Origin of the sequence: Candidatus Terasakiella magnetica, assembly GCF_900093605.1 — a bacterium.
Taxonomy (GTDB): domain Bacteria; phylum Pseudomonadota; class Alphaproteobacteria; order Rhodospirillales; family Terasakiellaceae; genus Terasakiella; species Terasakiella magnetica.
Genome location: NZ_FLYE01000045.1, coordinates 173,015 through 230,685, shown reverse-complemented (window position 1 = coordinate 230,685; position 57,671 = coordinate 173,015). Strand labels below are relative to the sequence as shown.

The 57,671-nt window shown below is 47.1% G+C and carries 54 protein-coding genes (2 of these 54 running past the window's edge); 29 read left to right on the top strand and 25 right to left on the bottom strand.

The window, feature by feature from the left end; all coding sequences use genetic code 11:
- A protein-coding gene (locus MTBPR1_RS14440; protein WP_069189718.1) for a bacteriohemerythrin crosses the window boundary here: on the top strand, positions 1–296 show its 3' portion. 109 nt of this gene lie to the left of the window's left edge; only the last 296 of its 405 coding nucleotides appear in the window; its start codon lies off the left edge, out of view; the stop codon is at positions 294–296.
- Between the two features lie 46 nt (positions 297–342).
- Here the strand turns inward: MTBPR1_RS14440 and MTBPR1_RS18020 are convergent, their stop codons facing one another.
- The 5 genes from MTBPR1_RS18020 to MTBPR1_RS14420 form a co-directional block, all read right to left on the bottom strand.
- On the bottom strand, positions 343–681 hold the full coding sequence (locus MTBPR1_RS18020) for a hypothetical protein (RefSeq protein WP_126465259.1): 339 nt from the start codon (positions 679–681) through the stop codon (positions 343–345).
- Between the two features lie 133 nt (positions 682–814).
- Positions 815–1,330, bottom strand: coding sequence for a KdsC family phosphatase (locus MTBPR1_RS14435; RefSeq protein WP_205631251.1), 516 nt, complete (start codon positions 1,328–1,330; stop codon positions 815–817).
- A 41-nt stretch (positions 1,331–1,371) separates the two neighbouring features.
- Complete coding sequence (locus tag MTBPR1_RS14430) at positions 1,372–4,842, bottom strand: sensor domain-containing protein (protein WP_069189716.1); 3,471 nt, start codon at positions 4,840–4,842, stop codon at positions 1,372–1,374.
- Positions 4,843–4,974: 132 nt separating this feature from the next.
- The gene (locus tag MTBPR1_RS14425) at positions 4,975–5,415 is read right to left on the bottom strand and encodes an Rrf2 family transcriptional regulator (RefSeq protein ID WP_069189715.1); all 441 of its coding nucleotides are present in this window, start codon (positions 5,413–5,415) and stop codon (positions 4,975–4,977) included.
- An 11-nt stretch (positions 5,416–5,426) separates the two neighbouring features.
- On the bottom strand, positions 5,427–5,903 hold the full coding sequence (locus tag MTBPR1_RS14420) for a GNAT family N-acetyltransferase (protein ID WP_069189714.1): 477 nt from the start codon (positions 5,901–5,903) through the stop codon (positions 5,427–5,429).
- A gap of 199 nt (positions 5,904–6,102) precedes the next feature.
- On the opposite strand from MTBPR1_RS14420, the gene MTBPR1_RS14415 reads away from it, so the two are divergent.
- The 4 genes from MTBPR1_RS14415 to MTBPR1_RS18015 all read left to right on the top strand — a co-directional run bounded on the left by MTBPR1_RS14415 (position 6,103) and on the right by MTBPR1_RS18015 (position 11,549).
- Complete coding sequence (locus MTBPR1_RS14415) at positions 6,103–7,203, top strand: efflux RND transporter periplasmic adaptor subunit (protein WP_069189713.1); 1,101 nt, start codon at positions 6,103–6,105, stop codon at positions 7,201–7,203.
- A gap of 3 nt (positions 7,204–7,206) precedes the next feature.
- Positions 7,207–10,341: an efflux RND transporter permease subunit gene (locus tag MTBPR1_RS14410; RefSeq protein ID WP_069189712.1), complete on the top strand. Its 3,135-nt coding sequence runs from the start codon at positions 7,207–7,209 to the stop codon at positions 10,339–10,341.
- Positions 10,342–10,733: 392 nt separating this feature from the next.
- A complete protein-coding gene (locus tag MTBPR1_RS14405; RefSeq protein WP_126465257.1) occupies positions 10,734–11,099 on the top strand; it encodes a hypothetical protein in 366 nt (121 codons plus the stop codon).
- A gap of 48 nt (positions 11,100–11,147) precedes the next feature.
- Positions 11,148–11,549, top strand: a complete 402-nt coding sequence (locus tag MTBPR1_RS18015; protein ID WP_069189748.1) for a DUF1465 family protein — start codon at positions 11,148–11,150, stop codon at positions 11,547–11,549.
- Between the two features lie 7 nt (positions 11,550–11,556).
- Here MTBPR1_RS18015 and MTBPR1_RS14395 read toward each other — a convergent pair whose 3' ends face one another.
- Positions 11,557–12,714, bottom strand: coding sequence for a M20 aminoacylase family protein (locus MTBPR1_RS14395; protein ID WP_069189710.1), 1,158 nt, complete (start codon positions 12,712–12,714; stop codon positions 11,557–11,559).
- 96 nt (positions 12,715–12,810) lie between these two features.
- Here MTBPR1_RS14395 and MTBPR1_RS14390 point away from each other — a divergent pair, with 96 nt between their 5' ends.
- A complete protein-coding gene (locus MTBPR1_RS14390) occupies positions 12,811–14,547 on the top strand; it encodes a PHA/PHB synthase family protein (RefSeq protein ID WP_069189709.1) in 1,737 nt (578 codons plus the stop codon).
- Between the two features lie 150 nt (positions 14,548–14,697).
- A complete protein-coding gene (locus tag MTBPR1_RS14385; RefSeq protein ID WP_083223116.1) occupies positions 14,698–16,569 on the top strand; it encodes a bifunctional diguanylate cyclase/phosphodiesterase in 1,872 nt (623 codons plus the stop codon).
- On the opposite strand, the gene MTBPR1_RS14380 is transcribed toward MTBPR1_RS14385, so the two are convergent.
- The 3 genes from MTBPR1_RS14380 to MTBPR1_RS14370 form a co-directional block, all read right to left on the bottom strand.
- Positions 16,537–18,525, bottom strand: a complete 1,989-nt coding sequence (locus MTBPR1_RS14380) for a methyl-accepting chemotaxis protein (RefSeq protein ID WP_069189707.1) — start codon at positions 18,523–18,525, stop codon at positions 16,537–16,539. The genes MTBPR1_RS14385 and MTBPR1_RS14380 overlap by 33 nt on opposite strands.
- Positions 18,526–18,653: 128 nt before the next feature.
- Positions 18,654–21,851, bottom strand: a complete 3,198-nt coding sequence (locus tag MTBPR1_RS14375; RefSeq protein WP_069189706.1) for an efflux RND transporter permease subunit — start codon at positions 21,849–21,851, stop codon at positions 18,654–18,656.
- Positions 21,848–22,831 (bottom strand): efflux RND transporter periplasmic adaptor subunit, encoded by a 984-nt coding sequence (locus tag MTBPR1_RS14370; protein WP_069189705.1) that lies wholly within the window; start codon positions 22,829–22,831, stop codon positions 21,848–21,850. The genes MTBPR1_RS14375 and MTBPR1_RS14370 overlap by 4 nt, the downstream gene beginning before the upstream one ends.
- A gap of 64 nt (positions 22,832–22,895) precedes the next feature.
- Between MTBPR1_RS14370 and MTBPR1_RS14365 the strand changes: the two genes are divergently transcribed.
- Together MTBPR1_RS14365 and MTBPR1_RS14360 are read left to right on the top strand one after the other, a co-directional pair.
- Entirely contained in the window at positions 22,896–23,201 is a 306-nt protein-coding gene (locus MTBPR1_RS14365) for an ArsR/SmtB family transcription factor (protein ID WP_069189704.1), read from the top strand.
- A gap of 9 nt (positions 23,202–23,210) precedes the next feature.
- On the top strand, positions 23,211–23,414 hold the full coding sequence (locus MTBPR1_RS14360) for a YgaP family membrane protein (protein ID WP_069189703.1): 204 nt from the start codon (positions 23,211–23,213) through the stop codon (positions 23,412–23,414).
- 117 nt (positions 23,415–23,531) lie between these two features.
- Here the strand turns inward: MTBPR1_RS14360 and MTBPR1_RS14355 are convergent, their stop codons facing one another.
- Complete coding sequence (locus tag MTBPR1_RS14355) at positions 23,532–24,452, bottom strand: cation diffusion facilitator family transporter (RefSeq protein ID WP_165602682.1); 921 nt, start codon at positions 24,450–24,452, stop codon at positions 23,532–23,534.
- 32 nt (positions 24,453–24,484) lie between these two features.
- The gene (gene pdxH, locus MTBPR1_RS14350; RefSeq protein WP_069189702.1) at positions 24,485–25,069 is read right to left on the bottom strand and encodes a pyridoxamine 5'-phosphate oxidase; all 585 of its coding nucleotides are present in this window, start codon (positions 25,067–25,069) and stop codon (positions 24,485–24,487) included.
- A 94-nt stretch (positions 25,070–25,163) separates the two neighbouring features.
- Here pdxH and MTBPR1_RS14345 point away from each other — a divergent pair, with 94 nt between their 5' ends.
- From MTBPR1_RS14345 to MTBPR1_RS14330, 4 genes are all read left to right on the top strand, one after another.
- Positions 25,164–25,646 carry an RT0821/Lpp0805 family surface protein gene (locus tag MTBPR1_RS14345; RefSeq protein ID WP_069189701.1) on the top strand — a complete coding sequence of 161 codons (483 nt, stop codon included), beginning with the start codon at positions 25,164–25,166 and terminating at the stop codon, positions 25,644–25,646.
- 60 nt (positions 25,647–25,706) lie between these two features.
- A complete protein-coding gene (locus MTBPR1_RS14340) occupies positions 25,707–26,669 on the top strand; it encodes a DnaJ C-terminal domain-containing protein (protein WP_069189700.1) in 963 nt (320 codons plus the stop codon).
- A gap of 67 nt (positions 26,670–26,736) precedes the next feature.
- The gene (locus MTBPR1_RS14335; RefSeq protein WP_126465253.1) at positions 26,737–27,543 is read left to right on the top strand and encodes a PDZ domain-containing protein; all 807 of its coding nucleotides are present in this window, start codon (positions 26,737–26,739) and stop codon (positions 27,541–27,543) included.
- A 6-nt stretch (positions 27,544–27,549) separates the two neighbouring features.
- Entirely contained in the window at positions 27,550–27,996 is a 447-nt protein-coding gene (locus MTBPR1_RS14330) for a YaiI/YqxD family protein (RefSeq protein WP_069189698.1), read from the top strand.
- A gap of 1 nt (position 27,997) precedes the next feature.
- Here MTBPR1_RS14330 and MTBPR1_RS14325 read toward each other — a convergent pair whose 3' ends face one another.
- Together MTBPR1_RS14325 and MTBPR1_RS14320 are read right to left on the bottom strand one after the other, a co-directional pair.
- Positions 27,998–28,918 carry an ABC transporter substrate-binding protein gene (locus MTBPR1_RS14325; RefSeq protein WP_165602681.1) on the bottom strand — a complete coding sequence of 307 codons (921 nt, stop codon included), beginning with the start codon at positions 28,916–28,918 and terminating at the stop codon, positions 27,998–28,000.
- A 144-nt stretch (positions 28,919–29,062) separates the two neighbouring features.
- Positions 29,063–30,283 carry a YihY family inner membrane protein gene (locus MTBPR1_RS14320; RefSeq protein ID WP_069189696.1) on the bottom strand — a complete coding sequence of 407 codons (1,221 nt, stop codon included), beginning with the start codon at positions 30,281–30,283 and terminating at the stop codon, positions 29,063–29,065.
- Positions 30,284–30,453: 170 nt separating this feature from the next.
- Between MTBPR1_RS14320 and fabI the strand changes: the two genes are divergently transcribed.
- The 3 genes from fabI (at position 30,454) to MTBPR1_RS14305 (ending at position 33,920) form a co-directional block, all read left to right on the top strand.
- Positions 30,454–31,263, top strand: coding sequence for an enoyl-ACP reductase FabI (fabI, locus tag MTBPR1_RS14315; protein ID WP_069189746.1), 810 nt, complete (start codon positions 30,454–30,456; stop codon positions 31,261–31,263).
- 79 nt (positions 31,264–31,342) lie between these two features.
- On the top strand, positions 31,343–32,416 hold the full coding sequence (aroC, locus tag MTBPR1_RS14310) for a chorismate synthase (protein ID WP_069189695.1): 1,074 nt from the start codon (positions 31,343–31,345) through the stop codon (positions 32,414–32,416).
- A gap of 565 nt (positions 32,417–32,981) precedes the next feature.
- Positions 32,982–33,920 carry a nucleoside recognition domain-containing protein gene (locus MTBPR1_RS14305; protein WP_069189694.1) on the top strand — a complete coding sequence of 313 codons (939 nt, stop codon included), beginning with the start codon at positions 32,982–32,984 and terminating at the stop codon, positions 33,918–33,920.
- A 74-nt stretch (positions 33,921–33,994) separates the two neighbouring features.
- On the opposite strand, the gene MTBPR1_RS14300 is transcribed toward MTBPR1_RS14305, so the two are convergent.
- The 5 genes from MTBPR1_RS14300 to MTBPR1_RS14280 all read right to left on the bottom strand — a co-directional run bounded on the left by MTBPR1_RS14300 (position 33,995) and on the right by MTBPR1_RS14280 (position 38,847).
- Complete coding sequence (locus MTBPR1_RS14300) at positions 33,995–34,759, bottom strand: TlyA family RNA methyltransferase (RefSeq protein WP_069189693.1); 765 nt, start codon at positions 34,757–34,759, stop codon at positions 33,995–33,997.
- Complete coding sequence (dxs, locus tag MTBPR1_RS14295) at positions 34,743–36,602, bottom strand: 1-deoxy-D-xylulose-5-phosphate synthase (protein WP_240492921.1); 1,860 nt, start codon at positions 36,600–36,602, stop codon at positions 34,743–34,745. Before dxs ends, MTBPR1_RS14300 begins: the two co-directional genes overlap by 17 nt.
- Positions 36,603–36,686: 84 nt before the next feature.
- Entirely contained in the window at positions 36,687–37,574 is an 888-nt protein-coding gene (locus MTBPR1_RS14290) for a polyprenyl synthetase family protein (RefSeq protein ID WP_069189691.1), read from the bottom strand.
- A 13-nt stretch (positions 37,575–37,587) separates the two neighbouring features.
- Positions 37,588–37,827 carry an exodeoxyribonuclease VII small subunit gene (locus MTBPR1_RS14285; RefSeq protein ID WP_069189690.1) on the bottom strand — a complete coding sequence of 80 codons (240 nt, stop codon included), beginning with the start codon at positions 37,825–37,827 and terminating at the stop codon, positions 37,588–37,590.
- An 81-nt stretch (positions 37,828–37,908) separates the two neighbouring features.
- Positions 37,909–38,847: a histone deacetylase family protein gene (locus MTBPR1_RS14280; RefSeq protein WP_069189689.1), complete on the bottom strand. Its 939-nt coding sequence runs from the start codon at positions 38,845–38,847 to the stop codon at positions 37,909–37,911.
- A gap of 177 nt (positions 38,848–39,024) precedes the next feature.
- On the opposite strand from MTBPR1_RS14280, the gene MTBPR1_RS14275 reads away from it, so the two are divergent.
- Positions 39,025–40,149 carry an efflux RND transporter periplasmic adaptor subunit gene (locus MTBPR1_RS14275; protein ID WP_069189688.1) on the top strand — a complete coding sequence of 375 codons (1,125 nt, stop codon included), beginning with the start codon at positions 39,025–39,027 and terminating at the stop codon, positions 40,147–40,149.
- Positions 40,146–43,283, top strand: a complete 3,138-nt coding sequence (locus MTBPR1_RS14270) for an efflux RND transporter permease subunit (RefSeq protein WP_069189687.1) — start codon at positions 40,146–40,148, stop codon at positions 43,281–43,283. The genes MTBPR1_RS14275 and MTBPR1_RS14270 overlap by 4 nt, the downstream gene beginning before the upstream one ends.
- A gap of 9 nt (positions 43,284–43,292) precedes the next feature.
- On the opposite strand, the gene MTBPR1_RS14265 is transcribed toward MTBPR1_RS14270, so the two are convergent.
- Complete coding sequence (locus tag MTBPR1_RS14265) at positions 43,293–43,523, bottom strand: sulfurtransferase TusA family protein (RefSeq protein ID WP_069189686.1); 231 nt, start codon at positions 43,521–43,523, stop codon at positions 43,293–43,295.
- 244 nt (positions 43,524–43,767) lie between these two features.
- On the opposite strand from MTBPR1_RS14265, the gene MTBPR1_RS14260 reads away from it, so the two are divergent.
- Positions 43,768–44,085, top strand: coding sequence for an ArsR/SmtB family transcription factor (locus MTBPR1_RS14260; RefSeq protein WP_069189745.1), 318 nt, complete (start codon positions 43,768–43,770; stop codon positions 44,083–44,085).
- 85 nt (positions 44,086–44,170) lie between these two features.
- Entirely contained in the window at positions 44,171–45,025 is an 855-nt protein-coding gene (locus MTBPR1_RS14255) for an SAM-dependent methyltransferase (RefSeq protein ID WP_069189685.1), read from the top strand.
- A gap of 5 nt (positions 45,026–45,030) precedes the next feature.
- Here the strand turns inward: MTBPR1_RS14255 and MTBPR1_RS14250 are convergent, their stop codons facing one another.
- Positions 45,031–46,062: an MBL fold metallo-hydrolase gene (locus MTBPR1_RS14250; protein ID WP_069189684.1), complete on the bottom strand. Its 1,032-nt coding sequence runs from the start codon at positions 46,060–46,062 to the stop codon at positions 45,031–45,033.
- 79 nt (positions 46,063–46,141) lie between these two features.
- The gene (locus tag MTBPR1_RS14245) at positions 46,142–46,906 is read right to left on the bottom strand and encodes a hypothetical protein (RefSeq protein ID WP_069189683.1); all 765 of its coding nucleotides are present in this window, start codon (positions 46,904–46,906) and stop codon (positions 46,142–46,144) included.
- A gap of 189 nt (positions 46,907–47,095) precedes the next feature.
- On the opposite strand from MTBPR1_RS14245, the gene MTBPR1_RS14240 reads away from it, so the two are divergent.
- The 3 genes from MTBPR1_RS14240 to MTBPR1_RS14230 all read left to right on the top strand — a co-directional run bounded on the left by MTBPR1_RS14240 (position 47,096) and on the right by MTBPR1_RS14230 (position 49,814).
- Positions 47,096–47,989: an ROK family protein gene (locus MTBPR1_RS14240; protein WP_069189682.1), complete on the top strand. Its 894-nt coding sequence runs from the start codon at positions 47,096–47,098 to the stop codon at positions 47,987–47,989.
- Between the two features lie 69 nt (positions 47,990–48,058).
- Entirely contained in the window at positions 48,059–48,484 is a 426-nt protein-coding gene (locus tag MTBPR1_RS14235; RefSeq protein WP_069189681.1) for a rhodanese-like domain-containing protein, read from the top strand.
- 52 nt (positions 48,485–48,536) lie between these two features.
- On the top strand, positions 48,537–49,814 hold the full coding sequence (locus MTBPR1_RS14230; RefSeq protein ID WP_069189680.1) for a DNA polymerase IV: 1,278 nt from the start codon (positions 48,537–48,539) through the stop codon (positions 49,812–49,814).
- A 3-nt stretch (positions 49,815–49,817) separates the two neighbouring features.
- On the opposite strand, the gene MTBPR1_RS14225 is transcribed toward MTBPR1_RS14230, so the two are convergent.
- Entirely contained in the window at positions 49,818–50,621 is an 804-nt protein-coding gene (locus tag MTBPR1_RS14225; protein ID WP_069189679.1) for an EipB family protein, read from the bottom strand.
- A 181-nt stretch (positions 50,622–50,802) separates the two neighbouring features.
- On the opposite strand from MTBPR1_RS14225, the gene MTBPR1_RS14220 reads away from it, so the two are divergent.
- The 4 genes from MTBPR1_RS14220 to MTBPR1_RS14205 all read left to right on the top strand — a co-directional run bounded on the left by MTBPR1_RS14220 (position 50,803) and on the right by MTBPR1_RS14205 (position 53,249).
- Positions 50,803–51,507 carry a GGDEF domain-containing protein gene (locus MTBPR1_RS14220; protein WP_083223111.1) on the top strand — a complete coding sequence of 235 codons (705 nt, stop codon included), beginning with the start codon at positions 50,803–50,805 and terminating at the stop codon, positions 51,505–51,507.
- Positions 51,508–51,549: 42 nt separating this feature from the next.
- Positions 51,550–52,098, top strand: coding sequence for a hypothetical protein (locus MTBPR1_RS14215; RefSeq protein ID WP_069189678.1), 549 nt, complete (start codon positions 51,550–51,552; stop codon positions 52,096–52,098).
- 77 nt (positions 52,099–52,175) lie between these two features.
- Positions 52,176–52,664 (top strand): peptidylprolyl isomerase, encoded by a 489-nt coding sequence (locus MTBPR1_RS14210; RefSeq protein ID WP_069189677.1) that lies wholly within the window; start codon positions 52,176–52,178, stop codon positions 52,662–52,664.
- Positions 52,665–52,691: 27 nt separating this feature from the next.
- Complete coding sequence (locus MTBPR1_RS14205; RefSeq protein ID WP_069189676.1) at positions 52,692–53,249, top strand: peptidylprolyl isomerase; 558 nt, start codon at positions 52,692–52,694, stop codon at positions 53,247–53,249.
- A gap of 58 nt (positions 53,250–53,307) precedes the next feature.
- Here MTBPR1_RS14205 and MTBPR1_RS14200 read toward each other — a convergent pair whose 3' ends face one another.
- A complete protein-coding gene (locus MTBPR1_RS14200; protein WP_083223110.1) occupies positions 53,308–54,123 on the bottom strand; it encodes a substrate-binding periplasmic protein in 816 nt (271 codons plus the stop codon).
- Positions 54,124–54,264: 141 nt separating this feature from the next.
- On the opposite strand from MTBPR1_RS14200, the gene hemN reads away from it, so the two are divergent.
- Both hemN and MTBPR1_RS14190 read left to right on the top strand, forming a co-directional pair.
- Positions 54,265–55,623, top strand: a complete 1,359-nt coding sequence (hemN, locus tag MTBPR1_RS14195; protein WP_083223109.1) for an oxygen-independent coproporphyrinogen III oxidase — start codon at positions 54,265–54,267, stop codon at positions 55,621–55,623.
- A gap of 5 nt (positions 55,624–55,628) precedes the next feature.
- Entirely contained in the window at positions 55,629–56,399 is a 771-nt protein-coding gene (locus MTBPR1_RS14190; protein WP_069189674.1) for a type 2 periplasmic-binding domain-containing protein, read from the top strand.
- Positions 56,400–56,451: 52 nt separating this feature from the next.
- Here the strand turns inward: MTBPR1_RS14190 and MTBPR1_RS14185 are convergent, their stop codons facing one another.
- The gene (locus MTBPR1_RS14185; RefSeq protein WP_069189673.1) at positions 56,452–57,276 is read right to left on the bottom strand and encodes a hypothetical protein; all 825 of its coding nucleotides are present in this window, start codon (positions 57,274–57,276) and stop codon (positions 56,452–56,454) included.
- A protein-coding gene (locus MTBPR1_RS14180) for an HIT family protein (protein ID WP_069189672.1) crosses the window boundary here: on the bottom strand, positions 57,276–57,671 show its 3' portion. Its footprint extends 27 nt past the window's final position; only the last 396 of its 423 coding nucleotides appear in the window; its start codon lies beyond the right edge, outside the window; its stop codon occupies positions 57,276–57,278. Before MTBPR1_RS14180 ends, MTBPR1_RS14185 begins: the two co-directional genes overlap by 1 nt.

The window sequence follows — 57,671 nt, the reverse complement described above, 5'->3', positions numbered from 1 at the left end:
GCGAACAAAATTATGATGAGATCGTCATGGATGTTTTAGGTGAGCTTGTTGAATATACAGACCATCTTGCTATAGAAGAAAAAATCCTAGAAGAAAACGGTTATACAAAGCTAGATGAGCATAAAAGAAAACATTCCGCTTTTCTTGAGGAGCTCTGCAGTCTCTGTGAATCCTATGAAGACCGCCATCCGCAGCTTCTTGTAAAACTCACATCTTTACTGGAAATCTGGTGGGAACATCACATCATTGAAGATGTTGTCAAAAACAAACACTTTATTGCGACAACCACGCATTAAATAAAAAGGGGAGATCATACATATCTCCCCTAAAATAACGTGTTCTTTAAATTGCCCGTGAAAGCCTATAAACAATAGGCAAGCACCATGTGCGCCTTAATAATACACCAAGTATCCCCAGCAGGGATAAGGCAACGACGGGTACGAAAACCATCAAAAACAATGATTTGCCAACTCCGGGTATAAACAACAATGGCGTTGCAAAAAGCTCCAGCCCCCAAAGGACCAATCCTTGGCGAGCATGAAGCAAAATATACTGGTCATCATCACTGATGCTTAAAGGAATAAAGCAAAGTGTTCCCAAATAGGCCAGCACACTGAGAAACTGAGACCGAACATGTCTCTTTTTACATGGTTTGATATGGCGTGTTTGCGCAGGTGTCATGATCTTTACCGAAATTCTATATGAACCGTAGCTTGTTGATATAATGCCATACTATAGCACTCAGAGATTACGATACAAGTATTTTTAAACCATTATAATCTATAATTTTAATACCTGTATTTCTGTAGGGTTATTATGAGTTCACCTTGACCAAAAGGTCACAGACTTCGCGCACTGCCCCTTGCCCACCACATTTTTGTGTAATGTAAATGGTCTGTTCTTTGACCTCTTCCACCGCATCTGCAACGGTGATAGGGGTTCCGATCTTTTCCATGATGACAATATCATTTAAATCATCGCCCATATGGGCAACATTATCCAAGCTGATTTCAAGCTCATCACAAATCTTTTGCAAAATTTCGATCTTGTTTTTCGCCCCGGTATAAACATGGGGGATACCTAGGCGCTTGCCGCGTTCTTGAATGGCATTGGTTGTGCTCGCACTGATGATACAAAGCTCAACACCGGCTTCACGGGCCTTTTTCATCCCCATACCATCTTTAACATTGAACTTGCGCAGCTCATCGCCGGTTTCCGTATAATAAAGGCCACCATCGGTGAGGATTCCATCCACATCGAGGCTAAGCAACTTCACGCTTTTTAGTTTTTCTTTAAAATCACGCGGAGAGAGTTTTTCACGAATAGACACGCTAGACATTCCTTACACAAGTGTGGATCAACCAAGGCACTCTACAATGTTGCGCCTTCCTGTAAAAGCTTTTCAAACTCATCAGCAGGTACAGGCTTGCTAAAGTAATAGCCTTGAATGTAATCGCAACCATTTTCACGTAAAAATTCCAGCTGGGTGTCATTCTCAACTCCCTCGCCCACAATCTTTAAATTCATGCTTTTGCCAATGGCGATCACTGCTTTTGCCAATTTTTCCGACGTATCATCCTCGCCCTCCTTAATATTCATAATGAACGAGCGATCAATTTTCATAATATCCAGCGGAAAACGATGTAAGTAGCTTAAAGAAGAATAACCCGTGCCAAAATCATCCACACTCAGCTTCACGCCTTTTTTTGATAACACTGCTAAAGATTCCACCATTGAGCTTTGACTAGAGGCAATAAAACTTTCGGTGATTTCAATCTCCAACATTTTCGGGTCAGCCTGTTCTTCCTCCATTATCGCCATCAGGTCAGCGGCCAGATCAGGCTTGGAGAACTGCCGCCCAGACAGGTTGACGGCCACATTCGTGATGCTAAGGCCCATGTCCTTCCATTTTTTCATTTGCGCACAGGCTGTTCTAAAAACCCATTCCCCAATGGGCACAATCAATCCAGTTTCTTCAGCAACAGGAATAAACTTGTCCGGCCCGATAATCCCCAGCTCAGGGTCAACCCAGCGGATCAGCGCTTCCGCCCCTGTAATCTCGCCTGTTTCAGCAATGACTTTGGGTTGGTAATAAAGGGTGAATTCTTCTGCCTCAATGGCGCGGCGCAGCTTATTTTCAAGCATCAAGCGTTCTTTAACCCGCACATTCATATCTTCGGTAAAAAACATGAAAATCCCGCGCTCAGTCTCTTTGGCATGATAAAGGGCGGCGTCGGCTTTTCGAATGAGCTCTGAATACTCCGTGGCATCATCGGGATAAATGGCAATACCGCAACTTGCCGAGATGGTGATCTCTTCAGGCAGTTCCGGTAATTTGAAGGGTTCTTTTACCCTTGATAAAAGATGTGTCACCGCACGGCTTACAGTGTCTTCTTCACCCGTACCGACCAACAATAAAATAAATTCATCACTGCCGATACGCGCGATTGTATCCACAGATCGCATGGCCCCATCAAGACGCTGGGCAATTTCTTTTAAGATCATATCGCCATAATCATGACCTAGGCTTTCATTGAAGAATTTGAAATTATCAACATCCAGATACACAAAGGCAAAAGGCTTATCTTCACGGGTTGCCTGGGCGCAAGCCTGGTGAAAGCGATCTTCAAGTAATTGGCGATTGGGCAGACCGGTTAATTTATCATAACTGGCTTGATAGCGGAGCTCTTCCTGACTTTGGCGATATTTGGTGATATCGCTGAAAACAGCCACATATTCTTCAATTGCACCCTCATCATCTTGAAGGGCTGTAATGGTCAACCATTCCAGATAGGTCTCGCCATTTTTACGCCTGTTCCAAATTTCACCTGACCATGTCCCAATCTCATTTATAGTTGTCCACATTTTTTGATAAAAGCTGCGATCATGTTTGCCCGAGCTTAAAAAGGACGGTTTTTTGCCCAAGGTCTCATGGTCAGAATAGCCCGTGATGCTTTTAAAAGCGTTGTTGGTAAAAGTGATTTCGGTTGCCCCATTAGTGACCATCACCCCTTCTGTCACATTATCAAACACCGTTTTTGACAGTCGGCGGTATTTCTCTTCTTCAAGGATTTTTGTTAAATCCTGTATCACCCACATGGTCCCGGCATGATAATTCTTTTCATCAACCGCACGTCCAATTAAATCACCATAAAAGCGCCCGCCTTCATTGCGCCTGAAAACGGTATTAAACTCGACCAGTTCATTATTAAGCAGCTTTGCCCGCGCCCGATTTTCAATATCGCGGTAGCTTTCCACCTCATTATATAAAATTTCTGGTGCACGTCCGGCTAACTTACCCGGCTCATAACCAAACATTTCTTCAAGACGTTGAGAACACCATTGAATGACACCACTGCGCACAAACGCAACGCCTGTGGGCAGATTATCCATCAAGCCTTGTAAATGGAGATTGGCTTTATCCAAACGTTCTTGAACCCGATATTCCTCAGTTACATCACTTGCCACGCAAATCATGCCATCAAAGCCCCCGTTGGGCTGAATAACAGGGGTAAAGCGCATATCAACCCAATGATGATTAATCAGGAAAGTCTCGCGACGCTCCTCACCGCCCAGACATTCACGACAGATATTGATAATCAAAGGATAGTCTTTAAACACGTCAAAGATTGAGTTGCCCTCAACCTGAGCAGCTTTTAACCCTAATGCCTCTAAGCCGCGCCCCTCACCAAGGGTGAACATGCCGTCATAATCCACCGCAAATAAAGCAATGGGCAGGTTATCAACCACATAATGCCAACGCGCCTCATTCATGCGCAAGACATCTTCAACGACCTGTCGTTGGTGTGTTTCATCGGCAAGTTTGCGCCCGTAATCCTCTAGCGAATTACGGCTATACTCACTGGTGTGTTTATGATGGCCCATTAAAGCGACCATCAAACACCAGATCAATGTCGAGGCAACACCAAGCGCCAATGTGATCCAGTGTAAATCCTGATAAAAGCCTATTTGTTTCTTATTAAGCGGCAAAAGAGACAATTCCATATGCATGCCCGCCAATGTAAAGCTATGGCTTTGTGCCGTACTGAATATTTTTTGAATCTTCTCTAAGGTTTGGCTTTCAACAAGGCCGGAATGGTAGAGCAAATATTCATCAAGCTGCGGACTCTTAGTGATCTTCAGGGAGATCAGATTATTCGGGTTGCGCAAACCGTCCCAGCTTTTGCGTATAAGCTTAGCAATATCCAGCCAGCCTAAAAGATAACCTTGAGGGAATTGCTGGGCTTCATTGGATGACCCCAAAAGCTGGAATTGTTGAAAAAACGGCTGCCCAATAACCAGATAAAACTCACCCCGTTTTTCATTATGATCAAACCCAAATACCGCACCTTCTTTTTGCACAGGCCGTGTCGTGTTGAAATGCCATTTCTGCAAATGCGACATAATAAAGCGCCCCGTGCGCTCTTGCTGCCAATCTTCCAACGCGACAATATCTTTAAAAGTCGCTTTTGAGCGCCCAAGCCATGTTGGTGCCCAAGCAAGATAACTAAAGCCATCATCATAACTTAACCCGCCTAATAAAGGCGATAGTTCCTGAAGAGCCTTCGTCACATCCTCGCGTGTCGGCTTTTTTTTCTCTAAATGGAATTGCCCAGACAAAGGCGATAGTATGTTGGCTTTTCGATCTAGCTCACGAGAGAGGGCATGGACATATTCATTTGCATCTTGAAGAAGGCGCTTTTTATTTTGTTCATCTTGAAACTGTAAAACAAAATAACTTGCACTAATGGAAAGGCACAAGCCAACCACGAACACCAAAAATGCCCGCACATATACACTTTTTTTTGATAAACCAAGCGCAGACGGCGTAGAAACCATCATAGCACCTCCCACCTTCTGGTTTAGACAGCCACAAGAGATTTCAAGCGAACAGCCCTAACCTTTCGTATTAGTCTATCTGTTTTTGTCTGATCTCGCACGCCTTTTTTAAAAAAGGCTCATTTGAAAAAATGCTTATACTTCAGCTTCTTCGCGCTCTTGGCGTTCTGTGCGCCAGCGCATGGTCTTTAAAAGCGTCCCAATCGTGACGGAGCCCAGCGTTGCAATGGCAATCTCATCAATCTCAGTCAGCACCAAATTGAGTGCACTACCAATGTCTGTATCAGCCTGTGCATCGCGTGCACGTTCATTCTCGCCACCCACATCTTCAAAAAGATGGATCACATCAAACAAAGTTGTGCGTTTTAAATTACCGGAAAAGCGATAGCCCCCACCTGCCCCGCGCACGGATTCAACAAGGCCCGCGCGCCCAAGGTCACGCAAGACTTTCGCTAGATGGTTGGCAGAGATATTATATTTATCCGCAATATCCGTGGCTGAAAGCTGCACGTTAGGATCGCGTGCCAGTTCAAGCACTGCATAAAGGGCGCAATATGTCGCTTTTTGAAGTTTCATCACACGCTCCCTTAATCCAACGGCATTTCAAGTTCGATGAAAGGGCCACCCATCATGCCTTGGCTTCTAAAGAAGCTGAGGTTGAGGTTGTCTTTACGATGCAACATGGTGCGGACTTGGCCCACACCAGCTTTGCGAAACTGCTCACAAACGGTTTCAAACAAGCGTGTCCCCACTTGCTTTAGGCGCATTTCAGGGTTCACCCCAATGGTATAGACCCAACCACATGGCTCAGACCCAAATTCCCACGCGCGCACTTCACCGATGATAAAGCCTGCAAACTCACCATCAATTTCACAGACATAGAAAAAACCCTCATTTGAATCACCATAGCGATGATAGGTTTCTTCCCAGTAATCTGGTTTATGCTGTCCAGTATTATAGGCATGTAAATCGGTGACGGCTGGCAGGTCTTTCTCATCCGCATCGCGAATGATGAAAGTCACCCCATCTACTTTAGATTCCTTAAGAAATGCCGATTTACCCATCGCCTGAACAGACCCTTCGCCTGTGTAAAAATACTATCTCCATTAAAATACGCATTTCGGTACCACTTTGTAAAGACTCCTCTCAAAAAACTTCTTTTTCCCTTTTTGCGAGAAGTTTTATGTTTATGTGAAAGCCTTCACAGTTTTTTTATGGATTAAAGGTATAAATAGAGACAGACTGTATTTAAGGGCACATACAATGACTTTACCAAAAAACAAATCCATCCTGATTGCACTTGTGATTGCAGCAGCGATCACCTTGTGGCTGCTCTCTGGCATCTTTAAGTCTGATGAGCCTGTTGTTTCGCAAAGTGTTATCTCTAATCAGGAACAAAAGCTGGTAAAAGTCTTGATTGCGACAAAAAAAGCCGTTGAACATGCCAATGTCATCACCATCTACGGTCAAACAGATGCTAATCGTACAGTCGAGCTCAAAGCCCAGACCTCAGGCCAAATTAAAGAAGTTCTTATTGAAAAAGGCTCTCTGGTTAAAAAAGGTGACATCATTGCCCGCCTTAAAATGGATGACCGCCAGCGCCGCCTAAAAAGCGCGCAAAGTTCTGTTCGCCATCGCCAACTTGAATTTGAAGCCTCGCGCAAACTTTCTCAAAAGAGCTATCGCTCTCAGACCAAACTGGCAGAAGCCGAAAGCCTGTTACATGCTGCCAAGGCTGAGCTAAAAATCGCTGAGCTTGATATCCAGCATATTGCCCTAAGAGCCCCTTTTGACGGCAAGCTAGAAGATAAAACCATTGAAGTCGGTAATTATGTCGGTGTGGGCGATATGGTTGCCAAATTTATTGACCTCTCCCCTATCATCATCACAGCCGAAGTACCTGAAAATGCAATTAGCACGGTCAAGGAAGGTCAAATCGCCAGCGCCGTTTTAACTGACGGGCGCACAATTGACGGCATTATTCGTTTTGTGGCCTCCACCAGTGATAAAACAACCCGCACCTACCGTGTTGAGATGGAAGCGGAAAACCCACAACATGATATCCCTGTGGGACAAACCGCCAAGCTCCGCTTAAAAGTCGGCACCCATGCGGCTTATTTACTATCTCCCTCCATTCTCACCCTGTCTGATCAAGGCGTTATTGGCGTTAAAACCCTTAATGAGACGGATGAAGTTCAATTTAATCCGGTGCAATTGCTCGAAGATACCCAAGATGGTGTCTGGGTTTCAGGACTTGCTCAAAGTGCGCGCATTATTTTGCGCGGGCAAGAATATGTCAAAGCTGGTCAAAAAGTCATTGCTATGGAAGAAGACAATGACGCTACCAAAGCACAGGATGAATAGAGTATGAAAAACGCCATTGAAGCCGCACTTGGTCATGCGCGCACGGTGCTTTTGACCCTTGCTTTGATCCTCATTACCGGAACGGTTGCTTATAACAACATTCCCAAAGAGTCTGATCCTGACATTAACATTCCCATCATCTATGTGGTGGCAAGTCATGATGGTATTTCTCCTGAAGATGCGGAACGGCTGATCCTGCGCCCGCTGGAACAGGAAATGCGCACCATTGAAGGTGTGAAAGAAATGCGCTCAACCGGATATGAAGGCGGCGGTAACGTTACGCTGGAATTTGAAGCTGGTTTTGATGCGGATAAAGCCCTTGATGATGTGCGCGAAAAGGTCGATCTGGCAAAATCAGAACTGCCCGATGAGACAGAAGACCCCAGTGTGCATGAAGTCAACTTCAGCCTTTTCCCCGTTCTCGTGGTCACCATTGCGGGTGAAGTCCCCGAGCGCACCCTTGTTAAGCTTGCGCGCGACCTTCAAGACGCCATTGAAGCCATCCCCACCGTTTTAGAAGCCGATATTGCAGGGGACCGCGATGAGATCGTTGAGATCATCATTGATCCGGCAAAGGTCGAAATGTACGGCCTGACCCCGGCTGAAGCCATGAATATGGTGAGCGCCTCCAATAAACTGGTGGCGGCAGGCTCCCAAGATACGGGTCAGGGCCATTTTGCAATCAAGGTGCCCGGCCTTTATGAAACGGTTTATGATATTAAATCCCAACCGCTTAAAGTCGAAGGTGACAGTGTGGTCATGTTGGGCGATGTGGCTGAGGTGCGCCGCACCTTTAAAGACCCGACCAGCTTCGCCCGCGTGAACGGTCAACCCGCCATTGCCTTGGAAGTGTCAAAACGCACGGGCGAGAATATTATTGAAACCATTGAGCGCGTGCGTGATGTGGTTGCTTTTGAACAATCCCTCTGGCCTGAGGCTTTGCGCACAAACCTGCAAGTCTCTTACTCCCAAGACCGTTCCAACCAAATCCGCACCATGTTGGCGGATCTGCAAAATAACGTGCTTAGTGCCATTTTGTTGGTCATGGTGGTTGTGGTTGCCGCCCTTGGCTTGCGCACAGCAGGCCTTGTGGGCATTGCTATTCCCGGCTCTTTCTTAGCGGGTATCCTTGTTATTTCAGCCCTTGATATGACCATGAATATCGTTGTGCTTTTCAGCCTGATCTTGGCTGTGGGTATGCTGGTTGATGGCGCTGTGGTTGTGACTGAATATGCCGATCGTAAAATGATTGAAGGTTTTCATCGTCGCAAAGCCTATGGTCTGGCTGCCCAGCGTATGGCTTGGCCGATTACAGCCTCAACCGCCACAACATTAGCCGCCTTTCTCCCGCTTTTATTCTGGCCCGGCATCGTCGGGGAATTTATGAAATTCCTGCCCATTACGCTGATTGCGACCCTTTCAGCCTCCTTACTTATGGCCCTGATCTTTGTGCCGACCTTAGGCTCGCTTTTTGGTAAAGCCTCAGAAGCCGTGCCAGATTTAAGCGAAGTTGCCCCAGATAAAGAAACCGACCTGACCAAGCTTCAAGGCATGACGGGCCAATATGTCCATATCCTGCAAAAAGCCTTAAAACACCCTGCCAAAGTACTGGGCGCAGCCGTTAGCGTGCTGGTGATTGTCCAAGTGGTTTATGCCAACTTCGGTAAAGGGGTGGAATTCTTCCCCGAGGTTGAACCGGAAAATGCCAAAGTCAATGTACGCGCACGCGGTAACCTATCGGTCTGGGAACAAAAAAATATTGTTGAGCAGGTTGAGGCCCGCATCCTGCCCATGACAGAATTTAAAACCGTTTACACCCGCATTGGCAAAGCCGAACAAAGCGAAGAAGCCGAAGATATTATTGGGTCGGTCTCCTTAGAATTTAAAGATTGGCAGGAACGCCGCCCTGCCAATGAAATCCTTACTGATATTGCCAAACGGACCGAGGATATCCCGGGTATTGAAATAGACTTTCGCAAGCAAGAAGAAGGACCGCCCACAGGTAAGCCTGTTAACATCCAGCTTTCATCGCGATACACAGACCTCCTGCCCGCAGCCATTGCCCAAATCCGCACTGGGCTTGAGCAAATGGACGGGATGATGAACTATGAAGACTCCCGCCCCTTACCCGGTATTGATTGGGAACTTGATGTAAACCGCGCCCAAGCTGCCAAATATGGCGCCGATATCGGTCTGGTCGGGAACTTCATTCAAATGACGACAACAGGGTTGAAACTGGGTGAATACCGCCCTGATGATACCGATGATGAAGTGGAAATTCGCGCCCGCTTCCCCGTGGCGGACCGCACCATGGATCGCTTACAAGATATTCGTATCAACTCTGAGGCAAGCACGGTTCCCATTGCCAACTTTGTGACCCGCACAGCAGAGCCACGCATCGGCAATGTCAATCGCGTCGATGGGTTTCGCGTCATGGCAGTGAAGGCCGATGTGCTGCCCAGTGTGAATGTGGATGCCAAGCTCAATGAAATTAAAGTCTGGCTGAAAGAGCAAAAGATTGATCCCCGCATCAAGGTGGAATTTAAAGGTGAGGATGAAGAACAACGCAAGGCTGAAGAATTTTTGAGCAAAGCCTTTGGCGTGGCCCTGTTCATCATGGCGATTATTCTGGTGACCCAGTTTAACAGTTTTTACAGCGCTTTTTTGATCCTATCCGCCGTGATCATGTCCACCATTGGGGTCTTTATCGGCCTGTTGATCACTGGACAACCCTTTGGCATTGTCATGGGCGGCATTGGTGTTATTGCTTTGGCAGGGATTGTGGTGAACAACAATATCGTTTTGATCGATACCTTTGATCGCCTCAAACATGAAACGGGCACTGTTTTTGATGCCATTGTGCTGACAGGTGCGCAACGTATGCGCCCGGTGTTATTAACAACGGTCACCACCATGCTTGGTCTTTTACCCATGGTGATGCAGCTCAATATCGATTTCTTCACCCGTGAGATCAGCGCTGGCGCACCGTCTACACAATGGTGGGTCCAGCTTTCAACCGCCATTGTTTTCGGCCTTGGCTTTGCCACGGTTTTAACCTTAGTGGTGACGCCTTGCGCCCTCATGGTGCGTGCAAATGTCCAAGAATGGTCTAAAAACAGAAAAAAAACGACTGCCTAACTTTATGATAAATAACCCCAAATTCTTTAAAACGGTAATTCATCAACCCTGAATCTGCGAAAAACAACCATTTACTTCTTTCGTATTAATGCCTTTAGTTTAGTTACTTGTAGATGTGGAGAAAATAAGCCTGCTGAGCCTATGTGCGGTTTTAAAAGGCATAAAAACCGCAGAAAACAAAGAGAAATATCAATTTAACATTCATAGCACGCTGAATACATTCGTAACCGACAGTAGATTGCTCCATTCATTTAAGTTCTTTTACGTACTATCCCATACTACTTACGTAGGCAATTCCCTGAAAAAGCCTAACCCTTCTGCACATTTGATAAGTTCAAAAGAACACGTACAGTATTAAACAGTAGGAAATTGTACGTTTAATGGAGGGCAATATGCATTCCGATTTATCATTTATGATCGCCATGGACGGCTCACCATATCCCGTTCGTTTTGAAGCTGATGTTCTTGACGAGTTTGAAAAAGAACATGCTGAAACGATGGATTTGGAACTTCGTAAATTTTCAGATCAGTGGTTTGGCCCGACCCACTTTTTAGACCATTTCAACCGCCTTGGGGTTGTCGCGCAATTAATTCGCGATGCGGTCAAGGATGAAAATGGTGTTCTCGTTGCCAAATATGTGTTGTGGATGGCGGCGCGCTATCCAGAAATTTCTGGAATTCGCATCCAAGAAGACACATATGAATTTACGGCGAACATTTTTGATGAAACAACGCCGGAAGGCTGTTCCATCCATTAAAGAATAAAATCTTCGCCATCCATTTTCTGTTAAATGGCGGAGGTTCTCATGGGGAAAGTCGCAACAACTGTAAACTGGCTGGACAGAACGTTTGACGAGACAATGTCTTTGTTAATAGAAGCCGAACAGTATCATGCCTATAGGTTTGAACACCAAGTCCGCCATTTAGTACCTGTAAAGAGACTAGCCCTAACAAAAGAGTCCTTGCGCGTTACATCCAGACTTTCCCACATGATGTCTTGGCTTATGAGTGAAAAAGCCATCTTAAATGATGAAATTACCCGTCAGGACTTTGCTCAAAACACTCAGCCCCTTGCCCAAGAAGATATCTGCGTTGAACCCACAAACACTCCCATCGAAGACTGCCCGCGCGCCCTTCAAAGCTTAAGAAGGCGCAGTTGGGAGCTTTTCATGCGCGCAACCCGCATTGAAGGCATGTTGCGCCAATAAAGCCTCGTTAACCTAAAATCTCACTCACAAGGTTAACCCAATAGCTCGCCCCCATATGCAGCACATCATCATTAAAATCATATCCCGGATTATGCAGCAAGCATCCCCCCGGCACGCCCCCTGTGCCAAGCCAGACATAACAGCCCGGTTTTGCCTGTAACATATAGGCAAAGTCTTCAGCCCCCATGCTCGGTGTTGGGTCCAACATCACATGGTTCTCACCAACCGTCAGCATTGCCGCACGCGCGCAATTTTCCGTTTCTTGCGCATCATTCACCGTTGCGGGGTAACCCGTAATATAATCAAGCTCATAGTCTGCGCCATGAGCAAGGCATACGCCCTTAACAATCCGGTTAATGGTCTCTTCCAACTTATCTTGTACTTGCGGGTTAAAAGAGCGAATGGTGCCGCGCATGATCACTTCTTCAGGGATCACATTCCATGTATGGCCGCCATTAATTTGCGTAACAGACACCACAACCGCATCTTGCGGGTTCACCACCCGGCTGGAAACAGATTGTAAGGCCAAGACAAGCTCACTTGCCACCACCACAGGATCAATCCCCAGATGCGGCATGGCCCCATGGCACCCCACTCCTTTAATGCGAATTTCCATAGCATCACAGGCCGCCATGAGAGGGCCTGCTTTCATCGCCATTGTCCCCATGGGAAGCTCAGGCCAATTATGCATGCCATAAACGGCATCTGCGGGAAACTTCTCAAACAGCCCTTCTTCAATCATCACCCGTGCCCCACCTTCATTTTCTTCAGCGGGTTGAAAAATAAAATGCACGGTTCCTTTAAAATCTTTATTTTCACTAAGGTGTTTAGCTGCGCCCAACAACATCGCCATATGCCCATCATGACCACAACCATGCATTTTACCAGCATGCTTAGAACAGTGTGGCACGCCGGATTGCTCAACCATATCAAGCCCATCCATATCTGCGCGCAAGGCAATTGATGGCCCCTCACCTGTTGTTAAAGTCCCAACCACACCCGTTTTGGCGAGCCCTTCATGAACCTCAAGACCAAACTCTTTTAGGCGCGCAGCAATAAAATCCTGCGTCAGGACTTCTTCAAATGCGGTTTCAGGGTAGCTATGCAAATGGCGCCGCCAATTTGTCATTTCCTGAACCAGAGGATTTTCTTGTGAAATTTTCATGAAAACGGCCCTTAACAATTGCCCAAAAGCTAAATTAGGATTATAAATGCTGCAACGCAAAATAAACATAATGATCTTCGTGGAGTAATTCTTAACATGACACGCATGTCCGTTCCAAACGTAAAGACAAGCATCGACCGTGCCATTCACGCCGTTGAAGGCCGTATGACCAACGGGCTATCGCCTGCTTCCATTATGGTGGCCTATTTTGACTGGCTGGTTCATATGGCGCATTCACCGGGTAAAATTGGTGAAATGTCTGAAAACTTTGCCCGCAAAACCATGGATTTCAACATCTGGGCGGCACGTGCAACCATGGACCCGGAAATCCCTGATTTCATCCAGCCTTTACCGGAAGATCGCCGTTTTCGCGCTGAAGAATGGAAACAGTTCCCGTTTAACGTTCTTGCACAAGGCTTCTTGTTAAAAGAACAGTGGTGGCACTATGCGACCATGGGCATTCCCGGTGTTTCTAAGCACCACGAAAGCATGGTTTCTTTTGGTGCGCGCCAATGGCTTGATATTATTTCGCCAACCAACTTCTTTGCCACAAACCCACAAGTTCTTAAGACAACCATGGAACAAGGCGGTCAAAACCTTGTCAAAGGGGCTGAGAATTATTGGAATGAAGTGATGCGCAACATCACCGATGAACATAATGCGGCAGAAAGCGAATTTCAGGTCGGTAAAAACCTTGCCTGTACCAAAGGTAAAGTGGTTTATCGCAACCGCCTTGTTGAATTGTTGCAATATGAACCAACAACCAAAAAAGTTGATGCCGAACCGATCCTGATCGTTCCGGCCTGGATCATGAAATATTATATCCTTGATCTCTCGCAATATAATTCCTTGGTGAAATATCTGGTGGATCAAGGCCATACGGTCTTCATGCTGTCATGGCATAACCCAACGGAAAAAGACCGCGACCTGACCATGGAAGATTACGTCAGCCAAGGTGTGATGGAATGTCTCAAGGCTGTAACAACCATCGTTCCGGACAAAAAAGTCCATGGTGTTGGTTATTGTTTGGGTGGGACACTTCTCACAATTGCCGCAGCTGCCATGGCGCGCGATAATGATGATCGTTTCAAAACCATCACCCTTTTCACCACGCAAACAGATTTCTCTGAAGCTGGTGAATTGATGCTCTTTATCGATGAAAGCCAAATTTCTTACATGGAAGACATGATGTGGGATCAGGGCTATCTCGATACCAAGCAAATGTCTGGTGCCTTCCAGCTGCTGCGCTCCTTTGATCTCATCTGGTCTAAGATGGTGTCAGAATATCTTCTGGGTGAACAGCCACGCGTGAATGACCTGATGAGCTGGAACGCTGATGCAACCCGTATGCCTTATAAAATGCATACTGAATATCTGCGCCGCCTGTTCCTCAACAACGACCTCTCTGCGGGGCGTTTTGAAGTCGGTGGCAAACCGATTGCCATTTCTGATATCCGCACACCTATTTTTGCTGTGGCAACTGGTAAAGACCATGTAGCGCCATGGAAATCTGTTTATAAGATCCATCAGATCGTTGATACGGACGTAACCTTTGTTCTCACCAACGGTGGGCATAATGCTGGGATCGTTAATGAGCCGGGCCACCCGCGCCGCCATTACCAAATTGCAACCAAGCTGGATAACGACAAATTCGTTCCCCCACAAGAATGGGCAGAACGCCAAGATGTTGTTGAAGGCTCTTGGTGGGAGCCATGGCAAGAATGGTTGGTCAAGAACTCTTCAGGCAAAGTAAACCCACCATCACTTGGCACACCAAAAGGTGATTACGCGCCGATCTGTGATGCACCGGGAACCTATGTTTTTGAAGAGTAAAACATACCTATAACCCACAAAAACCCTCGTACTGTATGTACGGGGGTTTTTTTATACTTAAGTATCGCTTTTTATCTTGAACTCCGCCTTACCCAAACCAATCTACATAAAAACAAAGCGCTCTATCAGGGGTTAATAAGGAGTGTGAACATGTATCGCCAAACTGACCGTCGAAACGAAGCAACATTGTTTAATCACATGCAATCTTTGCGAAATCTATCGCGAAGCCCTTCCGTCTTGTGCGGAGACCTATATGGGGCGATGGGCGATATTATACACACTCTATCTGCCACCCTTGAAAATGCCCGTATCGGCATTTGGGTGTGTGATCGTGATGATCCTGATCTATGGCAGTGTCTTGCTAGTACACAAAGCAATACTGAAACGTTTAAACGCAAAGAGCTAGAAGACCTGATCAAACGTCTGGATCAGGACTTTATTTATGCCATTGATAATGCCAGCACCCTACCGCGCAATGAGGCAAAACCCGTTCATTTCTTCACCCCGCATATCTGCGCCCAATTATGTGCCAGCATCCAAATTGATGCCCAGACCCTTGGGATCATCTGTTGTGAATATGACGATGGGCCTCACCGCTGGGCCTTAGAAGAAATTTACTTCACAGAATCCATTGCCAATTTCACCTCCCTGTTCCTAATTGACTACAACCGCCGCGTGGCAGAAATGAAGCTGTTTGAAGCCATGCGCAATGATCAGCTGACAGGCTTGGCAAACTCGTCCTATTTCATTCAGGAGCTGAAAAAGAAAATCGCTCTGCGTCCTGATTGCCCCCTGTTCCTCTCCTTGCTTGATATTCGCGGCTTTCGCCATATCAACGATATTCACGGTCATGATGTAGGTGATGAAACGCTTAAAAACCTCGCTCTACATTTAACCCGTTGCTTCCCTGATGCACTCATTGGGCGCACGGCAAGTAATGAATTTATTCTGGCGCGTTATATTGAAAATAACGAAGACATGGCAAAGACAAGCGACCAGATCATCAAGCTTCTGAAAATAGATCTCCCTGTTGGAAATGATCGTCTCTTACTTGATGTATCCATCGGGGCTGCGCTTTACCCACAGCATGGGACACGGGTTAAAAGCCTGATTAGAAAATGCGATATCGCCCTGTTCAAGGCTAAAGAAACTGCAAATGCGAGCTTTGTAACGTTTAATGAGCATCTCGGCCAAGATTACATCAACCATATCCGCTTAAAGAAAAAACTTAAAACAGCGCTTTTTGATCATCGTTTGATCAATCACTATCAGCCTAAAGTCAATTTGCAAAACCTTGAAGCCACAACCGGGGAAGTTCTTGTGCGCTGGCAAGATCAACAAGGCCAGTTTATTCCCCCAGCCCATTTCATCCCCATTGCAGAGCGCACAGGCATGATTAATGAATTAGGCCGTCAAGTTCATAACAATATCTGTAATGACCTCTGCCTTGTAGATGCCTTCAGCCAAAGCGGTCATATCCTCTCAGTCAATGCGAGTGTCATGGAATTGCGCAACCCCAATTATGTGGCGCAACTCCTTGAACGTATGAGCCAATGCCATGTGAAGCCCCATCAGCTTGAAATAGAGGTCACCGAAAGTACATTTTTAGATGAAGACCGCATTACACTTGAAAACCTCAAACAGCTTAAGAAAGAAGGTTTTGCCCTTGCCTTGGATGATTTTGGCACGGGCTATTCCTCATTATCTTATTTAAAACAGGTCCATTTCGACACCATCAAAATCGACCGCAGCTTCGTCACCAATATCCATCAATCCAAACAGAACCGTGATATTGCAACCTCCCTGATCAAGCTGTTTCATGATTTTGACTGTCAGGTGGTTGCCGAAGGCATTGAGTTTGAAGCCGAGGCTGATATTTTGCGCGATCTTGGCTGTGATTTCGGGCAAGGTTTTCTCTATGCTGCCCCAATGGGGATAGATGAATATGCCCAATATCTAGACTGTTCACCTATTTCCCCAAAGCTCAGCCTAGGCCTGTTTAACAGCACTCAAGAAACTTGAGACCTGCGTATTAAGCTGTGTGAACTGTTGTTCAAACTTGTTCACATCCTCAATGGCTTCTTCCGCTTTTGCCTCAGTTCTGCCTGCTTCACTTTCCACCGCACTAATTGTGCCTGATACAACTGAAGCATCTTGGGTCACATTAGAAATGCTGCTCGCAATTTCGCTAGTGGCTGATTTTTGCTGTTCAACTGCTGTGGAAATAGATGTTGAGATATCATTGAGGTGACGGATTGTTTCACTCACATCATTAATAGCTGTCACCGTTTCTTCCGTAACAGACTGCATTTCAGTAATCTGTTTAGCAATATCACCCGTGGCTTTTGCTGTTTGGTTAGCAAGGTTCTTAACTTCACCTGCAACAACTGCAAAACCTTTACCAGCTTCACCAGCACGGGCCGCCTCAATCGTTGCGTTCAGGGCCAACAAGTTGGTCTGTTCTGCAATGCTATTAATTAAGGAGGTCACCTCTTCAATGGCAGAGGCACTTTGGGTCAGCTTGGTCACAAGCGTATTTGCCAATTCCGTTTCATCAACAGCCTTATTGGCAATATCGGTTGAGCCATAGACTTGGCGTTCAATCTCTCCAATTGAGGCTGAAAGCTCTTCTGAGGCAGCTGCAACCGCATCAATATTATTGGCGGAAGAGTCCGCTGAGGCCAAGGCCTTATCGGCTTCACCCAAAGTCTGCTGGGCAGCGCCCTTCATCTCAGACACCATGGATTTCACATTAAGAGAGGCCTGACTGACATTAGCAAGAATGTCACGAACAGAGCTATCAAACTCAAGGGTTTCGGCTTGCAGCCTTTCTGCACGCTCGGTTTGGATGCGGCTGTTTTCTTCTTGCTGGGCTGCAAGGTCTTTTGCAGAAATCATATGCTTTTTAAAGATTTCCACGGCTGAGGCAATTTCGCCATATTCATCTTGTTGTTCAACATAAGGAACGCTTGCATCATCTTGCCCGTTGATAATATCCATCATCACCGACTTCAGCTTGATCACAGGGCGCACAATTCGTCTAGAGGCAAAATAACCAACTGCCGCACCAAAGGCGATAATTACAACAAAAATAATAAGATAACTGTTCTGCGCCTTACTTTTCAGCACTTCAAAACCCGTCACACCAGAGGCGAAATAGGCCACACCAACCGTTTTGCCAGAAAAATCATAAATCGGGGCGGCAAGGGTTGTCACCACGCCCGCATCAAAAGTCTCTTCGCCCAAATAAGTAATCTCGTTTAAACCTTCCTTTACACGGGCAAGGTCAAAACTCGTTGTTTCTGGGAAGGTCGATGCTTTTAATTTGATATCCGCATTTGTTGCATCAAATTCTTTCAAGGATGCATTGCTGTTAGGCAGCAAGAAAAAGGCCGTTTCAACACCTGTTTCTTTTTTAAAGCTATTGAGCAGAGCTTTACCAAAAGAAAGACCAAATTCAACGGAGCCCACATGCTCTCCATTATAAAAAATGGGGCTAATGCCGCGCGCGCCTAAACCGGCACGGCCGCGCTCAAGGCCTTGGACGGCTTTGCGTGTCTCGTTGGTTTTTACGATTGTTTTTCGAAAGCCAGAGAGGTCATCTCCAAATTTCTTGGCTTTATGGACACGCAAAAATGAGGTTGCTGGTGAAAGGTGGAACTGGAACTGGCGCACGCCGAAATTCTTTTTCATATCAGCAAAGCCAGGGACAAAGGTCTTGGCTAAATAATCGCGACCCCCCTCAGCCATGGCTTTTTGCACGTCCGGTAAAGTCGCAATTAACGCACTACGTGCTGCGGCATTATCTAAAAGAGAATCCACGCGCGTCTGAAACTGTTTTGCAAATGAGCGCAGTTCTTTTTCTTTAGAAATCTCAATTGAATCTTCAAGGACCTGCCAAGAAGACACATTTGATAAAATAATAGCAACAACAACCACACCAATGATTGCCGCCGCAATCTTTGTCACAACCTTCATACCGATCTACCCCAATTTTTGCTATTTCAAGCACATAATATAAACACAGATTAATAAACGTAGTTTTTTTATGGTCTTTTGGGGCTAAGTATCATTTCGCAGTGCGAAATACAAGCATTAGATGAGTATTATCTCATATCCTTACCATCATCGCGCAACACCACATAAATGGCAGGGATCACCAGTAAGGTGAGTGCGGTTGAAGAAAACAAACCAAAGACGAGCGAGATTGCCAAGCCTTGGAAAATCGGGTCTGCCAGAATAAATGCCGCCCCGATCATGGCTGCTGCTGCGGTTAAAAAGATCGGTTTAAAGCGGATCATGCCCGCTTCTAGCAACACATCGCGAATAGGGCGTCCCTCACCTTGGCGCTGGCGAATAAAATCAACCAGCAAGATTGAGTTGCGCACAATAATTCCTGCTAAAGCAATAAAGCCGATCATGGAAGTTGCGGTAAAGGGGGCTGAAAACATCCAGTGACCCAGCACAATCCCGATGAGCGTTAAAGGCACAGGTACTAAAATCACCAAAGGCAGTTTGAAACTACCAAACTGACCAACCACCAGCAGGTAAATGGCAAGAATAGCCACACCAAAGGCAGCCCCCATATCGCGGAAGGTCACATAGGTAATTTCCCATTCCCCATCCCACAAGAAAGTCACCTGTCCTTCATCAAGGGGCTGACCGTGGTATTTAAGCGCAGGCATACCAAGCTTGCCCCAATCCACCTTTTCAAGGGCGTCTTCAACCGCGAACATGCCGTAAATTGGGGCTTCATAGCGCCCGGCAAGTTCTGCTGTCACCATTTCAGCGGCGTACCCATCACGGCGAAAAATCGGATGTGAGGCTGTTTCGCGCACCAAATTCACCACTTCACCAAGCTCTACATTGCCATTTTTTGACGGCACAGGTGTTGAGAGCAGGCGCTCAGACATTTGTAAATCTTCCTTGGGCAGGCGCACCATAATTTCCATGGGGTCCACGCCAGCCCCGCGATGGGAATAGCCAACTTTCACCCCACCGAGCAATGCCCCCAAGGTGTCATAAACCGCTTCTTCTTCCACACCGTGAAATTCAAGGCGCTGCTGGTCAATCTCAAGGCGCAAGCGCTCTGATGGATTACCAAAGCTGTCATCCACATCAACGATGAAATCAATCTCTTCAAAAACGCTTCGCAGTTTTTGTGCTGCTTCACGCCGGCTTTCAGCATCTGGTCCATAGACTTCAGTTAATAAAGTCGCCATCACAGGCGGGCCGGGCGGCACTTCCACCACTTTGATGGAACTTCCCGCCGGGGCATCAACGGCTTTTAGGAGTTCGCGCACTTCCAGCGCAATGTCATGGCTTTCGCGATCACGTTCATGTTTAGGCAGTAAATTAAGCTGCACGTCACCATATTCCGGCTTATCGCGCAGATAATAATGGCGAACCAGACCGTTAAAGTTAAACGGCATGGATGTCCCCACATAGACCTGCATATTCATCAGTTCAGGAATAGCTTTCAGCTTCTCCGCCACATCCATGCTCACACGTTCTGTGGCTTCAAGACTTGCGCCTTCAGGCAGATCAACCACCACCTGAATTTCTGATTTATTATCAAAAGGCAGAAGCTTTACCGTCACGCTTTTTGTATAAAACAAACCACAAGACACAATGGTTGCCACGCCCACAATGGTGAGGAATTTCTTGGACTTGCTGCGATCTTGGATAACAGGACGGGCAAACCGTTCATAAAAACGCCCCATAGCCCCGCCATCACTTTCATCATGATGATGGGCATCGCCTTCCATCATGCGACCGCGCAGTAACATCAACAACCATGGCGTAATGATCACCGCAACAAAGAAAGAAAATAACATGGCAGCTGATGCATTGGCCGGGATCGGGCTCATATACGGTCCCATCAAGCCAGAAACAAACATCATGGGCAAAAGGGCCGCCACAATCGTCAAAGTCGCAATAATGGTCGGATTGCCCACCTCAGCCACCCCTTCAATGGCAGCTTGTAAGGGCGTGCGATCATCCTTCATGTTCCAGTGACGCACGATATTTTCCACCACCACAATGGCATCATCCACCAAAATCCCGATGGAGAAAATCAGCGCAAACAGGCTCACACGGTTAATGGTATAGCCCATCAGGTATGAGGCAAAAAGCGTCAGCAAAATCGTTGTCGGGATGACCACCGCCACCACAACAGCCTCGCGCCAGCCCACAGTAAAATAGATCAAAATAACGATAGAAACCGTGGCGAGACCAAGGTGAAAGAGCAGCTCATCGGCTTTTTCCGTGGCTGTTTCGCCATAGTTACGCGTGACATCAACCTGCACGCCTTCTGGCAAAAGCTTGCCTTTTACAATTTCAAGGCGCTGTAAAATTTCATCGGCGACAAAAACCGCATTGGCCCCTTGGCGTTTTGCCAAAGCCAGCGTGACGGCTGGTTTGCGCACTAATGAGCCATCTTCAGCCTTTTCCATATGCCAAACACGTTTTTCTTCCGGCTTGGCCCCGACAATGACGCGTGCCACATCTTTTACATAAACCGGACGCCCATCATGAGAGCTCAGCAACAACAAGCCCACATCGGGCATGCCTTGTAAGGTTTGGCCCGCAACTACGGGGACGGAGCGATTGGCTTCGCGCAACCTTCCCACCAAGAAAGAGCGGTTGGCATGTTCGATTTTTTCCACAAGTTGATTGAGCGCAATGCCATAAAGGGCAAGCTGTTCTGGGTCCGGTTCCACCCTGATTTGGTCTGCACGTCCCCCAACAATATAGCTTAAGCCCACATCATTGACCTTCACCAACTCATGCTGGAGCTCATCTGCAACCGCATAAAGGGTATTATCATCCCAACGCGCGGCTTCATTGCTTTTGGGTGATAAAGTTAAGGTCACAATCGCCACATCATTGATACCACGACCGACAATTAAGGGTTCCACCACCCCATGGGGCAGCTTTGCCATATTGGCGCGCATATTTTCATGTACGCGCAAAATGGCATCATCTTCACTTGTGCCCACAAGAAAACGCGCGGTTACAACCACTTGGTCATCTTGAGTCTGGGAATAGACATGTTCGACAGAATCAATCCCCTTAACGATATCTTCTAAAGGCTCTGTCACCAGCTCAACCGCATCTTGGGCTTTTAACCCATTGGCAGAAACCAGAATATCCACCATAGGCACAGAGATTTGCGGTTCTTCCTCGCGCGGTAACATCACTAGCGCTACAAGCCCAACAACCAGTGAGGCCAGCAGCAATAAAGGGGTGAGAGGCGAAGTGATAAAGGCTTTGGTAATGGAGCCTGAAATACCTAATTTCATGAACCTGCTCCGATCAACTCATCACCTTCGCGCAGGCCGGAGAGGATTTCATAATGATCGTTCATCAAACGACCGGGCTGGACCACAATTTCGGTTTTATCTTTTAAGCGCACATAATGCAGCCCATAGCGGCTATAGACATATTCTTTTGGCAGTAAAAAAGTCGTGCGTGTTCCCGTTGATACAAAAACGCGGATACGCTCCCCAATAAAGAAATCGCCAAGCCCGCTGACTTCCACATCGGCAACCACACGCCCATTTTGCATTTCAGGATAAACTTGGCGCACGGTTCCTGCGCGCAGTTTCCCGCCATTATCAGTGCTCATGCTGCGCTCACCCACTTGCACCTGATCACCTACTTTAATGAAACGGGCATGGCGCTCAGGCACTTCAATGCGCAAAATATAGGTTTCTTCAGCAATAGAGGCGATTGCCTCACCGGGCATGACCACCACGCCGCTTGTCACCTTCACACTCAACACACGCCCATTTGCAGGAGAGAGCACCGCACCTTCGCGTTCGCGCTGTAAAACAAGTTCGCGCTCATTATCCATAGCCTTGAGGTTTTTAAGAACCACATCCAGATTGGTGCGCGCTTCATCAAGGCGCGCTTGGGAACCCGCCCCGCTTTTGCGCAGGCGTTGTGCACGTGTGAGTGCAATTTGCGCCAGTTTTCGTTCTGCTTGTAGTGAGGCCATGCGCGCATCCACGGCTTGTTTTTCTAACTGGAGCTTCTCATCCTTAATACGCGCAATCACTTCGCCAGCCTTAACAAGGCTACCTTCATCGACCAACAGCTCAACCACCGTGCCGCCAATGCGCGCACGTGCGGGGGTAAGGTCCACCGTCTGCACCGTGGCAAGGACGGCTTTTTGATCTTCAATTTCCTGTTGCTTTACCAAAAAGCTGTCTTGCGCCCATAAAAGCGAAGACTGGAAAAAGATTGAGGCAGAAAGAAGAGCGAAGCTGCGCAAATTCATAAGAAGGCTCCAGTTAGAATAATTCATATTGACAATAGTATCACCCACAGCTAAATTAGCAACTATGAATATTAAAGATTTTGCAGATAAAGCTCTCGCAGCATCCGAATTGCTCAAAATGATGGGCAATGAGCGTCGCCTGATGATTTTATGCCAACTTGGCAATGGTGAAAAGTCTGTTGGTGAGCTGGAAAAGCTCGTGGGATTAAAGCAATCCGCGCTTTCGCAACATCTTGCTAAATTGCGTTCACAAGGCTTGGTCGAAACAAGACGTGAATCGCAAATGATTTTTTACTCCCTGTCTTCTGATGAAGTCCAGAAGCTTATTCACACACTTTACGGGCTCTATTGCCCTGCTTTGGAACAATAAGGATTTACTATGAGCATCGATCGTATCGTTATGGCCTTTGCAGGCACTGTTATTTTGGCATCACTTGCGCTGACTTTCTTGGTTCACCCAAACTTCTGGTGGCTCACTGCTTTTGTGGGCGCAAACATGCTTCAAGCTGCTTTCACAGGTTTTTGCCCATTGGCGACCATCTTGAAGAAAATCGGTGCAAAACCGGGTGTGGCTTTTAACTAAGCCTCTCAAAAATAAAACATGAAATCCCAAACGGGGCCCCTCTCCGTTTTCGGGTGTGGAGCGTTCACGCTCTAGCGCATCAACCGATCCCCTCAATATATCGGTTGGTGCGCTTTTTTATTGCTTTAGAACAAACTGCGGTATGGCTTCCTCAATATCATCCGGGTCTGTATGAATGAGGATTTCCGCATCCGGGTACAGCTGGCGCAAAAGCCGCTCAACCGTATCTGAAATCGCATGACTATCATGCAGGGTAAGCTGGGCATCCAGCACCAGATGAAGCTGGATAAATTTTTGCGGCCCGCTTGAGCGTGTTCGCAAATCATGCATGCCTTTCACATCTTCAACAGACATGACCGCATTGCGAATTGTGGCGCGCTCTTTATCAGGAAATTCATGATCCATGAGCAAATCCATTGCATCAGTGGCAATTTCGCGCACACTCCATAAAATATAAAGCGCAATCACGCCTGCTACAAACGGGTCAAACCATAACCAATCAGTCATGGCGGAGACAACCAAAGCCACAATCACGCCCGCATTCACCAAAATATCGGTTGTGTAATGAAGCGAGTCCGCTGACACAGCGACAGAATTGGTTTTTCGAACCACATAGCGTTGAAAGACCACAAGCGCCACAGTCAACACAATGGAAACCACCATGACCGCAACCCCCATGGTGCTATTATCAACCGCTTGAGGATTAAAAAACCGCTTGCCCGTTTCCACAATCAAGAACAAGGCAGAGGCAAAGATGAAGCCCGATTGCAGCAGTCCTGCCAAAGGTTCGGCCTTACCATGACCAAAACGGTGATCCTCATCAGCAGGCTGCAAGGCATAATGAACTGCAATGAGATTGACCATTGAGGCCCCCGCATCAAGGATCGAGTCCACAAGGGTGGAGAGCAGGCTGACAGAATCGGTTGCAATCCAGGCAAAGAACTTCACCAAAATAAGAACGAGCGCAACACTGACAGAGGCATAGGTTGCCGCGCGCATAAGCTTGGGTTTATTGATTTCTTCGGCTGATATAGTCATTACAACCTGCCCTTGGCTTTAAAGTCTTTATTTTAAGGGAACAAACGCACTGTTGCCCAATTGCCATCATTTACTTCATAGACAATTCTATCATGAAGCCGGAATTTTTGATCACTCCAAAACTCAATAACTTTTGGCTTTAAGCGAAAACCCGACCAAAAATCAGGGCGTGGAATTTCACCCACACCAAATTTAGCGGTATATTCTGCCACTCTTTTTTCCAGCTCAAAACGGCCCTCCATTTCTTGGGACTGTTTTGAAGCCCAGGCCCCGATGCGGCTCACACGGGCACGGCTTTGGAAATATTCATCCGCTTCTTCATCGCTAACAGGTTCAATCGCACCTTCAACACGCACCTGCTTGCGCAAGGATTTCCAATGCAAACAAAGCGCTGCATTGGGGTTTTCCATCAATTCACGCGCTTTGCGGCTCTTTAGGTTGGTATAAAAAACAAACCCTTTTTCATCAGCACCTTTAAGCAAAACCATACGCACAGAGGGGATGCCGTCCTTGTTGGCTGTGGCCAAAGACATGGCATTGGGATCGTTAATTTCGTTTTTTTCGGCTTCTTCCATCCATTCATGGAATAAAGAAATTGGATTAGGGCTTTGCGTCACGGCGAACCTGTCCTAAATTATAAAGAGTAGATATAATACTATGTAGAGTTCGCTTTACATACGCAATTGTCAACCCGCATGAAAGGTCATTGTTATGTCTTTATCAAAATTTGCATGTGCACTAGGCGCTGTTTCCATGCTCGCCGCCTGCCAGACAACAATGGAAGATAACCCTAAAGAGACCATCGGCACCATCCTTGGCGCAGCTGCGGGTGCAGTGATTGGTTCCAACATCGGTAAGGGCAAAGGCGGCACAGTCGGTGTGGCTTTGGGCACTTTGGCCGGGGCTTGGCTTGGCAGTTCCATTGGGCGCTCTATGGATGAGCTTGATAAAATGAAAATGGAAAATGCCACGCAAGATGCGCTGGAAAATAAGGCCGTTGGGGAAACCTCAAGCTGGTCAAACCCTGATAGCGGCAATTCAGGTGGCATTACGCCAACAAAAACCATTTATGAAACCGCCAGAAGTGAGCCTTGTCGCGATTATACCAGCACGGTCACCATTGATGGCCAACTTGAAACCATCACAGGTACGGCCTGTCGCCGCCCCGATGGAACATGGCGCACCGTTGACTAATGCGCTCAAGCAGCTTATTTATGCGCCAAACTGGTTGCAACACAGGATAGTTTGACAAAAATGAGAGACCCATACGCCGTTCTTAGCCTGAGTAAAAACGCCACGCAAAACGATATCAAATCTGCATATCGCAAATTGGCACGCCAGAACCATCCTGATTTGCACCAAGGCGATACTAAGGCTGAAGAACGTTTTAAAGAAATTCAGGCTGCCTATCAGCTTCTGTCTGATGAAGACAAACGCTCCCAGTTTGACCGTGGGCAAATTGATGCAGATGGCAATCAGACCTTTCGCTCCGGCGGATTTGGCGGGCAACGCCGTGGTGGCAATGCAGGTGGCGGCTTTGGTGGCGCAGGCGGCTTTCACGACATCTTTAAAGATTTTGCCAATCAGGCCCGTGGTGGTCGGCGCCAAGAAGACCCGTTTTCCGGCTTTGGCGGTGGGTTTAACTCTGACTTTGGTGGCGGTTTTGAAGAAAGCCATCCCCAACAAAAAGGCGCAACGGTTAATTGTTGGTTAGAACTGGAATTCAGCGAAGCCGCAACAGGCTGTAAAAAGACCGTGCGCCTGCCAACGGGTAAAGAGCTCAACGTGAATGTCCCAGCTGGGTTTGAAGATGGTCAGTCCTTGCGCTTAAAAGGCCAAGGCATGCCGGGGCTAAATGGTGCACCAAGCGGTGATGCCATGGTGGAAATCCACATCAAGCCAGACCCGATGTTTTCGCGCAAAGGCACTGATGTACATCTTGACCTGCCCATCACCGTGCCAGAGGCCATTATGGGGGCCAAGATTGAAGCCCCGACCATTGATGGCCCTGTACATGTAAAAGTGCCAGAACATGCCAATTCAGGCACAACTTTGCGCCTGCGCGGTAAAGGCATCAAGACAAAAGATGGCAAACGCGGTGACCAATATGTCAAACTGCGCGTCATGCTGCCGGAAAAATCCGATAAGGAATTTAGTGATTTTGTCAAACAATGGGCAGAACGCAAACCCTATGATGTTCGCGCAAAGAAATCGTAAAAAACACCTTTACTTATTTTAAAGAAATCATACACCCCTTAAAGATGTATTTTCTTTAAGGGTGTTTATGATGCGTGTTCTTATCGCTTTTTCTCTTCTTTTCAGCCTGTCTGCCTGTGTGAATAATATTGAAAAATATTATCAAGCCAACAGTACAGCACCAAACAGCTCGCAAATAATTGCACATTCCGGTCCAGCAGAAATCACCCAGATCAGTAGTGCAAGCGCCTATGAAAAAACCTATAGCCTGATGGAAGAGGGTTATCTTTATTTGGGCAATTCTGCCTTTGAAGGTAAAGGCGCCACAGAGGCCCATCTTCAGGCTGTAGCCCAACAGGTAGGGGCAGCAAAAGTCCTGTTTATAAAGAAATATATCGGCACGGAAGATCATTCCTTTGCCATGACGGTGCCTGAAACCCAAACCACCTATCATTCAGGCAGCTTCGATACGGTATCGAATCCTTATTCCGTCAACTATTCCGGCACATCGACAACATATGGAACAAGCACGACCTGGATTCCCAATATGGTGAAAACCTATGACCAAGAAGCCTTGTTTTTTGTAAAAAGACGCCCTGGTGGTTTTGGGGCTCAGGTCAGAAACTTGACCATTGAGCAACGCAAGAAAACCAATAGCAATATGGGTGTTTCGCTTGCTGTTGTGTTTAAAGATTCCTCAGCCTTTTATGCCAATCTGATGAGAGATGATATTCTGATTTCCATTAATGAAACCCGAATCAAAGACGGTAAACATTTTGTACAGCTGAGAAAAAAATATGCGGGTCAAAAGAAAGTCCCTGTAACCTTTTGGCGTGATGGCAATGTCTATACCACCTTCATGGATATTGACCCTGAATTCACCCCCATGTCATAATGGCGTATGGTTGAAATTTTTGTTGATGCAGACGCCTGTCCAGTCAAGGACGAGACCCTAAAAGTGGTAGGACGTCATAATATTCGTGTTCATTTTGTCTCTAACCAATGGCTGCGCCTGCCGCAAAGCTCATTGATTAATATTGTTGTTGCCCCAGAAGGCCCTGATGAGGCTGATAACTGGATTGCAGAACATATTGGCGATCAGGACATTTGCATCACAGGCGATATTCCCTTAGCGGACCGCTGCATTAAAAAGGGTGCCCATGTGCTTAATCACAACGGCAAGGAATTTACACCTGACAGTATCGGCATGGCGCTTGCCAGCCGTGATTTAATGACGCATTTGCGCGATCTTGGCGAGATTGAAGGTGGCGGTGGTAAATCATTTAACAAAAATGATCGCTCACGCTTTTTAAGCGCGCTTGAAACCTACGTTCAAAAATTAAAATAGATCAATCTTCTAAAACAAAGCTATCGAGCTCTTTAACTTCTGGCAGGATGCCCAAGTTATAATAAAGCTTGGCAATCTCAGTGAATTTAGCCTTGCTGATATGGCCCAATGGTAAACCATCTTGATAAGCCAGTTTCTTTAACTCTTGGCCTTCAAAGGTAAGGCTTTTGACGGATTTCTTCTGGCCATTATACGATCTTTTGATCAAATTCACTGTTTCATCAATATGATCAAACGCATAGGCCCAGCCCATAAGCGATGCCGCCTTAAAGCGTTTTACCCGACCCGGATGCGTCTTAAGTTCTTTTTGCGAGGTAAAGAGCAGGTCACCATAATAATTCTGACCAAAGTCCTTTGGTGAAAAGCTGTTAAAACCAACGCCTTTTTCTTTTAAAACAAACGGCTCGTTTGAGACATAACAGGCCATGGCATCTGTTTTCTTATTAATCAAATCATCCAGATTATAAGAATGGTCCATACGCACCACATCAAATACACGTAAACCTTCTGAGGCCAGCATACCAATTGTTGAAGCCGCACCCAACTCATCCGGTGTAATCATGATACGACGACCGATTAAGTCTGAAAGATGTTCAATCCCCGTATCATCACGGGTGAGCAAGACTGAAGGCGTTTCTTGAAAAATGGCTGAAAGCGCCACAACGGGCAAGCCCTTGACATGAGCAGCCAGTAAAGAAGAGCGCCCTGTCCCATAAGTGGCTCTTCCTTCGACAACATCATTCACAACATTAGGGGAACCAAAGGTAAAGGGGATGATTTCAACATCAAGCCCGGCTTTTTCATAAAAGCCCTTTTCCTTTGCCACATAATATCCGGCAAACTGGAATTGATCCAGCCACTGTAACTTAAGGCTGACCTTCTCCATAGCCTGTGCCTGCTGCCAAGACAGCATATACAACATCAAAAAAGCTATGAGAGTTCTGACCAACATTAAAGACAAGCTCACAAACGGCAAAAGTTCATATTTATATGTAATTTATTTCAAATTTGTATCATATGCTAGAATTTTTATATATTTTACAACTCACTCAACTATAAATTTAAATCAATCCAACACTTCAACAAGTGATTTGCGCATGGCTGCAAGACGTGCCTCTTCCGCAGTGCTAATGGCTTTAGCTGTATTGCCATGACCATATTGCGCATCCGTGAGCTCAAGGCCCAGTATTTGATGAAGTTCAGCCAGCTCAGCCTCCCTTAAATCACGCGCAAGCACCCATTTATCTTCTTCAGTCAGGGCAACAAAGCCTGCTTTATTCAGTGCTTTCATCACATCTGAGGCCACATGGGAGCCAAGCTCGCGATTTAAGACATGATCATCTAAAGGCCCGCCTTTGGCATGTTGTTCTTTCAACAGGCGAAGCGCATGAAGCGCTGCTGCCATTTTATCTGCCGGCGTGATGATCTGACCTTCACGAAAGGCTGTATGGCCCCAATCTTCTAATGTGGCGGTCAATAACGCCCCCATGAGCACCACCGCCCATGTCAAGTACATCCAAATCAAGAAGATCGGAATGGTGGCAAGCACACCATAGATTGCTTGATACGAGGGAAAGCTTGAGACATATAAGCCAAAGAGCTTTTTCAACACACCAAACAAAACACCGGCACAGACCCCGCCAATAATTCCGTTGCGCCATGAAATCGTACGGTTAGGCACGAAAATATAAAAAAACGTCAGCGCCGCCATCACCATAACATTTGGCAAAATCACACTGGCAAAGGCCGAGACATTAATCCCGCCCATCTGGTCCACATTCACCCAGTTCGCAAGAGCATAAAAATAAGTCGAAAGCGACAGGCTCGCCCCCATCAACAACGGCCCCAATGTTAAAAGCGCCCAAAACATCAAAAGGCGTGAGACAAACGGGCGTTTTTCCCGCACACGAAAGATTCGGTTTAAGGCATCTTCAATAGTTGCCAGCAACATAATGGCTGTAACACCCAAACCAACGATCCCGATGGTGGTCATGCCGCCTGTTTTTTCGGTAAAGGATTTGAGATATTGCGACACCGCATCCCCAGCTGCGGGAACAAAATTTTCAAACACGTAAGACTGAAGCTGTTGTTGCACGCCCTCAAAAGCCGGAAAAGCTGCAAAAATTGCAAAGCTGATTGCCATTAAAGGCACCAGTGATAACAAGGAGGTATAGCTAAGCGAGGCTGCAATGCGTAAACATTGGTCCTCACCAAAACGGCGCATCACCATTTTCCAAATTTCGCCAATGGCTTGCTTATCGAGGGTCTTTTTTTCTGCCTGATCCATGTTTTGTTACCGACTGTTACCAAAAACTTTAAAAATGTGAGGAGAGAATTCTTTCACCTTTGTTGATAATATCCTATACAAAGTTCAAAGAAATATTGAAGCCTTCTTTAAAAAAAGGCAAAAAGGGCTTCATATCGGTAAGTTTAGACGAAGATTTAAGTGAGGATGATATGGCTGCGGCTGGAATTATGGCTGGAAAAAAAGGTCTGATCATGGGAGTCGCCAACGAGCGTTCAATCGCTTGGGGCATTACACAGGCCTTAAAAGAACAAGGTGCAGACTTGGCTTTCACCTATCAAGGTGATGCGCTGAAAAAACGTGTAGAACCCTTGGCCCAATCAATCGGCTCTGACATTGTCCTGCCTTGTGATGTAACAGACCAAGCCAGCATCGATGCGGTTTTTGATACATTGGAAGAAAAATGGGGCAAGATTGATTTCGTCCTCCATGGTATCGCCTATTCTGATAAATCAGAACTTAAAGGCCGTTATGTGGATTGTTCGCGCGAGAACTTCCTGCAAACGCTTGATATCTCCTGCTTCTCTTTCACAGCAGTTGCCAAACGTGCAGCAGCCATGATGAATGAGGGCGGTTCCATGCTGACCCTGACTTATTATGGTGCAGAGCGTGTCATCCCGCATTACAACGTCATGGGTGTTGCCAAAGCAGCCCTTGAAGCCTCTGTGCGTTACTTGGCTGAAGACCTTGGTAAAGACGGCATCCGCGTTAATGCCATGTCCGCAGGCCCAATGAAAACATTGGCAGCCTCAGGCATTGGTGATTTCCGCTATATCCTGAAATGGAATGAGCTGAACTCTCCACTTCGTCGCAACACCACTATGGAAGATGTGGGCGGCAGTGGTCTTTACCTGCTTTCACCGCTATCTTCTGGTGTAACGGGTGAAACACACCATGTGGATTCTGGTTTCCATACCGTTGGTATGAAAGCCGTTGATGCCCCAGATATCGCCACATCATAAAACACTGTTCCCCTGTGAAAGCAGGGGACTTTTGCCATCATAAAAGAGACCCTGTTTGCACAGGGAAACGAGGATTAAAATGTCCGGTAACCGTTTCGGTCACGTTTTCAGCTTCACAACTTTTGGGGAAAGCCATGGTCCTGCCATTGGCTGTATTGTTGATGGTGTGCCATCTCAAATCCCGCTAAAAGAAGAAGATATCCAGTTCTGGCTGGAAAAACGCAAACCCGGAACCTCGCGCTTTACCACACAGCGCAAAGAACCCGACGAAGTGCGCATCCTTTCCGGTGTTTTTGAAGGTGTCACAACAGGTACCCCCATTGGCCTTGAAATCATCAATCAAGATCAACGCTCAAAAGACTATGGTGAGATCAAAGATAAATTCCGCCCCGGTCATGCCGATTATACCTATTGGGAAAAATACGGCATTCGTGATTATCGCGGCGGTGGACGCTCTAGTGCACGCGAAACGGCCATGCGCGTTGCCGCAGGTGCAGTGGCGCGCAAAGTCTTGGGTGAGGCCATTGATATCAAAGGCTACCTTGTTCAAGTCGGCCCGCATAAAATTGATCGTTCCCGCTTTGACTGGAATGAAATTGATAACAACCCGTTTTTCTGCCCCGACCCAGTGGCTGCAAAAGAATGGGAAGACTATCTTGATGAAATCCGCAAAGAAGGCTCCTCCATCGGCGCGGTCTTAGAAATCGTTGCCCGTGGTGTTCCTGTTGGTTGGGGACAGCCCGTTTATGACAAGTTAGACGCAGACCTTGCCAAAGCCATGATGTCTATCAATGCGGTTAAAGGCGTTGAAATTGGCGATGGTTTTGAGGCCGCAAGCCTCACTGGTGTTGAAAATGCTGATGAAATCCGCATGGGTGAGGATGGCAAACCCGTCTTTCTTTCCAATCATGCAGGCGGCGTCTTAGGGGGTATTTCAAGCGGTCAGGATGTTGTGGTACGCGTTGCCATTAAACCGACCAGCTCCATTCTGGTTGAGCGCCAAACCATTGATACCCAAGGCAATGAATGTAACTTGATCACCAAAGGTCGCCATGACCCTTGCGTCGGTATTCGCGGCGTTCCCGTGGCCGAAGCCATGATGGCTTGTGTGCTAGCTGATCACATGATGCTACACCGCGCCCAACAGGGCTAAACCTTTTTTGTCATTCTGGACTTGACCCAGAATCCATTAACGATACCCCAAAACTAGATGCTGGCCTGCGCCAACATGACGGTGTGTGCGCCCTATCTGATCACATATGGCATTCCCCCTCCCCGTCATTCTGGACTTGATCCAGAATCTATTAACGATACCACAAAGCTAGATGCTGGCCTGCGCCAACATGACGGTGTGTGTCTTATCTAGTCACATGAGCCTTGTCATTTTGAATACAATTCCCAAACACCGAACAACATAGTATGCCGTGCTAAAGCATTGTAAATAACCCTACAATTCTTAAGTTTATAATTATTATAATTTATGTTGACAGTGGTGTTTCATCTGATTAATAATGGTTCTCACTAAGTTGATGATATCTATTTGAAACGTTTTTTGCGTTTAAAAGATTGAGACAGCCACGTTTCCTACCGTCCCGGGCGACTTCCCCCCCTGTTCCTACCCCCACGCCCGGGACGGTTTTTTCTTTGCTTCCCATATGATAATTCGATAAAAGCACGCTCTTTGAGCCTTTCTTGCTTTTCAATGGGTGCCCTTCACAATGACTGAATTTGCCACGATTATTCTTCATGCAGGCCGTGCAGGTGTTGAACTTGCGCTTTTTGTTTTGCTGCCAGTTATGATCGTCATGCTCAGCTTCATGCGTTTGTTAGAGGCCAAAGGCATTTTAGATAAGCTGGTTAATCTAGTCGCCCCGCTCTTGCGCCCGTTTGGCCTGCCCGGTCTTGGCGTCTTTGCCATGATCCAAATTCTCTTTGTCAGTTTTGCAGCACCCATGGCAACCCTTGCCATGATGGATCGCGGCGGCTCACCACGGCGTCATATTGCCGCTACCCTTGCCATGGTCTTGGGCATGGCACAGGCCAATGTGGTCTTTCCCATGGCGGCCCTTGGGTTAAATGCGCCCATCACCATGGGGATTTCCGTGCTTTGTGGCCTTGTTGGTGCAGCGCTGACCTATCATATCTTTGCCAAAAACCTGCCAGATCGCATGGATGACAATGAAATGGTGGTGAAACATAAAGAGGCAGAAGGCCCCAAAGGCATCCTTGATGTGATTAATAAGGCAGGCGCTGAAGCCTTAAAAATTACCGTTGGGGCTATCCCCATGCTGGTACTTGCCCTTGTTTTTGTCGCGCTAATGCGCGCTGCTGGCGTCATGGGGTTACTGGAAGAACTGCTCACCCCAACCCTAAACGGCCTTGATCTTCCCGGCAGCTTTATCATGGCTGCAATTACCAAGGTGATTGCAGGTGGGACTGCTATGATGGGGGTGATGAAAGATTTCTTGGATCAAGGGCTTATGAGCATAGACGATTTTAACCGTCTGGCGGGCTTCTTGATCAATCCTTATGACGTGGCAGGCATTGCTGTGCTGATTTCCGCTGGACCGCGCGTTGCAGAAGTGCTCAAACCCGCGCTACTGGGCGGTGCTATCGCCATTGCGCTGAGAACAGTGTTGCACTGGGTGTTGTTGTAAACTCTCACAGTCATGCTGGCGAAGGCCAGCATCCATCTAGATTCTGGATCAAGTCCAGAATGACATTTGCTTTTTTAAGAAATTTTGCGCCCGCAAATGAGAAACTCGATATTACCTTCTGGTCCCTTGATCGGGCTTTGGGTAAGGCCGACGACTGACCAGTCTGACAGGTCATTGAGCCAGCCTTCGATTTTATCACAAACTTCTTGATGCAGTTCAGGTTCGCGCACAACCCCGCCTTTGCCCACACGCCCCTTGCCCACTTCAAATTGCGGCTTGATCAGGGCAAGCAGATAGCCGCCTGTTTTGACCCGTTCCATAGCTGCAGGTAAAACCGTTTGCAAACCAATGAAGCTCGCATCGCACACAACAATATCGATGGGATCGGGAATATCTTCTTGGGTGAGATGACGCGCATTTGTGCGCTCCATCACCACCACGCGCTCATCATTGCGCAATTTCCACGCAAGCTGTCCATGGCCTACATCAACGCTATAGACCTTTGCTGCCCCGCGTGTAAGCAACACATCACTAAACCCGCCCGTTGAAGACCCCACATCAATAGCGATAAAGTCGCTAGCATCAATGTCAAATTCATCCAAGCCCTTCACAAGCTTCAATCCACCACGTGAAACCCACGGATGGTCTTGGCCCTTTAGCTCAATGGGGATGTCTTCTGCCACCTTCTGACCTGCCTTATCCATACGTTTGGTATCAGAATAGACATTACCTGCCATGATCATGGCTTGGGCGCGGGTTTTGCTTTCCATTAAGCCGCGATCGACCAGCAACTGGTCCAAGCGGAGTTTGGCAGTTTTTTTCTTAGGCGTGTTGGGCATCTTTAACCGAGCGTCCCAGCGCTTTTAAAACCGCATTGACCATACCTGAGGCATTGATGCCTGCGGCTTCATATTGCTCATAGACATTACCATGATCAATGAAAGCATCCTGCATGGTCAGACAGCGCACTTTTAAAGTACCATCCAACAAACCTTCGTTCATAAGATATTGCATCACATGAGAGCCAAAGCCCCCCACACAACCTTCTTCAACCGTAATCAGCACTTCATGGTTTTGTGCCAATTGCTTGGTGAGTTCAGTATCAATAGGTTTGGCAAAACGTGCATCGGCTACTGTTGTTGGCAGGCCAAGGGCCTCTAACTTTTCAGCGGCTAACAAAGCTTCGTTTAGGCGTGTGCCATATGAAAGGAGGGCAACCTTGCCACCTTCTTTAACCACACGGCCTTTACCGATTTCAAGGATCTCGCCTTTTTCCGGCAGCTCAACCCCGTTGCCTTCCCCGCGTGGATAGCGAAAGGCACTTGCGCGATCTTCAATAGCAGCAGAAGTTGCCACCATATGCATCAGCTCAGCCTCATCACTAGGCGCCATCACCACAATATCAGGCAAGGCTGTGAGGAAAGAAATATCAAAGGTGCCCGCATGGGTTGGCCCATCAGCACCCACAAGACCAGCGCGATCAATGGCAAAACGAACGGGGAGATGCTGCAACACCGCATCATGGACCAATTGGTCATAACCACGTTGTAAAAACGTCGAATAAATCGCACAAAACGGCTTATAGCCTTCGCTTGCCATACCGGATGCAAAGGTGACCGCATGTTGTTCTGCAATGCCCACATCAAAGGTGCGATCTGGAAAACGCTCCCCAAATTTATCAAGTCCGGTGCCTGAAGGCATGGCAGCGGTGATGCCGACAATTTTATCATCAACTTCGGCTTCTTTAATCAAGGCTTTGGCAAAGACGCCTGTGTAGCTGGGCGCGTTGGATTTGGCTTTTTCCTGCTTGCCCGTCACTACATCAAATTTAGAAACCCCATGGTATTTATCGGCTGATTTCTCAGCAGGCTCATAACCATGGCCTTTTTGGGTTTTGATATGAAGCAAGACCGGACCGGGGTCTTTATCATCGCGGATATTTTCTAAAACAGAAACCACATGTTCCAAGTGGTGCCCATCAATGGGGCCAACGTAATAAAAACCAAGATCAGAAAAGATGTTACTGCCACCTGTGACCATCTTGCGCGCGGCACTTTCAGCACCCTTTACCGTTTGGGCGATGGAACTCGGCAGTTTATTGACGATATCTTTGGCGCTATGACGAAAAGACTTCAAGGTCGTGCTGGTTAAAAGCTCAGAAAGATAATAGCTCATCGCGCCCACAGGCGGGGCGATGGACATGTCATTATCATTCAGAATAACGATCAAGCGACTATCAAGTGCACCTGCATTATTCATTGCTTCATAGGCCATACCTGCGGTGATGGACCCATCGCCAATAACTGCAATTACATGGTTATCCGCGCCCTTAAGGTCGCGCGCAACCGCCATGCCAAGGCCTGCTGAAATAGAGGTTGAACTGTGGCCCGCACCAAAAGCATCATGCTCACTTTCCGTGCGTTTGGTAAAACCAGAAAGGCCGCCACCTTGGCGCAACGTGCCCATTTTCTCACGACGGCCCGTGAGGATTTTATGGGGGTAGCATTGATGGCCCACATCCCAGATGATTTTATCATCAGGCGAATTAAACACATAGTGAAGAGCAACTGTGAGCTCATTCACCCCAAGGCTTGCACCCAAATGACCACCCGTGCGTGAAACGGTGCGCACCACATCACTGCGCAATTCCTCATTGAGCTGCTGGAGTTCCTCCATGCTCATCTGCTTTAGGTCAGCAGGAGATATGACGTTATCGAGTAAAGGTGTGTCCGACACGGGTTTCGTCCTAAGTAAATTCTTTTCTTCTTAACTACGGCGGTTTACCACATATTTGGCCATGACACGCAATAATTCTGTGTCACGATCAAACAGGTCAAGGTGGGAACAGGCCTGATCAGAAAGCATAAGTGCTTGTTCTCTTGCACGTTCTATCCCCAAAAGCGAAACAAAAGTCGCTTTGCCGCGCTCGGCATCTTTTCCAACCTTTTTACCGGTTTCTTCTTCTGAAGCTTCCACATCCAGCAAATCATCAGCAATTTGAAAGGCGAGTCCCAAATCATGACCATAATTGCGCAAGGCATGGTTCTTCACTTCTTCAGCCTTGCCCAAAATGGCACCCGCCCTACAGGCATAAACAATCAAAGCCCCAGTTTTAAGGCGTTGCAAGCGCGTGATTTCGGGAATGCCAAGTTCACGCGTTTCTGCCATCAGGTCAATCATCTGCCCACCGACCATACCGTTCATGCCCGACGCTTTGGCAAGTTCACTGATCAGCTCACAACGCACCTGTGGTGAAGAATGGGTTTCTTCCTCAGCCAACACTTCAAAGGCCCGCGTTAATAACGCATCACCTGCCAAAATGGCTGTGGCCTCATCAAATTCAATATGACATGTGGCACGACCACGGCGCAGATCGTCATCATCCATGGCTGGTAAATCATCATGGATAAGAGAATAGCAATGCACCATTTCAAGGGCAGCAGCTACGCGCAAAGCACTTTGTTCTGCCACCCCAAACAGGCGGGCAGACATCATCACCAAAAACGGGCGAATGCGTTTACCCCCACCCAGCGCACTATAGCGCATGGCTTTCACCACTTGGGCCTCAGGGCCTTCGGGTTCTTCCAAAAGTTGGTCTAAAACTCTATCAACGCTTTCAGCTTCAGCCTTTAATGCCAGCTTCAATTTAGTCACAGCATGTAAACCTTTAGGAAATTTCAGTTGGTTGTGCTGTCACACTACCATCAGGGGCCAGCGAGATTTTATCCACTTTCGCCTTGGCTTCTGCCAGTTTGGCTTCACAGTGGCGTTTCAGCATTGCGCCTTTTTCATAAGCTGTGATGGCATCATCAAGCTTGCCGGAGCCACTTTCGAGCTGGCGTACAATTTCTTCGAGCTGTGCTAAGGCTTCTTCAAAGCTCAAAGCATCGATTTCAGATTTGGACATCTTGAATTCTTCATTTGTTTATTTAAGTGGCGCGCAGTCTAGACCCGCACCCGTTTTTGAGCAAGCCTTTAGAGCTGGCCTTTAAGCATGCATCAATGTTTTAACATGTGCAGCCACACTGGCAGCCAAGGCATCAACCTCATAACCACCTTCTAAAACAGAGACAACACGGCCCTCACAACATTCATTTGCGACCTTGAGCAACTCTTCTGTCACCCAGATAAAGTCATCAACAGCCAAGCGCAAATGGGCCAGTGGGTCACGTGCATGGGCATCGAATCCGGCAGAGATAATCAAGAAGTCTGGATTAAACTCACGCAAGGCCGGTAAAATCTTTTCTTCATAGCCTTTTCTAAACTGATCAGGCTTGGAGCCCGGTGGCAATTCCAAATTACAGATATTATTAGCGACCCCTGTTTCACTTTCCTTACCCGTTTCAGGGTATCCCGGTGATTGGTGGCTTGAACCGTAAAACAGGTTCGGGCTGTTATAAAAGATTTCCTGCGTGCCATTGCCATGGTGTACATCAAAATCAATCACAGCAGCTTTTTTAACTTCTGGATATTTTGCCACCGCATGAATGGCCCCAATGGCTGCGTTATTAAAAAAGCAAAAGCCCATGGCCTTTGATGTTTCTGCATGGTGGCCCGGTGGGCGAGTCGCGCAAAAAACATTGCGCGCTTTTTGGGCCATGACTTCATCCACACCAAAACAGGCCCCACCCGCAGAACGCAAGGCTGCATCCCATGTTTTAGGCGAAACAATTGTGTCGCCATCAATTGAATTTAAATGGCCTTCTTCAGTTGGTACCGCGCGTTCAATCGCTTCAATATAATTGGTCGGATGGGCCAGTTCCAGCTGGGAATGGGTCGCACGCGGGGCTTGATCACGGTGGAGGAAATGAAATTCTTCACGATCAAGATGGCGCAAAATGGTGCGAAGGCGTGCCGGACGCTCTGGATGATGCTCACCCGTGTCATGTTGCAGACAAACCGGATGTGTCAGTAATAATGTTGTCATAGCGTCCCCACTTACGTCCCTATCTTTTTGTGTTAGGTGCATCATAGGAAATATAAATAAAAAAGCCAATTTTCTTTTATAGGATTACAATCAGTTACAAATTGCACCTTTACCTTTTGGTCAAGAAAGCTAAATATCATTCTTAAGGTTTTTCTTCGGCACATAAGGCATAAGCAATTGAAAAAATTATATCAGCTTGGCGCACTCACCCTTTGTTCCCTCATTGCTTTACATTCAGTTTCTCATGCTGAAGAAAAAAAAGGCCCGCCCCCTGCCACGGCTGTGGGTGTAGATAGTGTTGAAAAACGCACCATTAACCAGACCATTCCGGTTTCAGGACGCCTGATTGCCAAACAGGCGGGTGAAATCGCTGCGCGCATCAATGCCCCTGTTGATAAAGTACTTGTAGATGTGGGTGACAAAGTCTTTGCAGGCCAAGCGCTTGTGCATCTTGTCTCTGATCGATTAAAGCACCAAAAAGAACTCGCACTGGCAGAGCAGGAGCGTGCCCAAGCCGCGTTACAAACAGCCAAAGCCCAATATAATATTGTCTCACAAGAACTAAAACGCCTACAACGCCTGCGCAAATCAGCCGCTTTTAATCAGGCACGCTATGATGATAAACGCCTGGAACAAATCAAAGCCAAAAGCGCGGTGAGTGAGGCCGAAGCCGCCGTGCGCAAGGCAAAAGCCGATATGTCTTTGCGTGAACTTGACCTGACCTACAGCAAGATCGTTGCCCCCTACCCCGGCACCATTACCTTGCGCCAAGTTGATCAAGGCGATTACGTCAGTGTCGGTCAAAGCGTTTTACAAATTATCAATGCACGCGATCTGGAAATTGAAGCCGATGTTGCCACCAACCGTCTAAGCGGGCTTAAGGCTGGCACCATCGTGAGTGCGACCTTATCAAACCAAACATCTGTTCAAACCAAAGTGCGCGCCGTTGTGCCTGAAGAAAACCCCTTAACGCGCACCCGTGCGGTACGTTTCACCCCCAGCTTTGACCCAACAAAATTTAAACTTGCCGGTAACCAGACCCTTACGCTCGACATCCCGCTTGGAGAAGTGCGCAAGGTATTAAGTGTGTCAAAAGATGCCATCTTAAATAAAAAAGGCGGTCAGATTGTCTTTGCCATAAAAGGCGGCAAAGCCACCATCACCCCGGTAAAACTGGGTGATGCCATGGGGAGTTATTTTGAAGTGATCTCCGGCCTTAGCGAAGGTGATGTGGTGGTTGTGCGCGGTAATGAGCGTTTGCGCCCTAATCAACGGGTAAAAGCGATGGGGCAAGCTAAATGAATTTGATCCATACCTCCATCTATCGCCCCATTGCGGTGATTGCCGCAGTCTTAATGACCATCCTGTTTGGGCTTGTCGCCTTACAGACCATCCCTATTCAACTGACCCCAGATGTGCGCAAACCTGTGATTACCGTGCGCACAAACTGGCCCGGTGCAGCCCCTGCTGAAATTGAGCGTGAAGTCGTTAATCGCCAAGAAGAAGTCTTGCGCGGCCTTGAAGGCCTAGATGAAATGACCAGCCGCTCAGAACATGGGCGCGCGCGCATCACGCTGGAATTTTCAGTCGGGCAAAATATGGATAAGGCGCTTTTGCTGGTGGCTAATCGCCTTGATCGCGTTTCAGGTTATCCAGAAGAAGCTGATGAGCCCACATTTGATACCTCCGGCAGTGAAGATAATCCCATTGCCTGGTTTGTCTTACAACGCCTTGATGGCAACGAGCGGCCCATCCACACCTATGGTGATTTTGCAAAAGATGTGATTAAGGACAAGATTGAACGTGTTAACGGCATTGCCATGGTCAATGTCTATGGCGGGTCTGAACGTGAACTGGTTGTCACGGTTGATCCGGTGCGCCTCTCACAATTCCAACTGACCGTGCCTCAAGTGGTGAGTGCCTTGCGCAATGCCAATGCCTCCATCTCCGCAGGTGATGTGGAAGAAGGCAAGCGACGTTATGTGGTGCGCACAGAAGGGGAACTCACCTCACCAGATCAAGTGGCAAATGTAGTTGTGCGCAGTATGCAAGATGCTGCAAGTGGACGCGTGGCGCGCGTGCGTATCTCAGATATCGGCAATGTTGAATTTGCCTATAAAGAACCCGGTGCGCGCATTCGCCAGCTAGGCCAACCCGCCATTGCCATGAATGCCCAGCGCGATACAGGCGCAAATGTAATTGAAACCATGGCAGGCCTCAAAGCAGCCATTGCTGAGCTGAATGAGTTTGAACTGCCTGCGGCCCAACTAAAACTCACCCAAGTTTATGATGAGACGCTTTATATTAATTCCGCCATCGAGCTTGTGCAGCAAAACATCTATATCGGGGGCTTTTTAGCCGCCCTTGTCTTACTGGTTTTCTTGCGCTCCACACGTGCCACCGTGATTATTTCCCTTGCCATTCCGGTCTCGGTTATTGGCTCGTTCGTTGCCATGGCGGCTATGGGGCGCTCCATTAACGTTATATCCCTTGCTGGTATTGCTTTTGCTGTGGGCATGGTGGTTGATGCGGCAATCGTTGTTTTAGAAAATATTTACCGCTTGCGCCAAGAAGGCAAATCACGCTCAGAAGCGGCTTATGAAGGCGCAGCCCAAGTCTGGAGTGCAGTGCTGGTTTCGGCCCTCACCACAGTGCTCGTCTTCTTGCCCTTGCTGATTATGAATTTGGAAATCGGGCAATTATTCCGCGATATCGCGGTTGCTATTTCGGTGGCTGTCTTGCTTTCCCTCGTCGTCGCCATCACGGTGATCCCGGCTCTTTCCAACCGGATTTTGAAGGAAAAATATTCCAAGGATGATGATGATATCAAAATTCCGGCCCTAGATAATTTTGCCAAAAAGTTTGTGCAAAAGGTGCTGGATTATACCGACCTTGTCACCCAATCGCGCATGCGCTCCCTCATCATTGTAGGCGCTGTCAGCGTAAGTGCATTGATTTCAAGTTGGGCCTTTTTGCCCAAGATGGAATATCTCCCTGAAGGCAACCGCAACCTTGTCTTTGGTATTCTTTTACCCCCACCGGGCTATAACTTGGAAACCACAACAGGCATTGCCAACCGTGTTGAAAATGCCGTGCGTCATTTATGGTCCAGCGAAACAGGACCAGAGGCTGAAGAGGGCCAACCGCCCAAGATTAAAAACTTCTTTTTTGTGGCGCGCAATGCTACCACTTTTGTGGGTGCAGCCAGTGAAGATGCCTCACGCGCCAGTGAGCTTATCCCTGTTTTGCGCCGCCCTGTCTTTAGTGAGCCCGGCACCTATGGCTTTGTTACCCAACCCTCCCTTTTTGGACGTTCCATCGGGTCTGGGCGCTCTATTGATTTAAATGTATCTGGGCCTGATCTGGAAAAAGTATTGGAAGTAGCCTTGCGCGCCACAGGCAAGATCACCCAACTTTTACCCAGAAAAGAAGGCAACCAGTTTAGGCCCAAACCGGGCCTTGAGCTTGGCGCACCAGAAGTGCGCGTCTATCCAGACCCGCTTAAGCTCGCTGATAATGGAGTAACTGCGCGTGACCTCGGTCAGACCGTTGATGCCTTTAATGATGGCATGCGGGTGGCAGAAATCACGGTTGATGGCAAACGCATTGATCTCACCCTGAAAGGGCCTGATAAAAAGGTCACCCAGACCCAAGGCATTGGCTACCTGCCTGTGGTCACCCAAAGCGGCGATATCGTTTCGGTTAATTCGCTGGCGGACGTAAAAGTCACCTCAGGCCCCACAGAAATCCGCCATATTGAGCGCCAGCGCACCGTCACACTAGAAGTACGCCCGAGCCCCAATATGCCACTAGAAAGCGCCATGGATATCTTGCGCGACCAAGTGATGAAGCCTTTGCAAAATGAGGGCATCCCCAGCAATGTATCGCTTCATATGTCAGGCACGGCTGATAAGCTCACCCAAGCATGGGAGGCCATGGTATGGGAGATGTTGCTTGCCATTGCCATTGTCTATTTGACCATGGCGGTCCTGTTTGAAAGCTTCGTCTATCCCTTTGTCATTATGCTATCAGTCCCCCTAGCAACTGCGGGCGGCATTGCAGGGCTTGGCTTGCTTAACCTTTTCACCCCACAGCCCTTAGATATGCTGACCTTGCTGGGTTTTGTCATCTTGGTCGGCATTGTGGTCAATAATGCCATCTTACTCGTCCACCAAAGCCTTTATCATGTGCGCGAAGAACGTCTTAGCCCGGCTGCTAGCATTCGCTTGGCGACCCAAAGCCGTATTCGCCCGATCTTCATGTCTACACTGACCAGTGTGTTTGGCATGTTGCCACTGGTCCTGTTCCCCGGTGCAGGCTCAGAACTTTATCGTGGATTAGGCTCGGTTGTGGTTGGTGGTTTAACGCTCTCAGCACTTTTGACCTTGGTGATTATTCCACCATTGCTGACGATTGTTTTGCCCAAGAAGAGTTAGGGGTAAAAGCTAGCCTTTGCGAATAACAATAACGTATGTGCCATCGCGTTCTTCGTTTAAGAGAATCTCGTGGCCTGTCTCTTTGCAATAGTCGCGAAAATCGCGTGGTGCCTGCCCGTCCGTTGCGAGAATTTCAAGCACCTCACCTGTTTGCATGGCTTTAATCTCTTTTGTTGCACGCAATACAGGAATTGGGCATCTCATGCCTGAGGCATCAAATTTGCGATCAATTTGGGTCATTACATTCTCATCGTCATTGTTTTTAACAGCTTATAAGACAGTTTGTGATCCTGCAAAAAGATATATTACATTTATCTTTGATACAGATATAGCATATACGAGTTTTTTGCGTAATATTTGCATTTTTATATGGAATAAAATTGTACAAATGCTTATATTCCGCTTATGCGATCTTCTTATATACGTGGCTAACGAAATAAGAGGCGTTCTTAATTATAATAAATCAGCGAATAGATCAATGGACATCGAACTCCAAAAACTCGAAGAAAACGCACGTCGTGCCAGCACACTCCTTAAGGCAATGAGCAATCAACACCGCCTTATGATCTTGTGCCAAATCTCCACCGATGAAAAATCGGTTGGTGAGCTGGAAGAGATCATCGGTTTGAGCCAGTCTGCCTTATCCCAACATCTTGCACGCCTGCGCCGTGACAATCTGGTGCAAACGCGCCGGGATGCACAGACAATTTATTATTCCCTTAAAGGGGAAGAAGCCTCAACTGTGATTGAAACATTGTACAACCTATATTGTGCAAATGATGAAACAGCGGCTTGCGCTTAATCTAATTTAAGCTATATTTTCCTGACTGGCTGCCCTTTGTGGCAGCCTGTTTGATTCCAGACACACCTTCTTTTTGGGCTTTTCCATGACCAACCTTTCTTTGGCAACCACTTCTGAGATTACTTCTGCTGTTGAAGCGGCCGTTGATTATTATGACGGTACTGCAGACGAAATTTATCGCAGCATCTGGGGAAGCAGCATGCACCTGGGCCTGTTTAAAACACAGGAAGAGGCCCTGCCTACAGCCATGCAACGCGCCAAAGACACCATGATTGATGGCATTGCCCTTCATAAAGAAAGTAAGGTTTTAGAGGTTGGTTGCGGTTTTGGCACATTGGCCCGCCAACTGGCACGCAGTTTTGATTGTTCTATACTTGCCACCAATATTTCTTCGCGCCAGCTTGATCGTGCAGCTGAGCTGACAAAAGCTGAAGGGCTTGATGATAAAGTGCGTTTTGAGAAATGCGACTATCACCATTTACCTTATGAGAATAACAGCTTTGAAGTTTACTGGAGTCAGGAAAGTTTCTTACATGCTGGTGATCGCATGCGCGTGCTGAATGAAGCCCACCGTGTGCTGGAACCTTTTGGCCTATTGGCTTTTTCTGAGATTACACTTCGTCGCTCCACCCCGCCGGCCTTGCGCGAAAAAATTCTCAAGCGTGTTAAAACGCCGTCCATGTGGTCCAAATATGAATATGAAGTCAAACTCAAAGAAGCTGACTTCCAAGTGGAAAAATGGGATGACTGGTCTGAAAATGTTTCGCGCACCTATGGCTGGGCATTAAAACAGCTAGAGCGTAAAAAAAGTGAAATCCTGCCACGCATCGGCCAAACAGCCTATGACAATGCGCGCGAAGGTATGGAGCTGTGGCAACGCGCCGCAGAAGACGGTTATCTCGGCTGGATCCATGTCATTGGTGCTGCAACAAACAAGTAAAAGTCCTACTCAGGCTTTTGCCTAAACATACTCACCCCATCCAGACCATCATCGCGGATCAAACGCCCTTGGGCGACAAGGTGATGAAGATGGGCGAGGCTTTCGCCAATGGCAAAGAAAATCTGGTGACTATCCAGCTCTCGGCTAAATAAGCCCTTTAAAACTTGCAAGGCCGTAACCGGTTTCTCACAAAGGCCATAGGTGTAATCAAGGCGTTCATCATGATGATGGGCAAGCTCTGATAAACGATGATGTAACCCGCGAAACGGCCAATCATGCGAAGGCAGAACCAACACATCCTCAGGCAAATGGTCAAACAGTTTCAGGCTTTCTAAAAACTGCGTGAGCGGGTCCGCATCAGGTTCTTGCGGCCAAATGCTGATGTTGGGGCTGATGCGCGGTAAAACCTGATCACCTGAAATCATCACATTAAGGTCTTCACAATAAAGACAGGCATGTTCAGGACTATGGCCTGTACCGACAATCACTTGCCAATCATGCTCACCAATGCGGATTTTCTCCCCATCTGTGATACGGCGAATACCTGCTGGTGGCACCGTGATGCGCGAGGGGTATGAAACACTACGCTCAGGGATTAAATTCATTAAAGGCTGATCAAAGCCAGCGCGACGATAAAACCCTTCAAGATATTTGGTTGAACGCTCTGTTGTTTCCAGCTTGAGGTTTCGCGCCATGCCCCATTCACCCAAGGTCATCCATAAGGGCAGGTCATGCTCTTCTTCAAACCAACCTGCAAGCCCCACATGGTCGGGGTGGAAATGGGTTACGATCATACGCTTGATGGGTTTTGCCCCCATAGGGCCACTAAAGAGTTTTTCCCAACGTTCGCGCACTTCAGGCAAATTGATGCCCGTATCCACAATGGTCCAGCCATCACCATCATCAATAACCCAAAGATTGATGTGATTAAGCTTAAACGGTAAAGGCATGCGCACCCAATAAACACCGGGGGCCACTTCTACAGACATTCCGCCCTCAGGGACCGCATCAAACGGATAGATAATCTTATCGCTCATCACTTAAACACTCATACAAACTAAAACGACCTACCCTTTAATGTAAGGATAGGTCGTTTAAATACATAGATAAAAAATCTTAGTGGTACTTAAATGTACCGCCCTTTTCGTTATTCACGATCCAAGCCAGTTCTTCTTTAATCACTTCGGTGTGATGGTTTTCAGGGGCGTTGAGCACATCTTTAATGATGGTCATACGTACCGCTTCTGGCAAACGATCGAAGTTTTCAAGGAAGAGGAACTTGATAGAAGGGCGAATTGTTGTGGAAAGCAGCATGGATGTTACAAGGCGCTTGCGAATATCGTGGCGCAGGTTGCCATTTTCCGTCAATTCAAAGAATTCTTTTACAAAATTGCGCGGCACCATATCACCTTCTAACAGGGCATGAAGATTTTGGCGAAGCGCTGAAGAAAACTGTTTGCGTGTTTGGACAATCGCGCGGTTTGTCTGGCGTACAACTTCACCAATGGCTTTGGGGTGGAAGTCGTTTTCATGCAGCATGTTGATCGCACTGGTCACATTTTCATGTTTGGATGCATCAGCCACGATATTCATGACTTCACCAACAAATTTGTTTTTACCTGCCAGCGGGCTTAAACGCGCAGCCGCAGCTAAAGACATGGGTGATTCTGGATCGCGCGTTGCCATCAGGGAAAGCGGCATGGGATCTTCCAGAGATTCAAGGTCGAGATTAATGTTCAAAAGATTCTCAGGCATGAGGATTTTTGTTTTCTCACCCGGCACGCAAATCGGCTGATTGGACTTATATTTTTCTTTAAGATCCAACGCACAGGAAATGCCTGCTTGTGTGATACCTGTTTTTGACGCGACCTGATCAGTCATTGGTTAGTCTTCCCTGAATTAACTTTATTTCGCCACTTAAGAAGCGAAATATCATTTTAACTTTAAACACCTTGATCTGCAAAGGAGTTTCGCCCTGATCGACTAGGCAAATAATGCCCATTGACAGATCCGATCTTGTGATACAATGCCTGCAATAGATTAACACTTCGTAACTTATTGGAAAATCTTATGCGAATCGGAATCGACCTTGGTGGAACGAAAACAGAGATTCTTTGTCTCGGCACTTCTGGTGAGGAGCTTTTACGAAAAAGAATCCCCACACCACAGGGAAATTATGAAAAAACCCTCACCTCGATTCGCGACCTTGTCCTGTCTGCTGAAGAAGAAACAGGACAAAAAGGAAGCCTTGGCATCGGCATCCCCGGTACGATTTCCCATAAAACGGGTCTGGTTAAAAATGCCAATTCCATTTGGCTGATCGGTCATCCTTTTCAAAAAGACCTCTCCCAAGCTTTGGACCGTGACGTGCGCATGAGCAATGATGCCAATTGCTTTGCCCTTTCAGAAGCAACCGATGGGGCGGCGCAAGATTATAAGAATGTCTTTGGGGTCATCCTTGGCACAGGCACAGACGGGGGCCTTGTTGTTAATAAACAGGTCATTGACGGCATCAACGGTGTGACGGGTGAATGGGGGCATAATTCCCTACCTTGGCCCCAAGCTGGTGAGTTGCCCGGTGAGGATTGTTATTGTGGGCTTCAGGGCTGCATTGAAACTTTCATAAGCGGCCCTGCGTTAGAGCGCACCTTTAAAAATATCTGCGGCACTGCCATTGAGGCCAAGGATATTTCAAGCCTGCCCCATGATATTAGCGAGCCTGTCTTTCATGTTTATGAAGACCGCCTTGCCCGCGCACTTGCCAGTATCATCAATGTTTTTGACCCTGATGCCATTGTATTGGGCGGGGGGCTTTCAAATATTGATCGCTGGTATGAAACTGTTCCCAAAATCTGGCAAAAATGGGTCTTTGGCAATGAATGTGACACCCAACTTTTAAAAGCAACCCATGGGGATGCAAGCGGGGTTCGCGGGGCAGCTTGGCTCTGGCCTGAAGAAGATTAAGGGATAAACATAGACTTCCCAAATAAAACACAATAACATTATCGAAACTTAATTAACGGGGAACGCTAAATGCTTAAATCTTTATACGTTGTTCTTATTGCAGGACTTATCGCCTTTTCAACATCACCTGTAAGTGCAGCCGATGTGGCACCTGAAGCTGTTGTAGGCGCAGAAACCATTGATGTTGCCAAAGCCAAAGCCCTTCATGAACAAGAGGCACTTTTTGTTGACCTTCGTATGGAAGAAGATTTCAACAAAGGCCATATCCCGGGCGCTGAAAGCATGAATATTGCGGGCGCTTTTAATAAAGATGCCTTTGAATTATTAGCCGACCAAGACCAAATCGTTGTGTTTTATTGCTATGGTACAGGCTGCATGCGCTCTTATACGGCAAGCACGCGCGCTGTTGGTTGGGGCTATACAAACATCAAATATTTCCGCACAGGTATGCCAGCTTGGAAAGAAGCGGGCCACTCTATTGAATCCCAGATGTAAGAGTTAAAATATTCTCTTTTTGTTCTCGCTCATGTAGCTTATGATGGCGCACATGAGCGAGACCCTTCCTACCCTTTGTCGCGATTGCGCACATAGTTTTGATGATCGACCAGAAAGCCAACGCTGCCCCAAATGTGGCTCCGTGCGCCTGTTGTCTCATCCAGAACTGAACGAGCTTCACATCGCTCATATTGATTGTGACTCCTTTTTCGCCACCGTTGAAAAACGCGACAATCCCAAAATAAAAGATAAACCCGTTGTTGTTGGCGGGCGCCATCGCGGCGTTGTGGCAGCGGCCTGTTATATTGCGCGCATTTACGGCATTCGTTCTGCCATGCCCATGACACGGGCTTTAAGGCTATGCCCAGACCTCGTGGTTGTACCGCCTTCTAAAGATAAATATGGCGAGGTTGGACGTGCCGTGCGCAACCTCATGTTTGAAGCCACCCCCTTGGTGGAGCCGCTTTCTATTGATGAGGCTTTTTTAGACCTCAGCGGAACTGAGGCCCTTCATGGTGGCAGCCCCGCGCGCACCCTTGTGCGCCTGATTAAACGCATTGAAGAAGAAATCGGCATCACTGCTTCTGTGGGGCTAAGCTATAATAAATCTATGGCAAAGCTCGCCTCTGACCTTGATAAACCCAAGGGTTTTGCCATTTTGGGCCGCGCTGAGGCCAAAGACTATCTGGCAGATAAGCCGGTAAAAATGATCTTTGGTGTGGGTGCTGCCATGGAAAAGAAATTGGCCTCTGACGGCATTGCCACCATCGGGCAATTGCTACCCTATAAAAAGATTGATTTGATGCGTGAATATGGGGCAATTGGGGCGAAGCTTTATCATTTTTGCCGGGCTGAAGATGAGCGTAAAGTCACCCCTGAATCTGAAACAAAAAGCATTTCAAACGAACATACATTGGATGAAAACCTGCATGGTTTTGAGGACCTTAAAGAAGTGCTTTATCCCATCTGCCAAAAGATTTCAGGGCGTATGAAAAAGGCAGAACTGGCAGGGCGCACCGTCACCCTGAAGCTCAAGACCACAGGCTTTCGCAATATTTCACGCTCGCGCCAACTTCCCCGCCCCACCCAATCTGGTGACGAGCTATATCGATGTTCCATTGAGTTACTTAAACCGCTTTGTGATGGGCGCAGTTATCGCCTGATCGGCACGGGTTTTTCCATGTTGGAAGATGTCCATCAGATTGAACCGGATGCACCGGACCTGTTTGAAATGGCACAAGAGCAAAAAGATCAACGCTCCGCAAAAGCCATTGAAGAAATTCGCAGAAAATATGGCGGTGAGGCCATTATTAAAGGTCGCTTATTATAAAGCTTAGTCACACACAGGCTCATCCATATAAGTAAGCTCAACAAGCTTTCCCTCCAATACGAAATCCCCATAATCCTGTATCAGCCGTGTTGAAACCCCATCAAGGCGATACCGTGCGCTGATCTCCATCTCTGCAACGCTGCTTTGGCTTTGAGGAAGGTGAAACGCCAGCTGCATATCCCATGCGGGTAGTTTCTCAAGCTTTTGATCTTCCACCTGCAATAAAGGCTTTCCCTTATAACGCGTCATTACCGTATCCACGTCATAATCGGCCACCTCGCCACTGCCATCAAAATAGGGCGTAGAAAAAACTGTTTCGCCTGCTTGGGCTTGTTTTAGGGAATAAAGCAAATGCGAGGTGGGAAATAAAACACCACTGGGCATCACTTCGCGCCGTCCATTGGGCTCGGCATAAATCGCAACTGATTTATCACTTTCAATGCGCGCTTCGCCTTTATGGTTTTCATTAATCACGCCGTTGCGTTTCATCCGGCTTCTAAAGCGCAAGCGTTTACCATCATGGCTTTCCCAGCTCGCGTAACTCCATGTCATCTGAGCCTGTTGGTTATTTTCATAATCCATATGCATGGCGCTGTGGTGTTCCACCGCCCAGCCCTCACATGTATTGCGAAATTTATAGCGCAATACACCGTCTGCACGCTCCAACATTGACCAGTTTTGCCCCTGCTGGCGCACCTGCTTCATGGCATAAAGGGCATCATGGGAGCGCAATTCCACCTCCCCTGCACAAAGAGGAAAAGCAAGCAGTGAGAAAAGCACTGAGAGAATGGTCTTATTTTTTTTCATAAGTCCACTATAGACATAATAGGACGTTTTTGCCTAGTCACGGCATTTTTTGCCTAGTCAACGCCCCTTATGAAACTAGAAATTGCTTTAAAACTGCCAATCCATAACTGGCATATCTTTTGCGATAATCTTTGAACTATCGATGCTTTCAGGAAAAACAATAAAAAGGCGGAGACCATAAATGCTTGATAATACAAAACAAAACGATACTCATGCATGTGAACTTGTTGGTGGTATCTGTAAATTGGCAAGCTGTCTTGAGGGGCGTGCATCAGCCAGTGAGCGTGAAGAAGCTTTACATGAAGCCCTCAGGCTTGCTTACAAGCTTGAAGGTACGCTTAACCAGCAAAACGACCAAATTACCTATCTTGATCGTCTCGCCATGACCGATTGCCTCACAGGTCTGTTAAACAGGCGGGGTTTTCAGGCAGAGCTTCACCGGGTGTTAGCCAGTGCGCGCCGTTTTAAAGAAACAGGTATTCTGGCCTATATTGATCTTGATGATTTTAAAGAGATTAATGATACCTACGGTCATGCCTGTGGCGATGAAGTGCTTGCCCATGTGTCGCGCATTATGGAGCGCATGACACGCGAGACAGATTATATTGCACGTCTTGGCGGGGATGAGTTTGCAATTTTGCTTGTACGTACCTCTTGGGGTGATGGTCAAAAATGCATCGAAAAGATCACCACTGAGCTTAATTCAATCAGTTTTCGCTGGCAAGAACATGTCATCAACCTAAAAGCCAGTATGGGCATTCAATTTTATGACAGTCTTTCAAAACCAAAAGGCCTGATGAATGCGGCCGATGAGGCCATGTATGCCACGAAAAAAATCAGAAATGTAAAGAAACCGGATAAATGTACGTTGAACGCTGCGGAATAACGCAGGCCCCTTGTGAATATGGTCTTGTGAAAGGTTTGTGTCATGCATATTGATGCAAGCCTTTCTCAGGTTTTATTAAACGAACAGGAAAACCTGTCTCGTCAACGTACAGATTCCATCAACCCAAACGCCCTTGTCACCCCTGCGCCAAGTCAGGAAGAACAACAACGCCTGAGCCAAGCTCAACAACGCTACGCCCCCAAAGACATTGTTGAATTTCAGGGGATTGAGATTGACCTTGATAATCTCTCCCAGCCTGATGACGGCGAAGACTTTGACATTCGCAACATCACCCCGCGCGAAATGGTTGATTTCAGCCTTGATCTCTATATTGATGGCTCCCTCAGCTATGATGAATATTCCATGATGGCCTTTCAGCCGGAACTTCACCCTAAATTTGAAAACACCGTTGGTGCCTTGACCGGAGAACGCTCCGATCCTGATCGCCCGCGCGACTTTATTCAAGAATGGGAAGATAAGTATAATTTTGAAAGACGTTATCCTTCAGATAACCCAAAAGTCCTCCAACAAATTGACCGTATTCTGGGCGTGTTAAACAGTTTTGAGACACAAATGGACTTTGTTGCCTAGAAATTCCCCTTTTTCCTTATGCATTTTATGGTAATCTGCTGGCCTCTTTTGATTACTGAACAAATAAGGCAGCTAAAATGGTCGATATTAAAGATCCCGAAAACACATTGTATCTGGACCTCAAAGATGGTCGCGTAACTGTTGAATTGCGCCCCGACCTTGCCCCAAACCACTGCGCACGCATTAAAGAGCTCGCACGTGAGGGTTTTTACGACGGGATCGTTTTCCACCGTGTCATCGACGGTTTCATGGCCCAATCCGGTGACCCAAGCGGCACGGGCTTTGGTGGCTCTGGTAAAAATATCGATGCTGAATTTTCTGCTGAACCCCATATTGAGGGCTCTTGCTCTATGGCACGCTCGGCTGATCCAAACAGTGCGGACAGCCAGTTCTTCCTGTGTTTTGATCGCGCACCGCATCTGGATAACCAATATACATTTTGGGGCCAGATCATTGATGGTATGGAACATGTTCATGCCATTAAAAAAGGCAGCCCGTTTGATAACGGCTCTGTTGAAGACCCCGATGCCATCATTAAGATGCAAGTTGCAGCAGACGTTGAATAAACGAACAAACACACAGGTAAACAGATTATGTTAAAACGCCTTCTTCTTTCAGCCCTGATTGTCTTTGGGTTAAGCTTCACTGCCAATGCGCAAAACACACAGGATTTTGATAAAGAAAACACTCTTTTTCTTGATCTCAAAAACGGTCGTGTCGTTATTAAAATGCGCCCGGACATTGCGCCCCAACATGTGGCCCGCATCAAAAAACTCACCCGTGAAGGTTTTTACGACGGGATTGTGTTTCACCGTGTAATCCGTGGCTTTATGGCGCAAACGGGTGACCCAACCGGAACCGGCATGGGCGGCAGTGACTATCCAGACCTTCAGGCTGAGTTTTCAAACGAGCTGCATAAACGTGGCACGCTTTCTATGGCGCGCTCTTCCAGCCCACATAGTGCCAACAGCCAGTTCTTCATCTGCTTTAAAAAGGCAGCCCATCTTGATGGTCAATATACCGTCTGGGGCCATGTGGTTGAAGGAATGGAGTTTGTAGATCGCATCAAAAAAGGCAGCAGCTATAACGGTGGCAAAGTCAGCAACCCTGACAAAATCATCAAATTACAAATTGCGGCTGATGTGAAATAAACAATTGTTTTAGATCTAATTTTAAAGGGCTCAGTTTTTTCTGGGCCTTTTTTATGCCCTAAACCTTAGAGCCCATTTCCTGATAATAATGATCCAGAATGTCTTGCAAGCGCCCGCTCGCCTTCATCTGGGCAACCCCTTTATTGATCATATCACGTAATTCTTCAGCATGGGGAAACTGGCGTGAAATCATCATATAGAAGTCATCTTTTTTCGCACCGGGAATGGGGGAATAGCCAATAACCAAGGGATCGATCAGTTTTTTTCCAACCAGACTAAAACCAAGAATGATGCTGGGACGTGCGAGGAAAAAAGCACAATCACTACTGAGCGTGCGCATAATCAGGGCGTTATAGGATTTCCCCGCCTGCACAATCTGGCTGTTCTTCATCACACCAGTGCCTTCATAGTTATAGGCATAACGTCCGCAGACTTTACCCAATTTAAAAAGGTCATCCGCTGTTTTAATATCCGGTTTTTTCTCAAAACGGCTTTTGGCATAAAAGTAATTCTGCGTAATGCTATAATACGCATCACTTAGCAGATATTTGGCATCCCGCTCTTCACTATAAGACGCGCTTAAAGCCACATGAAAAACTTTGCCCTTTTCACTATGTTCAAGGCACTGCTTCCATGACGGCATGAAAAACTCTGCCTTCACATTATGTTTTGCCAAAATTTCAGTAATGACATCCACGTCATAGCCAAGCACTTCATCAGGCTTATTTGGATTGGCATATGTGTAAGGCGGCCAGCCAGACCCGTCCCCGCAAAAACGGATGGTCTTGCCTTCTAAGTTACCTGCCTGTACTGACTGCCCTGCAAACAAAACAAAGGACAGGCACAACAGTAAAATTGCCCTGAAGTTACACATTACTCACCAAGATATAATCGTTAATAGAAATAACCTACACAAAAAGATAATAAAAGTCCAGTCCATTTCTGCCCCACAATGACCACATTTTCGCGCGATACAGCTATGATCAGCTTAACTATACGGATCAAAAGACAAGCCATGAGCGTTTCCATCGCTGAAAAAGCAGAAAAATACGACCTTCGTGTTCCGCGCTACACAAGCTATCCGACCTCTCCTCATTTCCTTGAGACAGAGACAGATGCGGATTATCGCCAATGGCTCTCCAATCTTGACCCAAAAACGGGCGTCTCGCTTTACATCCATGTGCCGTTTTGTGACTCCATGTGTTCTTTTTGTGGCTGTTACACCAAGATTGTAAAACGCTATGACCCTGTGGCTGAATATCTGGACTATGTCCATAAAGAGATTGACCTGCTGGCCGCTGCCCTGCCTGAGCGCATGACGGCAAAACACGTCCATTGGGGCGGTGGGTCGCCCACCATGCTTAAGGCTGAAGACTGGAAATCCATCATTGATAAGATCAAAAGCCTCTTCAATGTTGATGAAAAATCCGAGCTCGCCGTTGAACTTGACCCCCGTACAGCCACTGAAGAATATGTCAAAGCCATTGCTGAGGCTGGCATCAACCGTGCCTCCATCGGGGTGCAGGATTTCCATGAAGAAGTTCAGGTTGCCATCAACCGTGTACAGCCTTTTGAAACCACAAAAAATGTTGTTGAATGGCTGAAAAAATACGGCATTACCTCTATCAACTTTGACCTGCTTTATGGCCTACCGTTCCAAACGACCGAGCGTGTGCTTGATATGGTGGATAAAGCGGTCAGCCTTGACCCAAAACGTTTTGCGGTGTTTGGCTATGCCCATGTGCCCTGGATGAAATCCCACATGAAGCTCATCCCAGAAGAGGCCCTGCCCAATGCAATGGAGCGTTGGGAGCAAATGGATGCTGCTGCCCAGCGCCTTGAAGAACATGGTTTTGTTAAAGTCGGTCTGGACCATTATGCCCGCCCCGATGATGAAATGACCATCGCCATGAATAACAAAAGCCTGCACCGTAACTTCCAAGGTTACACGGTGGATAACAACCCCGTTATGTTACCATTGGGCGCTTCGTCCATTGGTCAAACACCCGAAGGGTACGTGGCAAATGTGCAGCCTTTGCGTGATTATAAGCGCATGATTGATGCAGGCACCCTGCCCATTGGGCGCACACGTGGCCTAACAGATGAAGATATCCTTCGCCGCGCAGTGATTGAACAGATCATGTGTAATATGCAAGTAGACTTACCTGCCATGTGCAAGGAACATGGTGTAGATGAAGACTTCTTTGCAAATGAAGAAGAGCGCCTTAAACCCATGGTGGAAGATGAGATTTGTACATTGGAAAACGGCGTCCTGACATTACCGGAAGAAGGCCGCCCCCTCATGCGTATGGTGGCAGCGACCTTTGATACCTACCTTCAGCAAGGCCAAAAGAAACATTCACGCGCGGTGTAAGCGTCATGCATTTAGCACAGATCAAATTACGAAAGAGCCTTTGCTTTGCTGTTTTGTTTTTGCTGTGGACGCATGCCTTAAACTCACCAGCCCATAGCCAATCACCAAGCGAAAGAATTTTCCTTAAAGTTGGCGTTTCAGATAACAACCTGTTTTTTACATCACTGCTGCCGCGCCTGATGAAAAACATGGGCTCAGACTATGTGCAGTTTCACAAACCGTTTAACCGCTCAGTCTGGTCGCTTGCCAAAGGCAAAATCCATATCGCGGGCCCCTTTCCCAAAGAACGCCTCACTCTTTATGCCAATGAAGCTGGTATTGCGCTTAATTCAATCCAACGCTTACCCATTATTGTTGATAGAAGGCCCATATTCGCAATTTATGCTGACAAGCCAATCAGTATGAAAGCGATGAAAACGGCCAAAGACCTTTCTATAAGCCTCACAAGTAACATCTACTATAACCCACAAGAGAATTCACAACGCCTATTTAGGGTTAAGGGACTCGCGCAAGCCGTAAAATTATTAAATGCTGGGCGTGTCGATATTGCTTTAGTTTCCAAAAAAGAATTGGACCAGTTGAAAAAGAGGTTTTCCAATTTAAAACTTGGCACCTCCCATCGACCAATCTACTTCCAAAATGAATATCTTTTCATTAACAAGAATTCAGGTGACTTCAGCGCTAAGCTTGCTAAAGCCTATGAGGAATTAACCAGAACAGATTACTATGATTTGCAGTGGGAACGTTTCAGTGAGGAAAAGGAATGGCGCAATTGATCTCTCTACTCTCTTCACCTCGTATCGCCATGAGCACTTCCTACGGGTTATGTTATTTAGAAACCATATCGCGTGCTTTTAACACCATATCAAACAGATAGGCTGTATCAGCACTACCGGATTTATCTGGGTGAAGTGCTTTTAGCAAGATTTTGGAGCGCGCCTCCACCGCTTTGTCATTTCCTGTCTCTAGACCCAACATGTAATAAGGGTCACTGGGCACCAAGACCATATTAGCCTCATGGGCTTTGGCAAGGTCTTCACGCAGCTTTTCATTTTTAACACGTAGCTCATGAAGGTCATCTTCAAGCTCGCTATATTTCTGCCTTAAGCGTTTAATCTCCAGCTCTTTGGCCTTGATCTCCTGCTTGGCAAAATCATCCAGCTTGTCAAACAGCTTGGTCTTTTCAGACAGGCGGGCATGTTGTGTTTGCACGCACGCATGACAAAACAGGGCTTCACGGATGCTTTCCTGCGTCAAATCTTGCGTTGCGCGGTGAAATTTCTGGTTCCAAAAAAGTTTCAGCTCACCAAAATATTCCTGAAAAGAGCCTGCATTTTCCTGCAAAATATTCTTATGGGTTTGATAATTTAGCGACAAGACCTTGGCGAGGAACTTATGCACATCCGGCCCGGTGAGAAAGCGGATATAGCCGCTTCTTTCATATTCATGCTGATAGTCTTCGCTAAAAAACTGGTTCTCTGCAAAGAAGGCTTTCTTCAGGCCTTGGGCTTTTTTCTTCAGCTCCTTTGGCAAAATCTCTTCAAACTCACCTGTGGTGATGAAATGAAGATAAATGGCAAAGGGCAGCTCAATGGATAAAGCCTTCTTTTTTTGGTGATCAACAGAAAGCGGCAGACGGATCAGGCTAGGCATCAGGCAAGGGCACTTTTAATTTTTTCAGCCAATGCGGCGATTTCATCCATATCACCGGGGACCAGTTCCCAGTTCATTTTCAAACCATCATCATTAGAGCGCGGCAACACATGAATGTGGAAATGATGCACCGATTGCGCAGCCCCTTCCCCATTGGCCTGCAAAATATTAATGCCATCAGGTCTGGTGACCTCATGCACCGCCTTGGCAATTTTTTGCGCAGTTATCATACAATCAGAAACCCAATCTTTGGGGATTTCGTAAATATTAGGCGCGTGATATTTCGGGATCACCAGCACATGGCCCGCATTGGCGGGATTAATATCCATAAAGCCATAGGTATGATCATCATCATAAACTTTAAAGCTGGGGATTTCCCCTTTTAAAATTTTGCA

Bases quoted from the DNA above. Each gene is read 5' to 3' on its own strand.
- MTBPR1_RS14360 (WP_069189703.1), top strand. From the start codon at position 23,211: ATGAGCATCGATCGTATCGTTATGGCCTTTGCAGGCACTGTTATTTTG.
- MTBPR1_RS14240 (WP_069189682.1), top strand. From the start codon at position 47,096: ATGCGAATCGGAATCGACCTTGGTGGAACGAAAACAGAGATTCTTTGT.
- MTBPR1_RS14205 (WP_069189676.1), top strand. From the start codon at position 52,692: ATGTTAAAACGCCTTCTTCTTTCAGCCCTGATTGTCTTTGGGTTAAGC.
- MTBPR1_RS18020 (WP_126465259.1), bottom strand. From the start codon at position 681: ATGACACCTGCGCAAACACGCCATATCAAACCATGTAAAAAGAGACAT.
- MTBPR1_RS14225 (WP_069189679.1), bottom strand. From the start codon at position 50,621: ATGAAAAAAAATAAGACCATTCTCTCAGTGCTTTTCTCACTGCTTGCT.
- MTBPR1_RS14385 (WP_083223116.1), top strand. From the start codon at position 14,698: ATGTATCGCCAAACTGACCGTCGAAACGAAGCAACATTGTTTAATCAC.
- MTBPR1_RS14265 (WP_069189686.1), bottom strand. From the start codon at position 43,523: ATGACCCAAATTGATCGCAAATTTGATGCCTCAGGCATGAGATGCCCA.
- MTBPR1_RS14250 (WP_069189684.1), bottom strand. From the start codon at position 46,062: ATGAGCGATAAGATTATCTATCCGTTTGATGCGGTCCCTGAGGGCGGA.
- MTBPR1_RS14340 (WP_069189700.1), top strand. From the start codon at position 25,707: ATGAGAGACCCATACGCCGTTCTTAGCCTGAGTAAAAACGCCACGCAA.
- MTBPR1_RS14390 (WP_069189709.1), top strand. From the start codon at position 12,811: ATGACACGCATGTCCGTTCCAAACGTAAAGACAAGCATCGACCGTGCC.
- MTBPR1_RS14425 (WP_069189715.1), bottom strand. From the start codon at position 5,415: ATGAAACTTCAAAAAGCGACATATTGCGCCCTTTATGCAGTGCTTGAA.
- MTBPR1_RS14355 (WP_165602682.1), bottom strand. From the start codon at position 24,452: ATGACTATATCAGCCGAAGAAATCAATAAACCCAAGCTTATGCGCGCG.
- aroC (WP_069189695.1), top strand. From the start codon at position 31,343: ATGTCCGGTAACCGTTTCGGTCACGTTTTCAGCTTCACAACTTTTGGG.
- MTBPR1_RS14235 (WP_069189681.1), top strand. From the start codon at position 48,059: ATGCTTAAATCTTTATACGTTGTTCTTATTGCAGGACTTATCGCCTTT.
- MTBPR1_RS14270 (WP_069189687.1), top strand. From the start codon at position 40,146: ATGAATTTGATCCATACCTCCATCTATCGCCCCATTGCGGTGATTGCC.
- MTBPR1_RS14280 (WP_069189689.1), bottom strand. From the start codon at position 38,847: ATGACAACATTATTACTGACACATCCGGTTTGTCTGCAACATGACACG.
- MTBPR1_RS14305 (WP_069189694.1), top strand. From the start codon at position 32,982: ATGACTGAATTTGCCACGATTATTCTTCATGCAGGCCGTGCAGGTGTT.
- MTBPR1_RS14255 (WP_069189685.1), top strand. From the start codon at position 44,171: ATGACCAACCTTTCTTTGGCAACCACTTCTGAGATTACTTCTGCTGTT.
- MTBPR1_RS14200 (WP_083223110.1), bottom strand. From the start codon at position 54,123: ATGTGTAACTTCAGGGCAATTTTACTGTTGTGCCTGTCCTTTGTTTTG.
- MTBPR1_RS14405 (WP_126465257.1), top strand. From the start codon at position 10,734: ATGCATTCCGATTTATCATTTATGATCGCCATGGACGGCTCACCATAT.
- MTBPR1_RS14365 (WP_069189704.1), top strand. From the start codon at position 22,896: ATGAATATTAAAGATTTTGCAGATAAAGCTCTCGCAGCATCCGAATTG.
- MTBPR1_RS14420 (WP_069189714.1), bottom strand. From the start codon at position 5,903: ATGGGTAAATCGGCATTTCTTAAGGAATCTAAAGTAGATGGGGTGACT.
- MTBPR1_RS14370 (WP_069189705.1), bottom strand. From the start codon at position 22,831: ATGAATTTGCGCAGCTTCGCTCTTCTTTCTGCCTCAATCTTTTTCCAG.
- MTBPR1_RS14430 (WP_069189716.1), bottom strand. From the start codon at position 4,842: ATGATGGTTTCTACGCCGTCTGCGCTTGGTTTATCAAAAAAAAGTGTA.
- MTBPR1_RS14345 (WP_069189701.1), top strand. From the start codon at position 25,164: ATGTCTTTATCAAAATTTGCATGTGCACTAGGCGCTGTTTCCATGCTC.
- MTBPR1_RS14335 (WP_126465253.1), top strand. From the start codon at position 26,737: ATGATGCGTGTTCTTATCGCTTTTTCTCTTCTTTTCAGCCTGTCTGCC.
- MTBPR1_RS14190 (WP_069189674.1), top strand. From the start codon at position 55,629: ATGCATTTAGCACAGATCAAATTACGAAAGAGCCTTTGCTTTGCTGTT.
- MTBPR1_RS14330 (WP_069189698.1), top strand. From the start codon at position 27,550: ATGGTTGAAATTTTTGTTGATGCAGACGCCTGTCCAGTCAAGGACGAG.
- MTBPR1_RS14245 (WP_069189683.1), bottom strand. From the start codon at position 46,906: ATGACTGATCAGGTCGCGTCAAAAACAGGTATCACACAAGCAGGCATT.
- MTBPR1_RS14320 (WP_069189696.1), bottom strand. From the start codon at position 30,283: ATGGATCAGGCAGAAAAAAAGACCCTCGATAAGCAAGCCATTGGCGAA.
- MTBPR1_RS14380 (WP_069189707.1), bottom strand. From the start codon at position 18,525: ATGAAGGTTGTGACAAAGATTGCGGCGGCAATCATTGGTGTGGTTGTT.
- MTBPR1_RS14325 (WP_165602681.1), bottom strand. From the start codon at position 28,918: ATGTTGTATATGCTGTCTTGGCAGCAGGCACAGGCTATGGAGAAGGTC.
- MTBPR1_RS14300 (WP_069189693.1), bottom strand. From the start codon at position 34,759: ATGCCCAACACGCCTAAGAAAAAAACTGCCAAACTCCGCTTGGACCAG.
- MTBPR1_RS14415 (WP_069189713.1), top strand. From the start codon at position 6,103: ATGACTTTACCAAAAAACAAATCCATCCTGATTGCACTTGTGATTGCA.
- fabI (WP_069189746.1), top strand. From the start codon at position 30,454: ATGGCTGCGGCTGGAATTATGGCTGGAAAAAAAGGTCTGATCATGGGA.
- MTBPR1_RS14410 (WP_069189712.1), top strand. From the start codon at position 7,207: ATGAAAAACGCCATTGAAGCCGCACTTGGTCATGCGCGCACGGTGCTT.
- MTBPR1_RS14285 (WP_069189690.1), bottom strand. From the start codon at position 37,827: ATGTCCAAATCTGAAATCGATGCTTTGAGCTTTGAAGAAGCCTTAGCA.
- MTBPR1_RS14185 (WP_069189673.1), bottom strand. From the start codon at position 57,276: ATGCCTAGCCTGATCCGTCTGCCGCTTTCTGTTGATCACCAAAAAAAG.
- hemN (WP_083223109.1), top strand. From the start codon at position 54,265: ATGAGCGTTTCCATCGCTGAAAAAGCAGAAAAATACGACCTTCGTGTT.
- MTBPR1_RS14375 (WP_069189706.1), bottom strand. From the start codon at position 21,851: ATGAAATTAGGTATTTCAGGCTCCATTACCAAAGCCTTTATCACTTCG.
- MTBPR1_RS18015 (WP_069189748.1), top strand. From the start codon at position 11,148: ATGGGGAAAGTCGCAACAACTGTAAACTGGCTGGACAGAACGTTTGAC.
- MTBPR1_RS14230 (WP_069189680.1), top strand. From the start codon at position 48,537: ATGAGCGAGACCCTTCCTACCCTTTGTCGCGATTGCGCACATAGTTTT.
- dxs (WP_240492921.1), bottom strand. From the start codon at position 36,602: ATGAGCATGGAGGAACTCCAGCAGCTCAATGAGGAATTGCGCAGTGAT.
- MTBPR1_RS14215 (WP_069189678.1), top strand. From the start codon at position 51,550: ATGCATATTGATGCAAGCCTTTCTCAGGTTTTATTAAACGAACAGGAA.
- MTBPR1_RS14220 (WP_083223111.1), top strand. From the start codon at position 50,803: ATGCTTGATAATACAAAACAAAACGATACTCATGCATGTGAACTTGTT.
- MTBPR1_RS14395 (WP_069189710.1), bottom strand. From the start codon at position 12,714: ATGAAAATTTCACAAGAAAATCCTCTGGTTCAGGAAATGACAAATTGG.
- MTBPR1_RS14210 (WP_069189677.1), top strand. From the start codon at position 52,176: ATGGTCGATATTAAAGATCCCGAAAACACATTGTATCTGGACCTCAAA.